This window comes from Neoakkermansia glycaniphila, assembly GCF_001683795.1.
GTDB lineage: Bacteria > Verrucomicrobiota > Verrucomicrobiia > Verrucomicrobiales > Akkermansiaceae > Akkermansia > Akkermansia glycaniphila.
Genome location: NZ_LIGX01000026.1, coordinates 1 through 57671 on the forward strand (window position 1 = coordinate 1; position 57671 = coordinate 57671).

At 57.3% G+C, this 57671-nt stretch carries 33 protein-coding genes, 1 other RNA gene and 1 pseudogene; 18 read left to right on the forward strand and 17 right to left on the reverse strand.

The annotated features are described in order from the left end of the window. The 3 genes from AC781_RS14040 to AC781_RS07560 form a co-directional block, all read left to right on the forward strand. Positions 1-182 (forward strand): hypothetical protein (locus AC781_RS14040; RefSeq protein WP_176712506.1); only part of this gene is annotated, 182 nt, incomplete at its 5' end. A 41-nt stretch (positions 183-223) separates the two neighbouring features. Further along, positions 224-1372 (forward strand): hypothetical protein, encoded by a 1149-nt coding sequence (locus AC781_RS07555; RefSeq protein ID WP_067776004.1) that lies wholly within the window; start codon positions 224-226, stop codon positions 1370-1372. 85 nt (positions 1373-1457) lie between these two features. Then, the gene (locus AC781_RS07560) at positions 1458-3128 is read left to right on the forward strand and encodes a SecDF P1 head subdomain-containing protein (protein WP_067776007.1); all 1671 of its coding nucleotides are present in this window, start codon (positions 1458-1460) and stop codon (positions 3126-3128) included. Between the two features lie 387 nt (positions 3129-3515). Here the strand turns inward: AC781_RS07560 and ssrS are convergent. Together ssrS and cobA are read right to left on the reverse strand one after the other, a co-directional pair. Continuing rightward, positions 3516-3694: non-coding RNA, 6S RNA (gene ssrS / locus AC781_RS07565), on the reverse strand. A gap of 160 nt (positions 3695-3854) precedes the next feature. Further along, positions 3855-5372: a uroporphyrinogen-III C-methyltransferase gene (cobA, locus tag AC781_RS07570; protein ID WP_067776010.1), complete on the reverse strand. Its 1518-nt coding sequence runs from the start codon at positions 5370-5372 to the stop codon at positions 3855-3857. 698 nt (positions 5373-6070) lie between these two features. Here cobA and AC781_RS07575 point away from each other — a divergent pair. The 4 genes from AC781_RS07575 (at position 6071) to AC781_RS07590 (ending at position 16198) form a co-directional block, all read left to right on the forward strand. Then, complete coding sequence (locus AC781_RS07575) at positions 6071-7450, forward strand: porin (protein WP_172801775.1); 1380 nt, start codon at positions 6071-6073, stop codon at positions 7448-7450. 138 nt (positions 7451-7588) lie between these two features. Further along, positions 7589-9343 (forward strand): arginine--tRNA ligase, encoded by a 1755-nt coding sequence (gene argS, locus AC781_RS07580; protein ID WP_067776016.1) that lies wholly within the window; start codon positions 7589-7591, stop codon positions 9341-9343. Positions 9344-9461: 118 nt separating this feature from the next. Then, positions 9462-11117 carry a tetratricopeptide repeat protein gene (locus AC781_RS07585; RefSeq protein ID WP_141675817.1) on the forward strand — a complete coding sequence of 552 codons (1656 nt, stop codon included), beginning with the start codon at positions 9462-9464 and terminating at the stop codon, positions 11115-11117. Between the two features lie 164 nt (positions 11118-11281). Beyond that, positions 11282-16198 (forward strand): autotransporter domain-containing protein, encoded by a 4917-nt coding sequence (locus AC781_RS07590; RefSeq protein ID WP_071133327.1) that lies wholly within the window; start codon positions 11282-11284, stop codon positions 16196-16198. Between the two features lie 231 nt (positions 16199-16429). Here AC781_RS07590 and AC781_RS13305 read toward each other — a convergent pair whose 3' ends face one another. From AC781_RS13305 to AC781_RS07615, 3 genes are all read right to left on the reverse strand, one after another. Further along, the gene (locus AC781_RS13305; protein WP_083076767.1) at positions 16430-17149 is read right to left on the reverse strand and encodes a PEP-CTERM sorting domain-containing protein; all 720 of its coding nucleotides are present in this window, start codon (positions 17147-17149) and stop codon (positions 16430-16432) included. Between the two features lie 403 nt (positions 17150-17552). Next, a complete protein-coding gene (locus AC781_RS13310) occupies positions 17553-18272 on the reverse strand; it encodes a PEP-CTERM sorting domain-containing protein (protein ID WP_083076769.1) in 720 nt (239 codons plus the stop codon). A 651-nt stretch (positions 18273-18923) separates the two neighbouring features. Next, positions 18924-19832 carry a DapH/DapD/GlmU-related protein gene (locus AC781_RS07615; protein ID WP_083076772.1) on the reverse strand — a complete coding sequence of 303 codons (909 nt, stop codon included), beginning with the start codon at positions 19830-19832 and terminating at the stop codon, positions 18924-18926. 387 nt (positions 19833-20219) lie between these two features. Between AC781_RS07615 and ribD the strand changes: the two genes are divergently transcribed. Further along, positions 20220-21281, forward strand: coding sequence for a bifunctional diaminohydroxyphosphoribosylaminopyrimidine deaminase/5-amino-6-(5-phosphoribosylamino)uracil reductase RibD (ribD, locus tag AC781_RS07620; protein ID WP_067776039.1), 1062 nt, complete (start codon positions 20220-20222; stop codon positions 21279-21281). 193 nt (positions 21282-21474) lie between these two features. Here ribD and mnmG read toward each other — a convergent pair whose 3' ends face one another. Further along, positions 21475-23346 carry a tRNA uridine-5-carboxymethylaminomethyl(34) synthesis enzyme MnmG gene (gene mnmG, locus AC781_RS07625; protein WP_067776041.1) on the reverse strand — a complete coding sequence of 624 codons (1872 nt, stop codon included), beginning with the start codon at positions 23344-23346 and terminating at the stop codon, positions 21475-21477. A 1-nt stretch (position 23347) separates the two neighbouring features. Then, the gene (gene holA / locus AC781_RS07630) at positions 23348-24439 is read right to left on the reverse strand and encodes a DNA polymerase III subunit delta (RefSeq protein ID WP_067776045.1); all 1092 of its coding nucleotides are present in this window, start codon (positions 24437-24439) and stop codon (positions 23348-23350) included. Positions 24440-24556: 117 nt separating this feature from the next. Between holA and AC781_RS07635 the strand changes: the two genes are divergently transcribed. Further along, positions 24557-26020: a trypsin-like peptidase domain-containing protein gene (locus AC781_RS07635; RefSeq protein ID WP_067776048.1), complete on the forward strand. Its 1464-nt coding sequence runs from the start codon at positions 24557-24559 to the stop codon at positions 26018-26020. 39 nt (positions 26021-26059) lie between these two features. On the opposite strand, the gene AC781_RS07640 is transcribed toward AC781_RS07635, so the two are convergent. After that, complete coding sequence (locus AC781_RS07640; RefSeq protein WP_067776051.1) at positions 26060-27142, reverse strand: substrate-binding domain-containing protein; 1083 nt, start codon at positions 27140-27142, stop codon at positions 26060-26062. Positions 27143-27451: 309 nt separating this feature from the next. Between AC781_RS07640 and AC781_RS07645 the strand changes: the two genes are divergently transcribed. Next, positions 27452-28780: a sialidase family protein gene (locus AC781_RS07645; protein WP_067776215.1), complete on the forward strand. Its 1329-nt coding sequence runs from the start codon at positions 27452-27454 to the stop codon at positions 28778-28780. Between the two features lie 92 nt (positions 28781-28872). Here AC781_RS07645 and msrB read toward each other — a convergent pair whose 3' ends face one another. The 3 genes from msrB to AC781_RS07660 all read right to left on the reverse strand — a co-directional run bounded on the left by msrB (position 28873) and on the right by AC781_RS07660 (position 32325). Beyond that, positions 28873-29988 carry a peptide-methionine (R)-S-oxide reductase MsrB gene (msrB, locus tag AC781_RS07650; protein WP_083076778.1) on the reverse strand — a complete coding sequence of 372 codons (1116 nt, stop codon included), beginning with the start codon at positions 29986-29988 and terminating at the stop codon, positions 28873-28875. Positions 29989-30090: 102 nt separating this feature from the next. Continuing rightward, positions 30091-30663, reverse strand: a complete 573-nt coding sequence (locus tag AC781_RS07655; RefSeq protein ID WP_067776222.1) for a cysteine hydrolase family protein — start codon at positions 30661-30663, stop codon at positions 30091-30093. A 129-nt stretch (positions 30664-30792) separates the two neighbouring features. Next, positions 30793-32325: a glucose-6-phosphate isomerase gene (locus AC781_RS07660; RefSeq protein WP_067776054.1), complete on the reverse strand. Its 1533-nt coding sequence runs from the start codon at positions 32323-32325 to the stop codon at positions 30793-30795. 406 nt (positions 32326-32731) lie between these two features. On the opposite strand from AC781_RS07660, the gene AC781_RS07665 reads away from it, so the two are divergent. Next, positions 32732-38605 carry an RHS repeat domain-containing protein gene (locus tag AC781_RS07665; RefSeq protein ID WP_067776056.1) on the forward strand — a complete coding sequence of 1958 codons (5874 nt, stop codon included), beginning with the start codon at positions 32732-32734 and terminating at the stop codon, positions 38603-38605. 124 nt (positions 38606-38729) lie between these two features. Here the strand turns inward: AC781_RS07665 and AC781_RS07670 are convergent. Further along, a pseudogene (locus tag AC781_RS07670) lies at positions 38730-39417 on the reverse strand (IS1595 family transposase). A 712-nt stretch (positions 39418-40129) separates the two neighbouring features. Here AC781_RS07670 and AC781_RS07675 point away from each other — a divergent pair. Then, entirely contained in the window at positions 40130-42643 is a 2514-nt protein-coding gene (locus AC781_RS07675; RefSeq protein ID WP_067776059.1) for a protein translocase subunit SecDF, read from the forward strand. 189 nt (positions 42644-42832) lie between these two features. Here AC781_RS07675 and AC781_RS07680 read toward each other — a convergent pair whose 3' ends face one another. Then, positions 42833-43549, reverse strand: a complete 717-nt coding sequence (locus AC781_RS07680; protein WP_067776062.1) for a hypothetical protein — start codon at positions 43547-43549, stop codon at positions 42833-42835. A gap of 107 nt (positions 43550-43656) precedes the next feature. Here AC781_RS07680 and AC781_RS07685 point away from each other — a divergent pair, with 107 nt between their 5' ends. Together AC781_RS07685 and AC781_RS07690 are read left to right on the forward strand one after the other, a co-directional pair. Then, complete coding sequence (locus tag AC781_RS07685; RefSeq protein ID WP_067776065.1) at positions 43657-45264, forward strand: ABC-F family ATP-binding cassette domain-containing protein; 1608 nt, start codon at positions 43657-43659, stop codon at positions 45262-45264. Positions 45265-45333: 69 nt separating this feature from the next. After that, positions 45334-45756, forward strand: coding sequence for a hypothetical protein (locus AC781_RS07690; RefSeq protein WP_141675818.1), 423 nt, complete (start codon positions 45334-45336; stop codon positions 45754-45756). Between the two features lie 114 nt (positions 45757-45870). On the opposite strand, the gene AC781_RS07695 is transcribed toward AC781_RS07690, so the two are convergent. Continuing rightward, on the reverse strand, positions 45871-46956 hold the full coding sequence (locus AC781_RS07695) for a phosphate acyltransferase (protein WP_067776071.1): 1086 nt from the start codon (positions 46954-46956) through the stop codon (positions 45871-45873). Between the two features lie 232 nt (positions 46957-47188). Between AC781_RS07695 and acnA the strand changes: the two genes are divergently transcribed. From acnA to AC781_RS07710, 3 genes are read left to right on the forward strand one after another with little or no spacing between them, the layout of a single operon-like run. Beyond that, the gene (acnA, locus tag AC781_RS07700) at positions 47189-49930 is read left to right on the forward strand and encodes an aconitate hydratase AcnA (protein ID WP_067776074.1); all 2742 of its coding nucleotides are present in this window, start codon (positions 47189-47191) and stop codon (positions 49928-49930) included. Positions 49931-49936: 6 nt separating this feature from the next. After that, a complete protein-coding gene (locus tag AC781_RS07705) occupies positions 49937-50572 on the forward strand; it encodes a YdcF family protein (RefSeq protein ID WP_067776077.1) in 636 nt (211 codons plus the stop codon). A gap of 12 nt (positions 50573-50584) precedes the next feature. After that, complete coding sequence (locus AC781_RS07710; RefSeq protein WP_067776080.1) at positions 50585-51634, forward strand: acyltransferase family protein; 1050 nt, start codon at positions 50585-50587, stop codon at positions 51632-51634. A gap of 174 nt (positions 51635-51808) precedes the next feature. Here the strand turns inward: AC781_RS07710 and AC781_RS07715 are convergent, their stop codons facing one another. After that, complete coding sequence (locus tag AC781_RS07715; RefSeq protein ID WP_067776083.1) at positions 51809-52162, reverse strand: RNA recognition motif domain-containing protein; 354 nt, start codon at positions 52160-52162, stop codon at positions 51809-51811. Positions 52163-52496: 334 nt separating this feature from the next. Continuing rightward, entirely contained in the window at positions 52497-54632 is a 2136-nt protein-coding gene (locus AC781_RS07720) for a family 20 glycosylhydrolase (RefSeq protein WP_067776086.1), read from the reverse strand. A 394-nt stretch (positions 54633-55026) separates the two neighbouring features. On the opposite strand from AC781_RS07720, the gene AC781_RS14045 reads away from it, so the two are divergent. Further along, positions 55027-55383, forward strand: a complete 357-nt coding sequence (locus tag AC781_RS14045; RefSeq protein WP_172801774.1) for a hypothetical protein — start codon at positions 55027-55029, stop codon at positions 55381-55383. A gap of 81 nt (positions 55384-55464) precedes the next feature. On the opposite strand, the gene htpG is transcribed toward AC781_RS14045, so the two are convergent. After that, positions 55465-57303: a molecular chaperone HtpG gene (gene htpG / locus AC781_RS07730; RefSeq protein WP_067776092.1), complete on the reverse strand. Its 1839-nt coding sequence runs from the start codon at positions 57301-57303 to the stop codon at positions 55465-55467. Positions 57304-57671: the final 368 nt, after the last annotated feature.

Sequence of the window (57671 nt, forward strand, 5' to 3'; positions counted from 1 at the left end):
CCCCCCTTGCCGCCCCCTACCTTGCCGCCCTGCCCGCCCACGCGCAGGATCCCGAATGGATCGACCACGGCTTCATGCTCGAAGAATACCGCCTCACCGTCTTCGCTCCCACTCTCGCCGTCAAAGGCCGATCCTCCGTCAAAAAACTGGCGGACTCCTTCGCCGCCCTGCCGAGGTCGTAACAGCGGCTTGACATCCCTCATGCCTCACCTATATTGGAGGCATGAGTACCTCTACCCGCGTTCTCTGCCTCCTGCCGGCGCTATGGCCGGCCATCACCCTCGGCGAACCATCCGCACCCGCAGGACAATCCTGCCCGGCCCCTTCAGGAAAAAGTACGGTTCCTGCACAGATGGCCTCCATCTCTCCCGGCGAAAAACCCCTCTCGCTCATCCTCGAAGCATGGGACAACGACGGCAAGCCCATCTCCGACCAAAAGGCAATAATGGAATGGATTCGGCTGCGCCTCGCACTGGCGGGAACACAACCGGATAGCATCGCCATCCTCCCGGAAGGCGGGCACGGCGTGCGCGTACAGCTTCGCGGCGAAGCCATGCAACAGGCCGACAATCTGGAATCGTATCTTTGCCACCCCGGCCCCTTCCGGATACTCCCCGTCCATCCCGACAATGATGTTTTGCTCGCAACCGGTATCGTGCGCAACATGCCCGGCAATGCTCGAATCATGCTGCAAACCAATCCGAACGGCAAGCTTGCTTCGGAAATCATCGTTCAAACGGATATGGAACCGGAACGGCGATTCATCAGGCAACTCCATTCTCACGAGAGCCCAATCCTCAAAATCACCACTCAGCCGGATATTTACGGGAACAATATCACGATCATCACTCTCTGCCACATTCATCGCTGCTGGTCACCTCCTCCCATCGTACTCTGCCCATTTCCCGAGCTCTGTCTATTTCCCAATGAGCCCGAAATCAACTGGATCGTACCCAACTCCCCGTTCCCCCATGATACGCGCACGGAATATGATCCGCTTACGGAACCCAGACTGCCCATGCACGATGCGTATGCGGAAGATTTCATCATCACCAGACACAACATCGCAAAAGCCTGCGTCGATCAACAGGATCCAACCCGCATCCTCATTACCCTGACCCCGGCCGGGCGGCTCAAGCTGCAACAGTACAAGGATCTCATGAATCCCGCGGTAACCCGGCTGGCCTTCGTCATGGATAACCGGATCATCGCCACGCCGAACCTTCCCGGCAACCCCGACAAAGAACTCTCCTTCGCGCTGAACACGCCCCAACAAACCGCACAAACGGCGCAATGGCTCTCGTCCAAAAACATTCATTTGGTTCGGGTCGATCATCAGAAAAATTCCCAACCAACTTCAACCGCCGAATAATCCCGCCTCCGTTTACCATCCTTCGCCGGCTGGAAGCCCTGTTTCCGGCTTGACGCATCCGCACTTCCCCTCTATCCTGCACGAGATGAAACCCTCTACCCTCCTTCTCGGCCTCATTCTGCCGTTTCTTCCGCTTTCCTCGTACGCCGCCACGGAAACAGCCCGACAGCAGGAACAGAAACCGGAAGACAATGCCTCCGGACAAATCGCCACATTCGTCCTGAAATTCGAGCCGTCCAGCCTCGCCGCCTTCCTTGAAGCGGAAAAGACCGCTCCGTCCGACCCTATCATGGAGGGATTCATGAAGGATGAATACCCCAATACCGCCCTGCACAGCGCCGTCATCTTCCTTCGTGACTATCGTACCGTCATCCTGCACATGGCCCATCCCGATGCCCACATCGACAAGTACAGCATCGCATATCCTGAAAAGGAACTTGTCCGCATCCGGTTTTCCGGCAGCATGGCGAAACATGCGGGCCAATGGTGCCGCATGTTTCTGGAACCTCCCTCGCTGGAATTGCTGCGCCTGCATCCGGACAACGAGGCTCTGCTGGCCGACCGCAACGATTCGAGGGAAATCCGGCACATTCCCGAAGGCTACCGCCTCATCAGCGGCAACGGTTCTCGGCACTTTCTGGTTGAAACACCGGAAACGGCAAAAAAACACGGCCGTTATCTCTCGGAAACCGATGTCCGGGATGCAGGGCCATGTTTCTTCTGGCGCGGATTCTACATCAATTTGACTCCGGGCGGAGCCTCCAAAATGGACAAGCTGATTCAGGACGCGAAAACAGATCGTTTTGCCATCGTCCTCAACAACTATGTTCTGGCCGCTCCGAAAGCACGCCTACTCCCCGAGGGATTCCTCTATATGCCCGACTCCTCTTTGAACCGGGAAATGACTCTGCTCCACGGCCTCTATTCACCGAAGAATCGCCACGCGAACAGCCTCCGGTTCACCATTGAGCAGGAACCCGTATTCACCACCATACGGGATGAAGATGCCATTTTCACATGGGACGGGAAACCGTTGCCCGGCGAACAGGCTTCCTCCTTCGTGCTGAAAACCACGGGCGGCGATTCCGACGACGGCACGCGGCAGGAGGATGCGCTCCAATGGGTCAAGCTGCGCCTCTCCTGCGATGCCGGGCTCCAGGACAACATCGCCGTGCAACCGGAAGGCAGGGACGGACTTCGCATCCTGTTGCGGCGCGATGCTGCCGGAAAGGCCGACTCCTACATGGCCGCCCTGCTCGACAGCCCCCTCGTCGCCCTGCTGCGCGTCCATCCGGACAACGAGGCCCTGCTGGCCGATCGCGACGCGCAGGGCAAACCCCGCGCCATCCCGGAAGGCTATCGCGTGATGAACCACGTCTTCGCGGATGAAAACGACAATCAGCACATCCAGCCTCTCGTCGTGGAAACGCCGGAGCATGCGGAAAAAAGCGGCCTGCTCATCACAAACGCGCACATGGCCGAGGCCCATGCGGATTACCAGCGCTGGGGCCATGTCAATGTGACGCTCAGCGAAGACGGAGGGCAAATCATGCGGCGGCTCACACAACCGATGGAAAAAGGCCGCGCCCGCATCGCCATCGTCTGCATGGGGCGCGTCGTTTCCACCCCCATCGTACAGGATGTACTCTACAAAGAGTTCTCCATCTCCGGACTCGACGCCATCAACGAGGCGAACAGGCTCGTCCGCCTCATCCGGCTCGGCAATATCCGCTTCACGTCCGAACCCGGCAAATAAAGCGGGAAGCGCAGCCCCTGCCTTGCCCCTCCCACGCCGCCGCAGCAGGAGGATTATTTGCCTTCTGCCTCTCCTGCCTTGCAGAACTGCACACGCAGCGGCTCCCTGGCCGAAGCGGTAAAATCAGCAATACGATCCTCCCATTCCCTTGCCGACCGCACGGGCAACGCCTGATCCCACACCGCGCCCAGATACCAGACGATTTATTCAGCGTTCCGCGTATCCGGTACAGCTTCGCAAACACAGGCCGGGATCAGAACCATCATCACCGCGCTTTTCCATCCTCCGGGCAAATACGTATGCTGAACCAGAATTCATCATCAACGCACGAAAACACCGGTCTCTTTCAAGAAAAGGCAGCATTCCTTCCAAACAACGAACCGCAAAAAAAACACCGCTGTGCCGTCATGGCTTTGAGTCACGTTCCCGTACTCAGTAAGTGGGCGCCGCGTCGCATTCTCTGAAGTATCCTCAAGGGACGGTTCATTAAACCCGAATCTTTGGCTCCCTTGTATGTTCATTAACGGTCCGGACCATGTAACCATTCACGAACACAGCAGCTGATGATGTATATACCGTATTTGCGGCAACAATGCAAGTCTTTTCGAGGTTTTCCGAACCATGCCCGCTAACCGATAGCATACATGCCTGCCGCCATGCAAAACGGGCCGCAGGGATATTTTCCGCAGCGGCCCGCATGGTTCGGAACAAACTGTTCCTTCCGTATTACTTGAGTTTCCTGATGGCGGCCACGAGTCCGGGAATATCGTGTTCCTTCGCCTCGGCGGCAGGCTTGAGACCGTTCTCGTGCAGAGTCGCGGTCGTGATGGGGCCGATGCTGACGATCTTGCATGTATCGGGAAGAGGAATTCCGAGAGCCAGGAAATTCTCTACCGTGCTGGAACTGGTGAAGGTGATGATATCCGCGCCTTCTTCGCGCAGCCTTGCCTGCGCACCCGTCGTATCTTCGGTCTCGGGTACCGTGTTGTAGGCAAGGCACTCGTCCACGATCGCCCCGGCGGCGGAAAGCTCGCGGGCGATGACTTCGCGCGATTTCTCGCCGTGTACCCACAGCATCGTCGTATGCTCGATGCCGCGCACACGCTCCTTCTGCCGGGCAAACTCCTTGACGAGTTCTTCCGCGACGGCCTTTTTCGGCATGATGTCGGTAGCGAGTCCATGCGCCTTGAGAGCGGCTTCCGTCGCCTTGCCGATGGCAGCGATGCGTGCGCCGCCGATGCAGCGGATATCGCTGTACACGGCAAAGAACGCCTCGAAGAAACGTTTCACGCCGTTCGGGCTGGTAAAGATCAGCCAGTCATACGTGTGGCAATCGACGACGCTCTCGGCAAAGGCCTGCCGGTCGCTGGGGTCGGTGATGCGGATGGTCGGCAGTTCGATCACATCCGCGCCGAGTTCGCGCAGCTGGCGGCTCAATCCGCCGATCTGCTCGCGCGTGCGCGTCACGACGATGCGCTTGCCGAAAAGGGGCAGCTTCTGGTACCAGTCGAGCTTCGAGGCTTCCTTCACCACATCGCCGATCACAACGATGGCGGGCGCACCCAGCCCGGTTTTCTCCGCCTTGTCGGCCAGAGTGCCCACCGTACCCGTCACGCTGCGCTGGCGACCCGTCGTCGCCCACTGGATCACGGCGGCGGGCGTGCTCTTCTTCTGCCCTGCCTCGACGAGGCGGGCCAGCGTTTCCCGGAGGCTGCTCATGCCCATCAGCATGACCTTCGTGCCCTGTGCGCGGGCAATGCCTTCGACATCCAGAGTACTTTCGCCCTTGTCCGGATTCTCATGCCCGGTGAACACGGTGAACTGCGTGCAGTATTCCCGGTGCGTCACGGGTATACCCGCGTAGCCCGGCCCCGCGATGGCGGAGCTGATGCCGGACACCACTTCAAAGGGCACCTTTTCCGCGGAGAGCACATCGGCCTCTTCACCGCCGCGTCCGAAAACGTAGGGATCACCGCCCTTGAGGCGGACGACGCATGCGTATTGCTTCGATGTCTCGACGAGTAATCTGTTGATGTCCTCCTGCGCCATCGCATGCCGGGAAGCGCGCTTGCCCACATACACGCGCACGCAGGAAGGCTTGCTCCACGCCAGAATCTCGGGCGCGACGAGAGCGTCGTACACGAGGCAGTCGGCGCGTTCGACAAGCTCCTTGCCGCGCAGAGTCATCAGGGAGGGATCGCCGGGACCGGCGCCGAGCAGGTAAACTTTTCCTTGTGTCGTCATGGCTGGTTTTATGATACCCCATCTATACCACCGGGAAGCAAGGAAAGCGATTCTTTTCAAAGTCAGCGCAGCGTTTCCGGCGAGGCCCGTCCGTACCGAAAAGCGCACCCGCACGGCAAAAGAAAGACGCGAAAACCGCACCCCGAACAAGCGGAGAATCCGGGCAGGAGAACAGGAACCCCCACTCCTCCTCTCGCCGATACACACCAGACCACGCCGCGCCACACCGCCTCCACCACATCGGCACTCCGGCGCACGCGGTGCAGACCGTACCGACATTCCTCCCCGGCCATTGGCGCGATGGGGGAGGGCGACTCGTTTTGTTCCACGTGGAACTTTTTACCCGGACGGCAGAATACGCCACACGTCACACTCTCCCACGCTCCCCGTCTTGCGCTCACCCACTGCCATTCCCCCCCCCCTTTGAACCCACTCATTTTCTCTTTTGCGAATCATTTGATGCATAAACACCATTTTTTACCCGAATTTGCCCGAATTCACCGCCTTTTATCACTTACATACCCATATTCTCATATCATTTGATCCGCATTTTCGATGCTTTTTCAGCCGTTTTGGCGCAATTTCCGCATTATGGTACGCCAAATCCGTGTTCCACGTGGAACATTTCAGATTTTCCCTTCCCTGCCGCCGCCAGATGGTGTATGGTCGCGCACGACGAACGACCTCTCACCTGTTCCATGCAACGCACGCACCTCTCCCATCTCCGCCGCCTTCTCCCCGCACTGCCTCTCATCGGCTCCGCCCTCGCCGGGGAAGCCTCCCTGCCCGCCCTCTCCGCCGGGGCCGGCAATCAGGCCATCTCGAAAGCATCCGTTCCGGCGAATGGGAACACTGCCCTGTGCTCGCAGGTGAAGGAATATTTCCATTGGTTCGATGCCAAACGCGACCATTTGGAGAACCCCGTGATTCAGGATTTCAGGGTCACACTCTGCGCCCAGTATCAGGGCGCCTATCTCGACCCCGCCGGGGGCGGGCAACGCGTGCGCGGCTGTAACGACGGAAACAGCCGCCGGGGGAATCTGGAATGGCGCCGCCTGTACCTCGGATGCTCCGCCAAGCTGTTCGACAGATTCACGTTCGTGAACAACTGGGAGATCGGCGGCGTGAATACGCGCTACCGTTACACATCCGACAACTGGGATGCACCGTCTCAACACTGGATGCTCTTCGAGTTTTACCTGAAGTCGGAACTCGGCAGCCGCGACACTCTTTATATAGGCAAGATCAAGCCCGGCTACACGGGCGAGTACAGGCTCTCCTCATCCGCCATCGAAACGATCGAACGTTCCGCGCTGGTGAACCAGCTGAGCGCATATATGAATTACGGCATCGAATGGCGGCACAATGCGGAGCCGTGGAAAAACTGCCGATCGTCGGGAGGGGCGGCACCCTTTACCGAACGCTTCGGCTGGCAGACGGGCGTGTACCTGAACGGCAACGACGGCCCCGGCTCCGGGCAGTCGCGCATCGAACCCGTCTTCAATTCCTCGACGGGTTGCTTCACCGCCCTTTCCCTCATCTATGCAGCGGATGCGAACAACCGATTCCATCTGGACTGGACCCACGAGTTCACGGATGTGGCCTCCCCTTCCCCATTCTGCTATCAGGGTATGGGTGCAGTGGACGTGCTGGCCTTCACACACACTTATACGGACGGCCGCTTCGAGCTGATGAGCGAAGCCATGGCCGGCTTCAACACCATCGGCCTCGATAAAAAGAGAGCCGAAGGCGGCAACAACGTATTCGGCCTCGCCTTCATTCCCACTTACCGCATCGGCGAACGAACACAGGCCGTCTTCCGCTACCAGTGTTCGTTCGGGCGAAACGGCGTTCGCTCCGACCTCCGTTACTACGGCACGAATGCGGATTACTCCCCTGTCAGCGATGCCCTGCACGGCGTGTACGCCGGGATGAACTTCTTCCTCTGCCCCGCCAGCCCCCATCAGACGAAGCTGATGGTCGGCACGGAATATATCTACTCGCGCGGGCGCGATGCCGTGGGCGACAAGGGCTTCACCGGATGGCAGTACATGGCGGCCGTGCGTGCATCGTTCTGACCGGCGCCGCGCAAACGCCCTGCTCCGCACAGGCCGCTCCACCGTCCGGGCGAGAGCTGCCATCCTCTCCACTGTTTTGAAGGCGCGGACAGACTGCACTCTTGACCCGCAGGCCGGAGCAAGGTATATAGCGCTGTCATGACAATCCCGGCACGACTTGAAGAAAAATTGGCCCCTGCCCTGAAAGCCGCTCTCGGCGACGCCCTGCCCGAAGGGTTCGCCCCTGCGGTCGCCGTCTCGCAGGATCTGCGCTTCGGCGATTACCAGTGCAATGCCGCCATGGTGCTGGCCAAGCAGGCGCGCATGAACCCCCGCGCACTGGCGCAGGCAGTCATCGACGCCATGGGAGACATGCCCATCTGCACGATGGAGATCGCCGGGCCGGGCTTCCTCAATTTCCGCCTCAAGCCTGAGTTCTTCGCCTCCTGCGCCTCCGCCATGCTGCAGGACGACCGCCTCGGCGTACCCGCTGCCGCCGAACCGAAGACCATCGTCATCGACTTCTCCGCGCCGAACGTCGCCAAACCGATGCACGTCGGCCACATCCGCTCCACCATCATCGGCGACGCCCTCGCCCGCATTGCCCGCTTCATGGGCCACAATGTGATCACCGATAACCATATCGGCGACTGGGGCACGCAGTTCGGCATGATCCTCTGGGGATGGAAAAACATCCTGAACGAACAGGCTCTGGCCGACAACCCCATTGAGGAGCTGCTGCGCGTCTATAAGGAAGTGAACGCTCTCTGCAAGGAAAAGCCGGAACTGCTTCCGGTCTGCAAGGCCGAGCTGGTGAAGCTCCAGAGCGGCGACGCCGAAAACCTCGCCATCTGGGAACGCTGCGTCGCCGTCTCGAAATCCGGCCTCGAAAAAATTTACGACCAGCTCGACATCCACTTCGACTACTGGCTCGGAGAAAGCGCCTATAACGACGCCCTCGCTCCGCTCGTGGACGAGATGATCGCCTCCGGCCTCGCCCGCGAGAGCGAAGGCGCCATCTGCGTCTTCTCGGATGGCACCCTCAAGCCGCAGGACGATCCCTTCCTCGTGCAGGAAAAAGGCGAATGGAAACCCATCCCGTGCATCGTGCGCAAGGCGGACGGCGGCTTCCTCTACGCCACGACCGACCTCGCCACGCTCGACTTCCGCACAAAGGTGTGGCAGGCAGATGCCATCTGGTACGTGGTCGGCGCACCGCAGGCACAGCACTTCCGCCAAATCTTCGACGTCGAGCGCATGCGCGGCATCACGGGCGACTTCCGCCACGTCGCCTTCGGCTCCATCCTCGGTTCGGACCGCCGCCCCTTCAAGACACGCTCCGGCGACACCGTCTCCCTTCAGGACGTATTGGACGAAGCCATCGAACGGGCAGGGAAGGTGATCGACGAAAAGAGCCCCGACATGCCCGCCGAAGAGCGTGAAGCCGTCTCCCGCGCCGTAGGCATCGGCGCCGTCAAATTCGCTGAACTTTCCCAGAACCGCATGACGGACTACGTGTTCGACTGGGACAAGATGCTCGCCCTGCAGGGCGATACCGCCCCTTACCTCCAGAACTCCTACGTGCGCGTGCGCTCCATCTTCCGCAAGGTGGAAGGCGACGCCGCGCTGCCGGAATCCCTCACCCTCACGGAAGACGCTGAAATCCATCTGGCGCGCATGCTCGTCCGCTTCGGCGAAATCGTCCCCTCTGTGCTGGACGACTGCCGCCCGAACGTACTCGCCGGGTACCTCTTCGACCTTGCCCGCGCCTTCCACTCCTTCTACGAAGCCTGCCCGGTGCTGCGCTCGGAAGGAGCCGTGCGCGCCTCGCGCCTCGCGCTGTGCGAGCTCACGAGCAGGGTATTGAAGCAGGGCATGGCCCTGCTGGGCATCCACATGCCCGACAGGATGTAATCCTCCGGTCTGCCGCCCGTACTTGCACGGGCGGCAGACAATCCCCATCAAACCGAACCGGGAAAGGCTGCAGCAGCCCGCTTTCCCGGTTCCCCATCGCCTCACCCCACCCGACACCGTGAACATCCGCACCGCCTGTGCCTTCCTGCTCGCCTCCCTCCCGCTCCATGCAGCGGAGCAGGGCACGGAAGCTCCTCCCGCATGGGAGGCTCCCTCCTCCTTCTCCTTCGTCGTAGACACGCCGGACGCCGCCCTTCAGGATGAAGTGCTGGCAGGGCTGCACGACCTCGTCTGCTACTGGGATGAAGAAGCGTACCGCCATTTCTCGGAAGTCCTCCGGTACGACCGCGCCTGCGCCATGGCTCATTGGGGGCTCGCCATGAGCACCTTGCAGGATCCTTCGCGCAAGGCCGAGCGGGATGCCTCGCTGGCTGCTCTCGGCATCCTGGAAGAGCAGGGCAGGCTGCTTCCCCGGGAAAAAGGCTACGCCTCCGTGCTGGCCGCCCTCCTGCGGGGCAGCGCGACAGAGGCAACAGCCTCGGCGAAAATGCTCGCCGAACGCTTCCGGGGAGACCCCTTGGCCAGGCTCTTCCACATCCTGCTGGTGCGAGACGGCTACGACGATCTCGGGCTGCCCCGCAGCGGCCAGACGGAGGCCATTCAAGCCGCCGATGCCCTGCTGAAGGAACACCCGGACAAACACGCCTTCTGCTTCATCCGCGCCCTCCTCGAAGAAACGGCACCCCAGGCATCCGAGGCAGCCCTCGGCGCAGCACGGAAAGTCGTCGAACTCGCGCCCAGCCACCCCGTCTCCCATCACTTGCTCGGCCACCTCCTCTTCCGTAACGGCCGGCTGGAAGAAGCGCAGGCGGAATTCCTGCGCGCCGCCGAACTCTTCAAGGCCCGGGACGAACAGTACGCCTCCGGCGGCAAAAACGGAAGAACGTACGACCGGAGCGACGGCTACCTCCGCTCCATGCTCTACCTCGCCACAACAATGTGGTGCCGCCACCGGGATGCGGATGCGGACGCCATCATGCGGAAACTGCTGCTGCAACCCTATGCAGACAGGCACTCCGCCGCCCCCGGCTCCGCGATCCGGCGGTGGGAAATCCGCACCTTGCCGCTGCGCCTCATGATTGCCGCCCACCGCCCCTACGACAAGGAGAAACTGGCGGAATGGGACAAACTGGCCGGTTCCGGACGCGCCGCTGCGAACCCTCTTCCTGCCGATACGTTTTACGGGCTTCTGAAGGCCTATGCCGTCGCCGCAGGGCAGGGCAGGGCAAACGATGTGTCCCGAGCGCAAAACTCCCTTCTGATGGCCTCCAGGCTCCAGCAGCAGTTCACCCAACCCTCCACGGGCAACCGGGCGCGTGAAGACGGCGAAATTTCCCTGTTCACCCGCGCCCTCACCACCGCCCACGTCGCAGCCATGGAAGCCCGGTCCGCCACTTCCGGACAAGCCGAAACGGCATGGAATCAATATGCCGACGACGCCCGGCGCGCGGCCACCCTCCTGCTTCCCCCCGCCATGCCTTCCCGCAGCGCAGCCGCACCGGAAAAGGAAACGCCCGCCGCGCAACCCGGCGCACCGTCCGCCGCTCCCGCCTCCGGAGAACCGCGCAAGGCCCGCGCCGTGAAAAAAGCTTCCAAACCCGCCTCCCGCAAAACCTGTAAGGGGAAAAAGTGGCATAAATGCCTATTTTTTGCAGCATTTCATCTCGCACGTATCGATATTCGACATTTTTTCATCATCATATCTTATTGGTGATGAATACTGGATGAAAGTTTTCTCTTTTATGAAAAAATTTGTTTTTTGTATAAAACGCTGATTCATAAAAGAATATAATTATTTGTTGACAATAACAGTTTGATTGGACATACTGGGGAATCAGGATAAACAGAAATATCCCGATTACCATAAAATCATTGATTATGAAATTAAAACTGCCCCTTCCTCTTTTGGCTGCCGTCATGGCGGCACTGTTCACCCTCCCTTCATCTGCCGCCGATCACGTCGAAACAGACAAGGGGGAAATTACCTATTCAGGACAAACAGGATATTATAGCGGCGCTATTTACGCCGACAATATTACTCTGTCGAACAACGGTTCCGTCTCCTTTGAAAAAAACTGGTCGAGCGGCAATCTCGGCGGCGCCATCTGCACCAAGGGCGATACTATCCTCTTGGGTAACGGTATTATCTCCTTCGAAAAAAACTACGCGGCAGGCGGCTCCGGCGGCGCCATCTACACCAACAATATTATTCTGTCGGACAACGGTTCCGTCTCTTTCACAAACAACTCGGCGAACCGAGCGGTCGGTGGAGCAATCTACAGCGAAGGTGACGCAACCTTCTCAAACAACGGCACCGTCTCTTTTTCTACCAATTCGTCGTACAACAATGGCGGTGCCGTTTTCTCCCTCGCTCAGGTCACTTTGTCGGGCAATACCTCTGCTGTCTCCTTCTCGGGTAACTCAACGATTAGAGGTAATGGTGGAGCCATCTGCGCCTCCAGCAATGCCACTCTGTCGAATAACGGCTCCGTCTCTTTCTCAGGAAATTCAGCAAATATCTGCGGTGGCGCTATCTGCGTCTACGGCGATACCACCTTATTGGACAACGGTACCATCACCTTCTCTGGAAACTCGGCGAACAGCGCTGGCGGCGCCATCTTCGTCGACACAGACGCTACTTTGTCAGGCAACGGTACCGTTTTCTTCGGAAACAATAAGGCAGTCAACGGTGGAGGTGCCATTTGCGCCAACACCGGCGACATCACTTTGGCTGGCAACGGTTCCGTCTCTTTCTCAGGAAACTCAACAACCAATGACCACGGAGGAGCCATATACTCCGCCGCTGATGTCAACCTGTCGAATAATACCGGCATCGTCTCTTTTGAAAACAACTCGGCGGTCTACGGCAGCGGGGGCGCCATCTATGCTTTAGGCAACGTCATTCTGTCGGGCAACGGTGCCGTTTCATTCTCCGGCAATGCGGCACCCAAGAGCACGGGCTACGGTGTCGGTAACGGCGGCGCCATCTCTGCCGGAAGCAATGCTACCCTGTCGAATAACGGTTCCGTCTCCTTCTCCGGCAACTCGTCGATCTACAACGGCAGCGCCATCTACACGGACACCGGCGACGTTACACTGACTGGTAACGGCTCCGTCTTATTCTCCGGCAACACATCTGCCGCAGGGTTGGGTGGCGCCATTTACTCTGCAGGTAAGATCACCATGACAGATAACATTGGCAAAGTTTCCTTTGAAAACAACAAGGCGGCCAAAGGCAATGGCGGTGCCATCTTTTCCAATGACCAAGTCACACTGTCGCGTAACGGTGCCATCTCCTTCTCCGGCAACGAGGCGTCCATCGGCGGCGGCGGTGCCATCTACGCCAATGGTGCAGTCACCCTGTCGAACAACACCGGCACCATCATATTTTCCGGAAATTCGGCCTCAAAAAATAGCGGCAATGGTAAAGGCGGAGCTATTTTCGCCACCGGCCAAGTCACCCTGTCCGATAACACCGGCAATATCGCCTTCACAAACAACTCGTCGGCCAGAAGCAGCGGCGGCGCCATCATCGGCTTGGGCGGCGTTACTCTGTCGAACAATGCCGGATCCGTCACCTTCTCCGGCAATTCGGCTGCCTTGAGCAGCAGCGGCAACGGGGGCGCCATCAACACTGAGGGCCACGTCACGCTTTCCAACAACGCCGGGGTCGTTTCCTTCGAAAATAATAAGGTGCGCACCAATGGTGGAGCCATCTACGCCAACACCGGCAAAATCACCCTGTCCGGCAACGGTGCCGTCTCTTTCTCCGGAAATTCTGCGGTTAATGGCCTTGGAGGTACCATCTTCACCAAGGGGGCTGTCAACCTGTCGGATAACGGATCCGTTTCTTTCTCCAACAATTCGGCAGACAACGCCAGTGGCGGTGCAATTTTCGCCGATAGCGGTGTTACCCTGTCGAACAATACAGGGAACGTCCTCTTCTTCGGAAATTCGGCAGGTAAAGGTCATGGAGGCGCCATCTGCACCGAGAGCACCGCCACTCTTTCCAATAACACCGGGGTCGTTTCCTTCGAAAACAACAAGACACGCAGCGACGGAGGCGCCATCTATGCCAAGGCAGGCCCGATCACCCTGTCGGGCAACGGCGCCGTCTCCTTCGCCGGAAATTTGTCAACCTCCGGCCTCGGCGGTGCCATCTTCTCCTCTGGAAATGTCACCCTATCAGACAATGGATTCGTCGCATTCTCCGGAAATTCGGCGGCTAGCGGTACTGGTGGTGCCATTTTCACCTTCGGCAAGGTCACCCTGTCGAACAATATCGGGAGCGTCTCCTTTTCCAACAATATAGCGGTTAATGGTCATGGAGGAGCCATCTACACCAGAAACGATGTTACTCTGTCGGGTAACGGCTCCGTTTCTTTCTCAGGTAATGTGGTGGGCAGAGGTCGTGGCGGAGCCATCTTCTCCGACCTCTATGTCACCCTGTCGAACAACGGCGGCGTCTCCTTCTCCGACAATATGGTAACCAATGGCCACGGAGGCGCCATCTGCACCTACAGCGATGCCACTTTGTCGGACAATACCGGCTCCATTTTCTTCACCGGAAATTCGGTGACCATCGGCAGCGGTGGCGCTATCTACGCCGAGGGTAATGCCACCTTGTCGAATAATAACGGTTCCGTCTTCTTCTCCGGAAACAAGGCAGACAAATCCGGCGGTGCCATCTGCGCCCTCAACCATGCCACTCTGTCGGGCAACACGGGCTCCGTCCTCTTCACCGGCAATACGGCAGCCATCGGCGGCGCCATCTATGCCGAGGACGGTGTCACCCTGTCGAATAACGGCACCGTTGCCTTCGAAAACAACAGCGGCGGGGCGATTGTGACCGCTGGCGGCGACGTCAGCCTCACCGGCAACGGCAATACCCTCTTCGTCGGAAACTCCCTCGACAATACCGGCGACACCTATGCCAACGCAGGCGGCGCGGTGACCATGGAAGGCGGCAGGCTCTTCCTCTCAACCGGCAATGGCGATATCACGTTCTCCGGCAACCGTGTCTCAACGGCGGCTGGCGACATTATGCGCTCGATCGGCCTGAACGACAAGGCAGACGCCGACGGCAACATCCTGCCTGCCTCGCTGGAGCTTCAAGCCACCAGTGGGCGTACCATTGCCTTCCACGAAGGCATTGCTGCAGCGGATGCCCATCTTGCCGCCAATACGCTGGAAGGCAGCACGGGCACCATCGTCTTCTCGGGGAGCAGCTCTGCACAGCTCGAACGCCTTGCCGACGAATCGGACGAAGCGTTCGCCGCCCGCGTGCAGGCATCCCGCACCTTCCGCCTCAAGGAAGCGGCTGTGGGTAACGGTACGCTCCTGATCGAAGAGAAGGCTTTGTTCAAGGCCGATCATCTGAATCTTTCCGGGAATGCCCTCCTCGATGTGCGCGAAGACTCTACCGTACATGCGGGTGAATGGAACGTGAATGGCAATGCCAGCTTCGTTTTGCGCTCCGGCGCCTCTCTGCGTGCGGACAGCGGCACGCTTTCCCTGGCGAACGGCGTCGGTATCGATGTCGGCTCCATCCTGACGGGACCGAATGGCAAGGCAACGCGTTTCGATGCTTCGGCTATCGTTCTGGGCGGTACGCTCACCCTCAAGGATGCCGGAGGCAAGCTCTATACCGCGACCGATACCATGTCCAAAGATCTCAAGGTCGAACTGGCACATGACGTACAGGGGTCGCGTAACGGCACCGATTTCTCCGATACTGCCGCCGAGCTTCCCGAGCACGGCTACAAGGGTGTATGGACTGTGGGCTGGGAAGGCGATGCGCTGATAGGTCAGTGGACGGCTGAGCGGGTCTTCCTGCCGTGGGACGAGTTCCGCGGCGGTGCCGTCTACAACTCTCTGTGGAGTACCGCCAGCAATGCGCAGGCCCTTTCCGGCACCGTGCGCGACCAATCCGGCAGCCAGCGGCTGCTTTCCGAACGGAAATCCAATGTCTGGTTTTCCGGCCTCGGCGATTTCGGCATGCAGCGTTCCGCCGGACAGGCAGACGGCTATGATTACCAGGGCGGAGGCTATGCCCTCGGCGGCGACTTCAAGCTGACTTCCAATCATGTGCTCGGCGCAGCCTTCGGGCAGGTTTCGGGCAGGAATACGAGCCGCTCCTACTTCGCCAACAACAGGCAGAACAGCCTGATGGGCGCCGTGTACGGCGCAGGGCTGATCGACCTGCAGAAGCGCGGCACGCTGAGGTACAACCTCTCCGCCGCCTACGGCAATACGTCCAACTCCATCCGCATGTACGATACTTTGCTTGAGCGCAGCAGCACGGGCAAGTGGGACAATGCGGCATGGCAGCTCGACGGCCGCCTCGCATGGGATATCGCCCTGAACAAGACGTGGACGGCAAGCCCCTTCATCGGGCTGGAGTACACCGCCGCGGCTTCGGACTCTTTCACCGAATCCGGTGAGAATCCCCGCCATTTCGGCAAGGGTAGGCTGGAAAACCTTTCCCTGCCCATCGGTGTGTCGATTTCCCGGAGCGATAGCGTCGGGAAGGGGATGATGTGGGATAACAGCCTTTCCCTAAGCTATGCGCCCGATGTGTACCGCCACGATCCGAGCGGCACCGTATCCATGCCCAATACGGTGCAGGGATGGAAGACCCGCGGAGTCGATGTCGGCCGCCACGCCGGAATCCTCGATTACGCGACCGGACTGCAAATCGACGAGAACTGGCGCACCTACGCCGGCTATACGCTGGAGGTCCGCAAGGATGCCGTGCTGCAGACCGTCCGTGTCGGGGCAGGCTACAGCTTCTAAATCCCCCTGCCGCATATCACCGGCACATGCAAAGGAAGCCCCGTATGCTGCGGGGCTTCCTTTTTTGATCTGCACGTATTTCGTCGGCCTGCCAATCCGTACCAGTACAACAAGGGCAACTCCACGATTTTCCCATACCATTTTCGGTTTTCAAACACGGAACACATGATGCAAAAACGGCTTTTCGCCATATAACGAAAAGCCGTTCGATCAATTGTTCACTTGATCCTTTCACACCCTGCGGCGGCGCATCGAAAAACCGAGGCCGCCCAGAACCATAAGCATTGCCGATGCTGGTTCGGGTATTTGCGATGTATTGATACTTACATAAGGAGAGTAGTTTTCGCCTGTCGGCGTCAGCGAAGTGCCACTGAACAGCTGGCCCGCCGAAGCGCCCGTGTTCTGTGTATTGGTACGCGCCATACCAATAGCCTTGGCATCACTCAATGTCATGGTGCTGTTCGGAGCAAAAGAATTGTTTTGCGAGAACAGAATGGCATACGTCGTATTGCTGTCGATGATGGAAGGTTGCGAGAAGTTGAACGTGAATGTCGTATTGTTTGTAGCGGGAACATTGAATACATCCGACATATTGACCACCGTCATGGAGCTTCCCGACATGGTGCAAAGATAGGCATAGCAGTTTGCCACCGCGCCTTGACTTGAGCTGCGCGTCTTTATTGAGATCGAATTCAGAAAGACCCGGTCAGCCAAAGACATTCCTGCATTCGGTGTGCTGGTGGGAGTCGCCAGCCATGCAGACTGTTGCAGATTGAAGGAGAAACCTGCGCCACTCCAATTTGCGGAACCCAGCGCCTTCGTAGCACTCGTCCATTGCGTCAATTCCTCAACTTGCGTTGCTGACGAAAAAGGTTGCAAACTGTTGTTCTGATTGCCATATGCAAGAGACATGCAACTTGCAAGAAGTGTAATTGTAATGGTTTTGTGCATGGTACTTCAAAGGGGGGTTACCGCCAACCAAATTAGTCAATGCAGCTCAATCTGTCAATCTCGGCCGGATTGTTCTGCAATAAGACCAGAGTTGTACATTTTCCAGATGTCGGATTCGCATTTCAGCGCATCCGCAGCATATTCCCGTCACATGCAAACAGCCATAAATCAAGTTTTGAAAGACATTTTTATTTATCATAACACATTGATTTTGTATGAAAAAATTGTATTATATCATATTCTTGCGGAAACCGGGGGGAAGACAGACTCATGTTCTGGTCCTTTTTTCATCGTTTTGATGATCCGACAAGGCGCAACACTATCCGCCTCCCATATTGAACAAAAAAACGGTATTTCGCCACGCAACGAAATACCTTTTTATCCATTCTCCGGCTGTACCCGATCAAATTCTGCGACGGCGCACCGAAAAGCCGAGACCGCCCAGAACCATAAGAATTGCCGATGCAGGCTCAGGTATTTGCGATGTATTGATACTTACATAAGGAGAATAATTTTCCGCTGGTGCAATAGAAATGGAATTGAATAATTGTCCTGCGGAGGAGGTCGTATTCAGCGTATTCGTACGAGCCATGCCAACACGCACCCCGTCTCCCAGCGTGATGCTGCTTCCCGAAGCAAAAGAACCGTTTTGCGAGAACAGAATGCCATACGTCGTATTGCTGTCAACGATGGAAGGCCGGGAGAAATTGAATGTGAATGTCGTGTTGTTGGTAGCGGGGATGTTGAATACATCCGACATATTGATGACCGCCATGTTGCTTCCCGATATGGAGCAAAGATAAGCATAGCAGTTTGTCACAGCAGCCTGGCCAGTGCTTCGTGTTTTCACGGTGATCGAATTCAGGAATACCTGATCGGCCAGGGCAGTTCCTGCATTCGGTGTACTGACGGGAGGAGCCAGCCATTCGGATTGTTGCAGATTGAAAGAAAAACCGTTTCCATTCCAAAGGCCGGAACCCAGATTTGTTACTGTACTGTGCGACCATTCCGTCAATTCCTCAATTTGCGTTGCCGCCGAAAAGGAGTGCAGATTGTCACTTTGGCTACCATACGAAAGAGATATGCAGCTTGCGAGAAGAATAATTGTAAGGGGCTTGTTCATGTTGACAGAAGAATTTCAATTTAAAAGTAGTGAATTCGAGCTGTTCTGTCAATTTCAGGCGGCTTTTCTTACAGTAAGACCAAAAGTGCACGTTTCCAGCCTTTTCGAAGCATGTTTCCCTGTATTCGAAGTGTTTTTCCAGCCGTATTAAACGGACATGAATTACATCATTTACCGTCTGTATTAAGCAAATTAACCATATAATAAACAATGTTTTACAGTATTATTGAGAAAAAAGGAGTGCAGACGGTTTTATGCTCTGGTCTTATTTTCAATGCAAGCGTACCCGTTATCTGCACGGAAACGAATAATTGATCCAAACGGGAAATTGAATAGCCTTTCAAAGCATTCCTGCATCCGGAGAGGCATATCGGATGTATTGGTGTATCGGAAAATCGCCAGCGCCGCAGGCAGTGCATGCAGAAGGCATATGCACACGGCGAACAGGATCATTCATGTACCGCGTTTCTGCAATGTATCGTTCTTTGCCGTATCGGGCAAGTCCGCAGGTATGGCGATATTCGAACATAATGATGGAATACACCATATCCCGACAAAGGCCTATCCGTATCCTGTCAATCGTTCGGCAGGAAGAAGTTGCAGGCTCTATCCAAGCCAGCCGAATTTGGTCAAGCAGCAGTGCGTCTGCGATCAAGCCATATCATGCCGGATGATCGTGCCGGGATCGGTCATCCGGCCTCGTCCGATTTTACGGCCGGGGCAAATCACGCTGTTCGCTCCGAGTTTGACGCCGTCGCCGACCATGGCTCCGAGTTTGTCATGTTTGGTGTCGATCAGTTCGCCATTGACCATCATCTGGTTGTTCAGTCCGTCGTGCCGGTAGTTCGAGAAGATGCATCCTGCACCGACATTGACATGCGATCCTACGATGGAATCTCCCACATAGCTGAGGTGAGCAATGTGCGTGTTGTCGTAGATGATGCTGTTTTTGACTTCGACGGCGTGGCCGATCACGCAGTTGTCGCCAACGGATGTGGCTCCGCGGATGTAGGCGTTCGGGCCGATCTTGCAGTTTTTACCGATGATGACGTCTCCTTCGATCACAGTGCCGTGGTGAATGACTGAGCCTTCTCCCAAATGAAGGCGGCCATCCACTGCAGCAAGGTGGCTGATGCTGCCGCGAACGGGTGTTTGCGGCATGTTCCGAAGGATTTCGGCATTGAGGTCCAGCATGTCCCACAGGTAGCGGATATGCTGGGCCGGAGCTTCGGTGACGATGCAATTCGGGCAGTTCATCGGATCCAGCGTATTGACCCATGCAAGTATTTCACCCTTGGGCGTTTTCAGGGCCTTGGGCCCGACGGCATGGGCAAGCAGGTAGAGGGTCGAATACTCGGGTATGTGATCGATCGGGATACGAACGCATTGGTTGTTCGCCTCTTCGGGGTTGATGACGACGAATCCCGCCAGCTCAAGACGGGATGTGACCCATTCGCGCAAGGTCATGTTGGCAACGCGGCAATCGGACAGGGGCCGCATGAATCCGCTGATGGGAGCGCAAAGGTCCGATACGAGTGGTGGCATTAGGGTGATAGTCATGGGCTTAATTCTTTTTTTGGTTCATTTCCTAGAATAGCATATTACGATAGTGTTGCGACTCTTTTTTTGCATTTTGTCTTTCTTCCTGCATTCTTTTCTGATGATAAATACCTTTTATATCTTATTAACACCGCGTTGTGGATATGTTGTGAATTTATTGTGAATGGAGTTTGAATATGTTTTATTTCGCCTTTTCCTATGTTTGTTTCACTAGTTATTCACATTTTATTTTACTTGCATGTCACTCAATTTTAAATAAAACCATCACATATTCACATTATTTACACAATAGAAGAAGACGGAATTTTTATATACAATATATCTATACTCTTAAATAAGCACCGTTCGGGTCTTGGCTCCGAGGCAACCGAGTGGTATGCTTGCCCCATGGTTTCACCCGATCAGGATGCCGATTGGATGCGTACAGCTCTCGAGCAGGCACGGCTTGGACTTGGCGTGACGAGTCCCAATCCTCCCGTGGGAGCAGTCATTGTCCGAGATGGCCTCGTTTTGGGGCTGGGGTACCATCACAAGGCCGGAGAACCGCATGCGGAGCGTATGGCTCTTGCCGATGCACGCGAACGCGGTTACGGGGCCTTTCTGAGCGATTCGACGATCTACGTGACTTTGGAGCCATGCAGCTCGTTCGGCAGGACTCCGCCTTGTACCGATGCGATTATTGAAGCAGGGATGAAGCGGGTGGTTTACGGAGCTTCCGATCCCGATATTCGGCACCGGGGCAGGGCGGACGGTATTTTGCGGGCTGAAGGAATCGAAGTGGCAAGCGGCGTGCTGGAAGAAGAGTGCCGGGAGATGATTCGCGGGTTTGCCATGGGAGTGAAGGAAGGAAGGCCATGGGTGATCGCCAAGGTGGCGATGACGGTGGATGGCCGCCTGACGCGGAAGAATGAACGCTGGTTGAGCGGAGAGGAGTCCTTGCGGTATGCCCACCAGTTGCGTGCGGAATGCGATGCGGTGCTTGTGGGTGGTGAGACGGTGCGATGCGACGATCCGGCATTGACGATCCGGAATCCGTTGCGGCAACCGCCGGCATGGAAGGAGCAGCCGTGGCGGGTCGTATTGACGCGTGAGAAGGATTCTTTGCCTGAGGGAAGCAGGGGCTTTACGGACGAACATGCAGACCGTACGATTGTGATGGAGAATATCTCTTCATTGAGTAAAAATGTTTTAGAAGTAATTTATAATCAATATAATACGAGTATTGTTCTTTTGGAATGCGGGGGTAGTCTACTAAGGCGTTTTCTGGAAGAAGAGCTGGTGGACGAGCTGGTTTGCGTACATACACCGTGGATTGGGGGAGGCCCGGTGCAGGCGTTTCCGGGCGATGCCTTTTTGCCTCATGAGCTCGTTTTGATGGATCGGACGTGGATTTCCTGCGGCGAAGATATGATTCTGCGCGGGAAAGTACGATCCAGAAGCGGGAATTGAACAGTGTACCCGAAGCCTGTTTTGATTGATGGGTCCGGGATGAAAGATGAAGCTTTCTTAAGAAGGAAGAGTAGTTTTGCCCAGCCGCGTATAAAGACAAACCGAAGTGACGGCTCCGAGTGTGGGAACAGCGGTGCCAAGACGGATTTTCCGTTTGCCGGGGGGGTAGCAGCAAAGAGCCGTTTTGTCCGTTTTAAGCGTGTTTTCGCTTTTGGAGCCAGACGAGGAGGATGGAGATATCTGCCGGAGTCATGCCGGGGATGCGGCTGGCCTGGCCGATGGTAGCGGGACGTATTTTTTCCAGTCGCTGTACGGCTTCGGTTTTGAGGCCGTGAATGGTTTTGTAGTCGATGTTCTCCGGAATGGTTTTATGTTCAAGGCGAACGATTTTTTCGGCTTGCTTCGTTTGCCTGTCGATATGGCCGGAGTAGGCGATTTCCGTAGCGATGTATTCCCAGTGTTCCACGTGGAACTTTTGAAGAAGTTCATCGGGAAGCTGTGTCCAGCTATTGCCCGGGCGGCGCAGCCAGAGGTCGAGTGACACGCCTTCGTGGCGGAGGCCGGAAGCTTCACGGATACCGGAGTCGATGGCTTCCTGTTTTTTCCTCACGTTTTCTCCCTGTTCACGGGAGACGAGGCCCAGTTCGGCTGCGATGGGAGTGAGGCGCAGGTCGGCATTGTCCTGCCGGAGGAGGATGCGCATTTCGGCGCGGCTGGTGAACATGCGGTAGGGTTCGTCGGTGCCCCGGGTGATGAGGTCGTCGATCATGACGCCGATGTAGGCCTGGTCGCGGCGAAGGACGAGGGGGGCGCGGCCCTGAGTTTTCAGAGCGGCGTTGGTTCCGGCAATGAGGCCTTGTGCGGCGGCTTCTTCGTAACCGGATGTGCCGTTGATCTGTCCGGCGAAGTAGAGGTTTTCCACCTGTTTGGTTTCGAGGGTTGGGTGGAGCTGAGTGGGCGGTGCATAGTCGTATTCGACGGCATAGCCGGGCCGGATGAGTTGAGCGTTTTCAAGGCCGGGAATGCTGCGGACGATTTCGCACTGAACGTGGTAGGGCAGGGAGGTGGAGACGCCGTTCAGGTAGTATTCCTGCGTGCTGCGGCCTTCGGGTTCGAGGAAGATCTGGTGCTGCTGTTTTTCGGCAAAGCGGACGATTTTGTCTTCGATGGAGGGGCAGTAGCGCGGGCCGATTCCCTCGATGATGCCTCCGTAGAGGGGGCTGTAATGGAGGTTTTCCCGTATGATGTCGTGGGTGCGCCGGTTGGTGTAGGTGATCCAGCAGGGATCCTGTACGAGGTTGAAGCCGGGATCGGCAAAGGTGTTGAGGGTGCAGTGCGGTTCGGTGTCGCGGCGGAGTTCGGTGAGGGAGCGGTTGCTGAAGAGGGGCGGCGGGGTGTCGCCGTCCTGCCGTTCGCACGCGCTGAAGTCGATGGTGTGCCTGTTGACGCGGGGCGAGGTGCCGGTTTTAAAACGTTCGAGGCGGATGCCGAGGCGGCGCAGAGTGTCCGACAGGGAGGAGGGGGCGCAACCGAGGCGGCCGCCGGGTATATGTTCCATGCCGACGTGAAGGAGGCCGCGCATGAAGGTGCCGGAGCAGAGGACAATGCTGCGGGTGCGGTATTCGAGGCCCCATGTGGTGAGGGCTCCGGTGACCCGGCCTTGCTTGTCGACGAGGATGTCGCTGATGTCGCCCTGATAGAGGCGGATGTTCGGGTCGTTTTCGATGACGTTTTTCATCCGGGCGCGGTAGGCGACTTTGTCGCACTGGGCGCGGGGTGCGCGTACGCTGGGGCCTTTGGAGGCATTGAGCATGCGGAACTGGATGGCGGTGGCATCGGTGTTCAGGGCCATGGCGCCGCCGAGGGCATCGATTTCCCGGACGATGTGTCCTTTGGCCAATCCGCCGATGGCCGGGTTGCAGGACATTTGGCCGATGGTGTCGAGGTTCTGCGTAAGGAGGGCGACGCTGCATCCGAGGCGGGATGCGGCAAGGGCGGCTTCAATGCCTGCGTGTCCGCCGCCGATGACGAGGACGTCGAACTGCTGGGGGAGAAGGTGGGCCATGTCAGGCGGTGATGGTGACGATGAGTTTGTGCAGGATGTCGCGTGCGTCGAGGCCGCTGGAGACAAGCGCCTTGTCGGCCGAGGCACAGGCGGCGATCGCCCGTTTGATTTGCGGAAGCGTTTGTTTCGTGCATTTCTGCGCGGCGAGGAAGAGGGGGTAGGTGTTCGGGGTGCCGTCCTTTTTCAGAGGTATGAGGCTTTTGGCTTCGGGAGGGAGGTTTTTGACTTTCGATTCGAAGTCGCGGTAGTTGGTGGGGGAGAGTTGGTAGTTTTCCATCAATGTTTTTGCCATCAGGCTGTTGCGGATGGTAGGGATGATGGCGGCGCGCATGATGGAGATGGCCTGTTCGCCGGAATCAAGCTGTTCGTCGATGAGGGCGATGGCCTGATGGGCATGCCGCAGTTCGAGTGCGCGCGAGATTTCGAAGATAACCCCGGAGCGGGAGACTGCGACCATGTCCTGTACATCTTCTTCGGTGATGCGGCGGCGTTCGGCACCGAGGTAGATGTCGAGCTTGTCGAGTTCGTTGGCGATTTGGCGCGATGTTTCGTTGACGCGGTGGATGAAGAGTTCGAGGGCCTGGGTGTCGAAGGTGAGGCCGCGGGCTTTGCCTTCGCGGGTGACGCAGGAGGCGAGTTCCGTTTCCCAGCCTTGTTTGCCGGTGTCTATTTTGGCGTATTCCTTACAGGCGGCAATTTGCGAGAGTTGTTTGAACCAGGTGCGCCGTTTGTCGATTTCCGAGGCCGAGAGGAGGAAAAAGGTGTTTGGCGGCAGGTTGCCGAGGGTTTCCACCAGTCCGGCGATGGCTTGCAGGGTTGTTTCGGCTTTGGCCTGCTGGCTGTCGCCAAAGAAGTTGGCGTTTTTCAGCCAGACGATTTTCCGGCCGGGAAAGAAGGGGAGGGTACGAAGGGCGGAGACGGTGCGAAGGCAGGTTTCTTCAACTTCCGAGACGTTGGCGCATGTGCCGTCGATGATTTCGTGGTTGTATTCGTCTGTGCCTTCGGCGAGCGAACGGTAGGTTCGAAGAGCTTCGGAGCAGACGAGGCCTTCGTCGCTGCCGTAGATGACTGTGCTTGTTGACTCTTCCCCCATGTGCCTGCGCGATATTACACCAGATGGATGGAGACGAGTCAAGTCCATGTTCGGCTTGCACGACCTGTTTCCTGCTTGTCATTTGACTATGTTTATGGTAATATACGGCGTACCCGCATGGATGGTTTTTGGAAACGTTTGTTGCTTGTTGCAGGTTCGACGGTTGTCATCGTGCTTGTAGCGGTTGTGTATTGGAGGCAGGTGGCCAAGCGGGATATTCGTGAATTCGTCGAGGCGGGCAAGTACCATCTCGAAGCGAAATCGCGGTTGAGCCTGGATAAGGTGCCGTATCTGGCGAAGATGAGCGATGAATTGAGTACGCTTTCACAGCATATTGCAAAGTCGGTTGTTTGTATCGATACGGCCGGAGTGCAATCCGTGCAGGATGTGTCCGAATCCGGCAATAATGTGGTGACGCAGCATGTGGCGGTGCGTGGTCTCGGATCGGGGGTGATCGTGTCGCAGGAGGGGCATATTCTGACGAATTACCATGTGGTGAAAGGAAAACAGGCGATCAGCGTGAAGCTGATGGACGGTACGGTGCTGCCCGTATTCAAGGTGGGGGAGGATCGCGTTCTGGATATTGCCGTGCTGAAGATCGATTCGCACGAGAAGTTCGATGCACTGCCGTTCGGTGTGAGCAATCATGTGAAGGCCGGGGAGATCGTGCTGGCCTGCGGCAATCCGTATGGGCTGGGGCTTTCGGTGAGCCACGGGATCGTGAGTGCACCGCAGAGGGTGTATGGCGAATCGAAGCAGGAGTGGATTCAGACGGATGCGAATATTTCTCCCGGCAATTCCGGCGGCCCTCTGGTCAATATCAAGGGAGAGATTATCGGTATCAATTCCGCTGTGGAGTCGCGCAACGGCGATTCCAATATCGGGGTGGGTTTTGCCATTCCGTCGAATGTGGCGGTGAGTGCGTTTCGCGAGATTTGCGAACGCGGTTATGTAGCGCGCGGGTATCTGGGTATTTCGTGGATTGCCAATTCGCGCGAGATGCAGGAGTTTACGGGCAATAAGGTGGAAGGCGGCGCGATCGTCAATTTCGTTCAGCCCGGTTCTCCGGCGGAAAAAGCCGGGATGAGGATCAATGACCTGGTGGTGTCGGTGAACGGAAATACGGTGATGTCCGTGCCGAGGCTGCGCAATTTGCTGGAGGGGTATCCGATCGGCCACACGGTGAAGATGGAAGTTGTGCGAGGAGGCAAGAAGCTTGCTCTGGAGATGACGGTGGACGATTTGTATATGGCCGAGCAGAAGTTTGCGGGTCAGGCCAGCAAGTATTATCCCGAGGCGATGGGGCTTTCCATGCGTGATTTGTCGAGCGAAGAACGGGCCAAGGGTATGTCCGGCGTATGGATTACGCAGGTGCAGGAGGGGACGGAAGCAGCCACGAAGTTCATGCCGGGCGATCTCGTGGTGGCTTTGAACGGGGAATCGGTGATGGAGCTTGGCGATATTCAGAATACGGCTGTGCTGGACGGCAGGTTTTCGCTCCGCATTCTGCGCGGTAAGGATTACTTCGATGTGAACGTGGTGATTCCTCCGGATGTGTTGAAGAGGATTCGCGGATTGTAGGGCGGCGTTCGGTTTTTCGTGCAGCGTGGCGGTGCCGTGTCAATGACGTGCGGCGACGCTTTGTCCCGGGTTGAATTCCGGTAGGACGAAGGCGCTTGATGTATTCTTGGAAGCAAGAAGGTGGCTGATCATTCTCACGAGTCGACGTACGGATTTTTCCGCGTTGATTTCATAGTTGGCGATGGGGGGGTACAGGTGGGTTAGAATGGGTTCGTAGCTGAGGCTGACCAGGCTGATTTGTGCAGGGATGGATATCGCATGCGTGGCTGTCCATGAGAGGAGAGTGACGATCTGGTTGCCGCGCATGGTGACGAATGCCGTTATTTCCTTGTTTTCGGAGCAGGCGCGTTCGAGGTTTTCGAAGGTGGAGGCGATGTCCGCCGGAAAGGGGATGATGACGGGATTCCAGCCTTCGGCTTCGAAATCGAAGAAATGTTTTTTGACCAGTTGGTGGCCTCTCAGCTTTTCTTCGGGCATGCAAAGGCCGATGTTCCGGTGTCCTTTGTGCCACAAGTGGTTGGCGGCGTGGTTGGCAGTCGCTCCCCAGTTGGTGTCGAGGCAGGGCAATTTTGAAGTCGGATAGGAGGTACCGCGCACGATGCATGGGATATGGCGTTTTTTGAACCAGTTCTGGGTTTCGCAGGAGGCGTGGTACAGGATCCAGCAGTCATGATTGTTTTTTGCTTCGAGTCTGGCCAGTCTGTTTTCAGGAGTGTTGCCGATGCTCCATGGCATTTCATGGATATGGAAGTCGAGTCCGTTTTGTTCAAAAAGGTTGCGGATGTAGTGAAGTTCCGCAAGAATGCCTTGAGGCATGCGGCCTATCGGAACGGAAGAAAGGAATCCGATGCTTGCCTGTTTTTCGGTTGGGCGTGGGGGGGCTATGGCCTCTTGCAAAGACGGAGAAAGAAGGATGCGGCGGGGAGATCGTGCAATGGGAGCAGTGATTAAGCCTTCCTGTTCGAGCTGTAAAAGAGCCGAACGAATGGTTTCGCGGCCGACATTGTAGATGGCGACCAGTTCGCGTTCGCCAGGCAATATGCCTTCAAAACGGCCTGCCCGAAAAGCTTGCCGCAGTTTTCCTGCAATAGAGATGGCGAGAGGATGTTGCCGTTGATTCATTTTGCAGGATAAGTATATCAGGCAGATGCGGAGGTGGCGAGTTCTTTCGGTGGTAAATACGCTGTTGTATATGAATTTCTCTGGTCTTCATCTTACAATAGTGTAATACTTTTTTATTATAAAAATTATTTGTTATCAATAGTATAATAATTTTTAATATTGAAGTGGTCTGGTCTTTTTTATGCTATTTTCATGAAATGGATCACAAGTGATGGTTTTGCGGGCCGGATGCGTATATTTTAATGACGGCTGTATTTGCAGCGTGCAGGATGCAGACCGTGGTTTATCCAATTGTACCATTCGATTCCCATGTCATTCCATTCATTATCCAGAAATGTGTTGTTGTCGGCTGCCGTAGTCCTGACGACGACAGTGTCTTTTGCGGCAGAACAAGCATCCGCTCCGGTGTCCGTTTATGACGGGTATTCGATTCCCATTGTCGATCTGAATGGACGGGACGATATGCATGTTGTCGTGGACAAGGAGAAGGGGCAGTATCTCGGACATCCGACAACTCTGCTTCTGAAGGACGGCAAGTCGATTGTCTGCGTTTATCCGAAGGGCCACGGTTCCGGACCGGTGGTGATGAAGGTTTCGAAAGACGGCGGAAGGACATGGGGGGATCGTTTGCCCGTTCCCGAATCGTGGAAGACAAGCCGCGAGGTGCCGACGCTTTACAGGACGGTGGATGCTACCGGAAAGGAGCGCCTGCTGATGTTTTCCGGCAGGCAGGGCGGCACGATGAAGACGAAGGAACGCAACAGGGTCGCCGTGAGTGAGGATGAAGGCAAAACGTGGTCCGAGCTGATGCCGATTCCGCAGCAACCCGCAGGTATCGTCGCGATGAGCGATCTGGTTCCGCTCAAGACGGGCAAGGGGCATTATATGGCTTCCTACCATGTGAATTCCAGCGGCGAGGATGCCAAAGGGAAGTTCCATACGTTGGAGCTTTGCGTGGTGTTTACGGAAGACGGTGGGGTGACGTGGTCTGCTCCGCAGGTAGTATTTCCCGGTGCGCGCGATTTGCATCTGTGCGAGGCGGGTATTGTGCGCAGTCCCGATGGCAAGTCGATTGCCCTGCTGCTGCGCGAGAACAGCCGCAACCATGGGTCGCAGATTATGATTTCACAGGATGAAGGCAAAACGTGGTCCGTACCGAAGGAGTTGCCCGCAGCGCTGGCTGGAGACAGGCATCAGGCTCTTGAATTGCCGGATGGGCGCATGTTGATTCAGTTCCGCGATGCATCGCCGACGAAAAAGGCGGATTTCAATGAGAGCCCGACGGCAGGAGACTGGGTCGGCTGGGTCGGTACCTGGGACGATCTGGTTCAAGGGAAGGAAGGGCAGTACCGCATTCGCCTCAAGGATAATAAAAACGGTTGGGATACGGCGTACCCGGCTGCCGAACTTCTGCCCGACGGTACGATTGTCTGTACGACTTACGGGCATTTCGACCGTGGAGAGGCGGCTTATGTGCTTTGTACGCGATTTCGCATTCAGGATACGGACAAGATGGCAGAGACGGTGATGAAAGGCCCGCGTCCGGTGATTCACAATGATCTGGGTAAAGGAGATGTGGTGTTCGATCCGAATAATCCCGACGAGATCAATGCCAAGTTGAAAAATGCCAGAAAATAGGCTGCTTCGCGTTTGATGGCCGATGAAGCATGAAAGAAACAGCCTTTCCTCATCAGGGGAAAGGCTGTTTTGTCGAAGGGAGGAAGCGGGAATTATTTGTTTTCTGTTTCTTTTTGAAGGAGAGGCAGGTAACGGCCATAACCTTCCTTTTCCATGTCTTCCATGGGAATGAAACGCAGGGATGCGCTGTTGATGCAGTAGCGAAGGCCGCCCTGGTCCTGTGGGCCATCATTGAAGACGTGTCCGAGGTGGGCATCGCCCGTTTTGCTGCGCACTTCGGTGCGTACCATGCCGTGGGTGCGGTCTTGCTTTTCTGCAATCAGGCTATCGTCGATGGGGCGCGTGAAGCTGGGCCAGCCGCAGCCGGAATCGTATTTGTCCGAGGAGAGGAAGAGGGGTTCTCCCGTGGTGATGTCGACGTAGATGCCGCGCTTGTGGTTATCGAAGTATTCGTTGCGGAAGGGTTGCTCGGTCGCGCTGTTTTGGGTGACTTCGTACTGGAGGGGCGTCAATTCGGCTTGCAGTTCGGCGCGTGATTTACGCTTGTATTGAACGGAAGGGTCGTTGGCGTGCCGCGCTTTTTCAAAAGCCGCTTGCGGGATGTGGCAGTAGCCTGCGGGGTTTTTGTCGAGGTAGTCCTGATGGTATTCTTCGGCGGGGAAGAATTGGCGCAGAGGTTCCACTTCGATGGCGAGCGGCTGTCTGTATTTCTTTTGCAGTTCGCGCAGAGAGGCTTCAATGATCGGTTTGTCGGCGGGGTCGGTGTAGAAGATGCCCGTGCGGTACTGGATGCCCGCGTCGTTGCCCTGTTTGTTGACGGAAACGGGGTCGATGACGGCGTAGTATTGTTCGAGGAGGTAGGGCAGGCTCAGTTTGAGCGGATCGTACTGGATTTTGACGGTTTCGGCGTGCCCTGTGTTTTCCCGGCATACCTGTTCGTAGGTGGGATGGTCTGTTTTTCCGTTGGCATAACCGACTTCGGTGGCAGTGACGCCGGGGATGAGGGAGAAGTATTTTTCGACTCCCCAGAAGCATCCTCCGGCCAGATAGATGGTTTTCATGGCGGTGTGTGTTCGTGGTGGAAGTTTGGCCTGCGTGCCGGAATCCCGGCCGCAGGCGGTGAGGGTGAGAAGAAGCAAAGCGGCGATCAGGGGGTAGATGATTCCGAACCCGACATTGCGGCGGCGAAGTGTGGCTGTCCTGTTCATATTCCTGCTGGCTGTTGCGGAAGCCGGATGTTTCGCGGCTTTTCCATGGCAGGAATCTTGTACTTTGCGAATGCTTTTGGAAATAAGTTTTTACGGCATTTTCTAGCAGTTCGGGCGGTCTGTCGCCGATTCCCGGTCAAGCCATGTTCCGGCGGTCGAGATTTCGGCGAAGGTACCGTTCAATGCAGCCATGAAAACTGCCTGTACAGCGGGAGCGGCAAGGGAGGCGCCGTGCCAGAGCAGATCCTTCGTGGCGCAGGCATCTTCGATCAGAGTGATGCCGTATCCGTAGTTTTTGGCGGCGCGCACGGTCGTATCGACGCACATGTGGGTCATCATGCCGCAAACGACCAGATGTCCGATGTGGCGGCGTTCGAGCTGGAGATGCAGGTCCGTTTGGAAAAAGCTGTCCGGTGCGTGTTTGACGATAAGGGTTTCTCCCGGGACGGGCGCTACCTGCCGGTGAATTTCCGCACCCGGCGTATTCGGTACGAAGAAGGGCGCACCTTCTTTCAGGTTGATATGCTGGATGTGGAAGACGGGGAGGTTCCGGCTGCGGAAGCGGTCCAGTATGCCGGATGCTTGTGCGGCGGCCTGTTCCGCGCGGTGCAGTTCCCATTTCCCGCCGGTGAAATAATCGTTCTGAATATCGATGAGGAGAAGTCCCGGATTCATCATTTGCCTGCGGATGATGATAGCCGGGGTGCGGGAAGAAGTAAATGGCGTTTTCGGGCGATGCCGTGCATGAAAAACCCTTCCTTCGACAATCGCCGAAGGAAGGGTGGAAAGGCGGCGGCAACCGCGTTATTTCGCGAATGTATCGCGGCAGGCGCAGTCGGCCTGCGTCCATGTGGCGGAACCGGATTCCGCGATGTGGACGAGACAGTGGTAGACGGCTTCTTCATCCGCTCCGATGCGTCCGGCGATTTGTCCGGCTGTTTCGGGAGTGGAGGCCAGGGCGTCGCGCACCTGCTGGAGGAGGGCAAGGAAGATGCCTGCGGCTTTTTTGCCCGCTTCGACGCCCGGCTGGTGGTAGGCGTTGATGTGGACGAGGGAGGCGTAGTAGGAGACGGCACGTTCGAAGAGGGCGATGAGCATGCCGAGGCTGTAGGCGTCCACTTCGTCGATGGAGATGGTAATGGAAGCACGGCCGGATTCCGCGAGCGCCTCGCGGGTGCCGCGCAGGAAGCCCTGCAGGAAGTCGCCGGAGGTGAAGGCATTTTCCACAAGCACCTGATCATGGGCGGCTTTGCGGACTTCGATGAAGGTGACGAAGAAATTGTCGATGCCGTCGCGGAGCTGCTGCACATAGGCGTGCTGGTCGGTGGATCCCTTGTTGCCATATACGGCAAGGCCCTGATGGACGATGTTGCCGTCCAGATCAAGCTTCTTGCCGATGGATTCCATGATGAGCTGCTGGAGGTACTTCGAGAAGAGGACGAGGGCATCCTTGTAGGGGAGGACGACCATGTCCTTCTTGCCTTTGCCTTCCCCGGCCTTGTACCAGGCGAGGGCGAGCTTCATGGCGGCGTTATGGGCGGTGTCCGTGCAGCGGGTTTTGGCGTCCATATCGGCTGCGCCCTTGAGCAGGGAGTCGATATCCACGCCTTGAAGAGCAGCCGGGAGAAGTCCGACGACGGAGGTGACGGAGGTGCGGCCGCCGACCCAGTCTTCCATCGGGAAGCGCTTCAGCCAGCCTTCGGCTTCCGCCACCTTGTCCAGCTTGGAACCGCATCCGGTGATGGCGACGGCCTGAGGAGCAAAGGCGACGCCGTTCTTGCGGAAGAAATCCTGGGCGAAGACCATGCCGTTGCGCGTTTCGGGCGTGCCACCCGATTTGGAGATGACGACGGCGATCGTTTCCTGCAAGGGGACGGTATCGAGTACCTTTTGCATGCCGTCGGGGTCGGTATTGTCGAGGAAGGCGAGCTTCAGGCCCGTATTGGGGAGGGCATCGGCCACCAGTTCGGGACCGAGAGCCGAACCGCCGATACCGATGATGAGGGCGGTGGTGTATTTCCGGCCCGAGGGCGCCTGGATGGAACCGTCGAGAATCCGGCTGGCGAACTCCTTGATGTCGGCAATGGGCCGGTCGATCTCGGCTTTCAATTCGGCATTCGGAGCAAGGGAGGCATTGCGAAGCCAGTAATGGCCGACCATGCGGTTTTCGTCGGGATTGGCGATGGCGCCGCTTTCGAGAGACTTGATGTCGGCATAGGCGCGTTCGATCAGAGGTTGCATTTCCGCCAGAAATTCGGGTGTCAGCGGAAGCTTGGAAAAGTCAAGGGAAATACCCATTTCAGGGTAGCGGACGAGCTGTTGCGCGTACAGTTTCATGATAGGGCAAGAATATGGTACCGACACATATTTGGCAAGCAAAAACCCGCATAGGGCAAAGGGGAAGAAATAGCCATACCTATATCGAAGGAGGCAAGGAAACGGGCGAGATTTAGCCCATACGGAAGGGGTTGAGAGGGATGGGGAAAAGGCATAACCTGAAAAGGCGGCGAGAAAACGGGCGAGGATATTGGAGAGCGGGAAACGCTAGCCTTGGAAGGCCTTGCACGGGTAACATGCTGCGGATCGGGATCCGGAACACGGATACTGAAAGGAAAAACCTTAAAAAGCAAAAAAGACACGAAAATTTAGACAAAAACGCCCACGACGCTTGCCTTACCTAAAGGGAGAAACACCCGGCCGGCAAGCGTCGTGAAAACAAACGACAAACCAAACTCGACAACATATGAACACGAATGAAGAAAACAACGGGCTTGCCGGAGCCGGAAACATGGATGATACACTGAATCCGAAGGGATATATTGCCGTCTTGAAACCGGCGCACGAACAGCCGAAAGAATTCAACGAACCGCACCCGAAAGGCTTCCCATATGATTGGGAAGGTTATACGAAACTGGAAGACGGATCTTCATCTTCCTCCTCCGGCTCGGAATCAGGAAAAGCTGGCGCTGAACCTGTAGATTCCTGCATCCTGCTGGGAGCGGACGACAATGCCAAGCTCTTTGTCGCCAGCGGATATGCCTTTCTGGAGCCGCGTGGAGAACAGGGAGGAGGAAATTATAAAGAAGTAACCTCCACACCATTCCAGATGGTACCGGGGAAGTACTACCCTGCCTCATTATGGTATGAAAACATCCACTACAAGCCTGCGAATCAAAATGTCGCGATCCTGAAAACGCGCCTCAACGGCAACCCGATCACACTTTACAACCTTGTACCCAAAGGCCAGTTGCCTGAAAAAACACTTTGCGCCTGCCCGTGCAGCTGTGAAAACGGCAATGAAGGCGGGCAGCCGGCAGCGGCAGCTCCGGCCGTGGCCACGCTTGCCGCCGCTTCGGCCACATCCTTCGAACCCTCACCTCTGGCCAGCAGCAGCGCGGGCAACCGCACCACGGCCACCTCGGATGAAGACGCCATGATCTGGCGCATCAACTTTGGCGTCCTCCGCGGCCTCATGGGCATCCCCGGCGGACATCTGGAACTCGTCCGCTTCACCGGCGGCAGCGAAAACTGGAGCCCTGCGGCGCTGGACTACCGCCACCCCCTTGAGGACAAACTGGACATCCCGCAGGGAGGCATCGTCGAAAACGGCATGGTCCGCATCCGCGCCGGCAGCGGCCGCCGCTACTACCTCATCACCAAATCCGGCCCCGCGCCCATGGGCATCACCACCCTGCGCGGCGAACGCACCACCCTCCTCACCGCGCAGAAAACACCCACCGTCGACATCGCCTCCGCCGCCTACATGCGCGTCGAGCAGAACGACAAAAGCCGTGCGGACTACAACATCGCCACCGGCCGCCTCGACAGCTACACCACCCCGCTCCAGCAAACCTTCACCGCTGCGGAACTCGCCGCCCACCTCGCCGTCATCCGCGACGCAGCGGGCTACCTGCGCCAGATCCGCAACACATGGGACGGCCTCCTCAACATCGAAAACGTCACCGCCACCGGCTACACCATCGCCCTCTATCTGCCCGGCCAAATCACCGGGCAGGACATCGCCACCGGCCTCTACACCACGGAAGGCGCCCCCTTCAAAACCTACACGATCTCCGGCGACCCGGAAACCGGCCGACTTGCCATCACCGAACAGGCTGCAGACCGCACGCCGCACACCACCGTCTGGTGGCAGCAAAACCGCGTCTGGAACATGATACAGGGCAGCGGCGAAGAAGCCGCCCACACCCTCCGCGAACGCATCGACCATGAAGACGGCACCTGGGCCATCGTCACCCGCATCCGCACCGGAGCGGAAGGGGCGGACGCCTCCTGCACCGCCGAAACATGGCGCAACAGCCCCTACGGCCCGCAGCGCCTCAGCCGCACCGAAGGCCACGGCAGCACGGCCGCCCTCACCACCCGCTACACCTGGAACGGCTCCGGCCGCCTCATCGGCGAAACCGCGCCGGACGGCAGCGCCACCACCTACGGCTACGCTGCCGGGGGCCGCATCCGCTCCGTCGCCACCCCGTGGGCCGGAGGCGGAGAACGCATCGTCTACACCTACTACCGGGACGAACGAGGCAACAGCGACGACATCGCCTACACCCGCACCGCCCTCATCAAAAACAACGAACCCACCCACCTCGACCGCACCGACTACACCTACATCGAAGAAAACCACATCCGCCGCGTCGAAAAACGCAGCACCGCCCTAGGCAGCCCGCACACCCGCCTCGAAACCACCGAAACATGGCTCGGCACCGCGCCGAACGCACTCGACCGCGGCCGCATCCGCATGACCCAGACCATCGACGGCACCCAGACCTGGTACGCCTACGCCGCCACGGCGGAACACGGAGCCCTCTACACCGTCACCGCGGAAACCCGCATCGAAGGCGCCCCCGTCGCCGGGCAAAGCACCCGCAGCATCCGATACATCGATGCGGCAGGCAACACAGTCCGCACCGAACAGCACGCCCTCACCCTCGACGGCCAATGGTGCCTCCTCGACAGCGCGGACTACGCCTTCGACCACATCAACAAATGGACCCGCCGCACCCGCGCCAACGGCCGCACCGCCGAACGCGAAAACATGTGCTGCGGCCTCCTGTGGGAAAAAGACGAAAACGGCATCACCACTTCATACGCCTACGACAGCCTCCGGCGCAACACCGAAACCATCCGCTCGGCTACGGAAACCCCCCCTGAAACCATCGTCTCCCGCAACTACGACGCCCTTGGCCGCACCCTCTCCGTCCGCACCGACATCGGCGCCATGAGCGCCGTCGAAACCACCGCGTATGACGCCTCCGGCCGCCTCGCCTCGCAAACCGACGCCCTCGGCCGCACCACCGCCTACGCCTACAGTGCGGACAGCCTCACCGAAACCGTCACCACCCCTGCGGGAGCCACCCTCATCACCCGCCGCCACCCGGACGGTACCGTCCTCGAAGAAAGCGGCACCGGCCAGCGGCACCTCCTCCACAGCATCGACACCGTCGACGACGGCATCCGCACCGCCACCCGCACCGCGGCAGCCGAAGGCAGCCTCCTGCTCCGCCGCACCGTCGTCAACGGCTTCGGAGACACCATCCGAATCGCCACGCCCAACGCCGTCGGAGGCAGCAACTACGCCAACAGCAGCTACAACGCCAAAGGCCAGCTCATCCGCCAGCAAACCGACGCCCTCGCCCCCCTCCTCTACGAATACGACGCCATGGGCAACCTCATCCGGCAAACCGTCGCCTTGAGCGACGCGCCCACCCCGGCCGACAGCCGCATCAGCGAACAAACCCTCACCTACGAACAGCGGGAAAACGGCACCTTCCAAACCGCCACCCGCACCGTCTACAACGCCGAAGGCCAGCCTGTCACCACCGAAGAAGCCACCCTCGCCTCGTCGCTGGACGCCACGCTGGCAGCCCAAACCGTCAGCACCGACGCCCGCGGCAACGCCACCGTCCGCTGGACCCTCTACGGCGAAGGCCCGGCCCTCGAACACCGCCTCCACACCCCGGAAAGCGACACGGAAGCCGTCACCACCGTCATCGACGGCTACGCCATCCGCGAAACCGACCACCGAGGCGTCACCACCACCCGCAGCCGCAGCTACACCGCGGCAGGCAGCATCGAAACCGTCATCGACGGACGCGGCAACGCCACCCTCATCGAACGCGACATCGCCGGACGCACCGTCAAACAAACCGACGCCGCAGGCCATACCACCCTCACCGCGTACGACCCGGCCACCGGCCAGCCCTCCCTCGTCACCGATGCGCTGGGCCACACCACCCGCTACACCTACGACCACCGCGGCAGAAAAACCGGCGAAAACGGCACCGCCGTCCAGCCCGTCCGCTACACCTACGACGAAAGCGACCGCCTCGCCACCATGGAAACATGGCGCTACCCCGGCAAAAACCTCACCGAAATCGACCCCACCCTCAAGGGAGACATCACCCGGTGGGACTACGCCGCCGACACGGGACTCCTCACCCGCAAAACCTATGCGGACGGCAGCCACACCGACTACGCCTACGACAGCAACAACCGCCTCAGCGTCACCACCCAGAGCCGCGGAACACGCAGCACCTGGACCTACGCTCCCCTCACCGGCGAACCCATCGCCCTCGCCCACAGCGACGGCACCCCGGGTGAAACCTACACCTACAACCACCTCGGCCAGCTCCTCACCGCCAGCGACGCCGCAGGTGCGCGCACCTACGCCTACAACCGGTACGGCGAACTCGAAACCGAACAAACCGAAGGCCTCGTCTCCAGCCTCCTCACCCGCACCCGCGACGGACTCGGCCGCAGCAGCGGCCACACCCTCGCCCATGCGGGCAGCCTCATCCAGCACATCGAAACCGCCTACGACAACAAAGGCCGCATCGGCAGCGCCGGAGACCACGGCAAAACGCCCTACACCTGGGGCTACGCCGCGGCCAGCGGACTCCTCGAAACCCTCCAGTACCCCAACACCCTCAAACGCTGGTACCTCTACGAACCCAAACGCAACCTCGTCGCCACCATCAACTACCAGCGCCCCGGCAGCGCCAACTACCCCGCCAAAACCGACTACGCGTACGACGCCCTCGGCCGCCCCACCGGCAAACAGGACTACTGGAACACCGCCACCCCCGGCCGCACCCACGCCTACGCCTACAACAGCCGCAGCGAACTCGAAGCCGACAACATCCAGCCCGGAGGCAACCGCAGCTACACCTACGACAACATCGGCAACCGCAAAAACACCGTCGACCCCGCCCGCAACCTCCAGTATGCCAGCACCCCGCTCAACCAGTACGGCGCCATCGGCAACTTCACCCCGCAATACGACGCGGACGGCAACCAGACCAAAATCAAAACGGCCACGGGCGAATGGACCGTCACCTACAACGCCAACAACCGCCCGGTCGAATTTGTCCAGGGAACCAAACGCATCGCCTGCATCTACGACCACATGGGCAGGCGCGTGGAAAAAGCCGCATGGAACAATAACACCTTGACCAAACGGCAGCGCTACATCTACAACGGATACGTGCAAATCGCGGAAATCGACGCCACCAACGAAGACGCTCCGCAGGTAGTCAAAACCTACCTCTGGGATCCGTCTGAACCCGTCGCTACGCGCATCCTGCACATGACCGTCTGGAACAACGGAACGGAAGTGGAAAGCCTCTACTACACACACGACCTGCAGAAAAACGTCACGGCCCTCTTCGGGCAGGCGGCAGGTCGCCGGGCGCAGTACGAACACGACCCCTACGGCAACCCCATCAACACCACAGGAGACGCCGCAGGGCTGAACCCCTACCGCTACTCCAGCGAATACCACGACGAAGACCTGGGCCTCATCTACTACAACTACCGCCACTACAACCCCACTGACGGCAGATGGATCAACCGCGACCCCATCGCCGAACAGGGAGGGATCAATCTGTATGGGTTTGTTAATAACATTGTTATACGATATTTAGATGTTCTTGGCAAAAAGGATAAAGACACTACACCTCCAGCTTCTCAAATTCCAACCCATCAAACAAAACCTTTACCGCAGTTACCAAAACATGAACCTAGTGTGGATAAATTTGCTCCTTCTGGAGTTAAGGGCGGTGTCGGAAGCGGCAGTGCATTATTACTTGATGTTTTGAATGCAAAAAATGAAATTGATGCAATTGGAAGAGCTCTTTATTCACAGGCATTAATTTCAAAGTTGAAGGAAGAAGCAGCTCGTCGATGCCGAGAAACACGAGATGCGCAGCAAAAAAAAGGCGGTTGTTGTTATCTTATGGTTGCTGCACAAATGGAACATAGCTGTACAGCTTATAATGTAGCAATTGTGGGTAGGGGTCGTATGATGGGCATCCGATCAGCACATTATTTTTATAGTGATGAAGAATGTAAGAAAAAAAGTATTTCTATTCCTTATTCAATCAGCCAAGCATTTGGCTATTATAATCCAAAAACAGTTGGGGTACAATTATATCCATTAAATATGTCGTATGGTACCAAGTACGGCGGAGAAGCTCCTCCAGAACCTGAGAAAGAGCCTAGTGTACTTGATAATTGGCACCCACCTGTACCTAATCCTAATTGGCAATACGATGTATTTGGACCTGGCGGTTGTTTCTCTTCTGGCATGGGATTCTAATATATCTGCTTCCATTTAATTGAATGGGATTGTCTTAAAATCTCTTTTATAAGACAATCCCATTTTTTAATTCATTAAAATTTATGGGATGAAATTTGAGAATTAAATTAGGCTCAAGAATACTTTAGAGGGGACACTCTAAGATTTGATAAGATGAGATGTACATATTTCCATGTCGATGATTGAACCGATACTCACATTCTTTCAGATGCAAATAAATATGCGATTTTCGAATCCCTCTGAATTTATTCAATCGTGTTTTGGCTACTGACCAAAACCTTCAATTCCATTCACATGAATGTTACCCCTGACGAATTCGTTGGCTCCATGCTCAACTGTTTCATGCTCCGGATATCCTATCTCTTTGAGGACTTGATAGCTTTTGAATCCATATGTATAAACTGTTGAACTCCGTGAGCTCTTCTGTGAAATAATTTTTATGAGAGTTTCGCTTTTAATATTTTCTACGATTCTCGAATAAACCTTGCGATTGTTACGTTCATAGACGCCAAATACGATTGTTTTTCCTAGAGCTTCGCGACCTCGTTTCCCTCGCATTCTGCGGATTCCAAGGTAACATTCATCCAGTTCATAATGCCAGCTCCATAGAAGCATGCTTGCTCGGAAATTTTCGATAATCGTCGTCTCAAAGACAGTAATATCCTATTGATTGTTTCGTGTGTTATGTCTATAATTATCGCAATTTTAGAAGCTTCTATATCCACAATGAACAGTCGAATAATCTCTCTCAATTTCTTCTTAGAAATATGGGAACGGAAAATATATTTGTTGCGCCCCCATAGATAATACATTAAGAGGTTCTATGTTCCGCTAAAGTACTCTTGAGCCTAAATATTTTGTGAACGATTATTAAATCGAAATTCATACACTTGCGAATAGAACAAGAACGTAGATTTTTCACAGCACGAAGATGGGTTTGTTGGTCCAGCGAAAGTTCTCGAAAATTGCTATATTATTTGCGTGAACGGATGTGTGTAAAACTCAGTCATTCTATAATTTCTGTTGATGATACACAAATCCGTGTCGTAGAGTAGGTCATAGCTTCTAGATTGATCGGTATAAAATTGCGAAGCAAAAACGTATTTCCTTGTTAATAAACGAGAGCATTATAATACATACAAGGTAATTTATAATTTTTGTATAGAAGTGTATGTTCTTTGTCAAATATGCAAGAAAAACAATTGTTTTATTGTGAGCTTTGAGACTATTGATACAACGAATGCGTCAAACACTGGAAAAACTTGCATCATATTCGAAATGTTGTACTATCAATAGTAAAAAGGCGGATACTAGTTCAAAATGGAGCTTCAAAAATGTATTTTATAAGAACTTACAACAAATATGTTGCCTTCTGTTTTATTTGCGTTATTTATTCATTAATAAATTGATTTTATATACTTTTGTATACCTATTTAATGTAATAATGGCTGAACAATAGCTTGACGTTACGAAAATTTAAAGCATCATCATTCGACGTTATTTTAATTCCTCTGTCCCGTATCTATGAATTCCAGTTCTCTTTTTCTCGCCGCTGAAGATTCTTCGTCTTCCGCCGTTTTCAATGCGCTGTATGGTTTCTTCAGCAGCCCGTTTTTCATTTTCGTGGCGGGCTTGGTGCTGCTGGGCCTGTTTTTCTGGTACCTTGCTTCGGATAAGGATAAGGTGAAGCGCAATATCGGTACGTTTTTCATTCTGGGCATTTCGACGTTTTCGATTGCTTCGCTGTTGACGAACAGTATCCGTTACGGGATCGATATCAAGGGCGGTACGTCGTTTACGCTGCGTGTGGTGCCGAATATTATCGACGGTATGGAGCAGCCGATCGATATGGACAAGGCCTGTACGGCCATTCAGGAACGTCTGGACGCTTCCGGTACGAATGAAGTGTCCGTGATGGCGCAGGGCAAGGACAAGATTCTGATTCAGGTGCCGGTGACGGAAGACGCCGAGGTGGATGCCTTGCGCGACAATGTGACGCGTATCGCCAAGCTGGAGCTGCTGAAGGTGCATCCGAATAGCGATGTCATTCTGTCGGACGTCGATCCGGAGACGCGCAGGCCCCGTGCCGTGCCGACCGGTTTCCGTGTGATGAAGCACGTATTTGAAGATGATCAGGGCAAAAAGCATGAGAGCGATTTGGTGATCGAACGCCGTTCCAATGCCCAGTCCCAGGAAGTTTACATTACCGGTAAGGATATCGCTTCCGCCAACCCGGATTACCAGAACAAGGGCCATGTGAATGTATCGCTGAGTACATCGGGCGCCTACAAGATGAAGAAGCTGACTTCTTCGATGCAGCTTGGCCGCGATCGGCTCGCGGTGGTGCTTGACGATAAGGTTGTGAGTGCTCCGGTGGTGCAGAATACGCTGTACAAGGAGTTTTCTATTTCCGGTCTGGATGGGAAGGGCGAGGCTGAAAATCTGTCGAAGATTCTTTCGAATCCTTTGACAAACAAGCTTGAAGTGCTGGGCGAGCAGAAGGTGTCCGCCTCGCTGGGTCTTTCTGCTTTGGAGCAGGGTGAAATGTCCGGGATTATCGGTCTGTTGTTTGTGTTCGCCTTCGTTTATGTGTACTACCGTTTTGCCGGTATTGTGGCGATGATGGGTCTGGCGATCAATGCGATCGTGCTGCTGGGCATCATGTCGCTGTTCGGTTTCGTGCTGACTCTGCCGGGTATTGCCGGTATCGTGCTGACGCTGGGTATTGCCGTGGACGCGAACGTGCTGATTTACGAGCGCATGCGCGAGGAGCGGGAGCAGGGCCGTTCGTTCGGTACGGCTCTTCGCAATTCGTTCGAGAAGGCGTTCTCCGCCATTTTCGACTCGAATATTACATCGCTGCTGACGGCTCTGATTCTGTTCTGGCTGGCGAGCGGTTCGATCAAGGGCTTCGCGGTGACGACTTCCGTCGGCGTGCTGACGTCGATGATCGGCGCGTTGATCGTGACTCGCGTGCTGTTCTACTGGGCGGACAGGTTCGGCGTGATGAAGGACGCCAAGTTCCTGAATCTTTTCAAGAATCTGAAGACGGTCGATTTCATGGGCAAGGCTCGCATCGTGACGATTTCGACGATTTCCGTGCTGGTGCTGTGCGCCGGTTATGCCGCGTACAAGGGTGAGGGATGCCTCGGTATCGACTTCACGGGCGGTTCTTCCCTTTCCTACAATATTCCGCTGGGTAAGGAAGATCTGCTGAAGTATCAGGATGTGGATGCCGCCGTGAGTCAGCTCCGCGGCAGCCTGAGCAAGGCCGCCACGGTGCAGGAGTTCACGAATCCGGCGAAGTCCAATACGATTCAGATCCGTTGCGCCAATGAGCAGGATGCGAAGCTGGTGGAGGATTACCTGAAGAAGAATGTGTCGGGCGTGAAGGCATTCTATGCGGAGACGGATGCCCCGAAGGATGCGGATTCTCTTGAACCTCCGAGCCGTGAGACGGTGAGCGCCCTTCTCGGCGAGACGTTCTTCAATACGGCTATCTGGGCTCTTGCTGCCGGTATGTTCGGCATCATGATGTATCTGGCGCTGCGCTATGAATGGTCGTTCGCCATCGGCGCTCTGGTTTCGACGCTGCACGATATCGTGGCGGTGATTCTGCTGGTGATCGTGTTCGGTATGGAGCTGAATATTATCCACATCAGTGCGTTCCTGACAATTGCGGGTTATTCGATCAACGATACGATCATTATTTACGACCGTATCCGCGAACGCCTGCGCGTCGCTCCTGAAGACGAGCCGATCAAGGATATCATGAATGAGGCCATCAACTCGACGTTGTCCCGTACCTTGCTGACGTCCCTTTGTACGTTGGCGGTGATTGCCTGTCTGTTCTTCTTCGGCGGCCCGGCGATGCGCGATTTCTCTGCCACGATGATGATCGGCGTGATCGTGGGTACGTATTCTTCCATCTTCATCGCCTCTCCGGTGGTGCTGGCCTGTTCGAAGAAGCACAATCTCCGCAAGGAAGTGCAGGCAGCCCATGTGGCGACGGTTCCCTCCTCTTCTGCCGACGAATAAGGATCCGGCGGGAGGAAGGGCGAGAGCCTGTTCCGATTTTACCGATTTTCAACCCGTGGCGGCCATGTGCCGCTGCGGGTTTTTGCTTGCAGGGAAGAAGCCGTCGACCGGCCTGCGGCACGCAGGGAGGCGGCTGGGGAGTGGCCGTATTGAGGCCGGGGAAGAAACCGGGTTGCCTGATCGCTGGGGTCAGCGAGGGCTTTTCCGGATGTTCTCGATCATGTGGTCGAGTTGTTTGGATTCCCGGGCTTCGCGGGTGTAGAAGCCGTAGTATTTGTTGTTCCTGCCTTTGACGAGCTGCCAGTGCTCGAAGGGGAGTTTGTGGCCGACGGGATAGATTTCCCGTAATGATTCGACGGAGTGGGGGGCATCCTGCCAGCGTTTGGTGCTGTAGTCGCCGGGGGGCATGATTTGGAGGCGTCCGCACCAGATCCACGGATCGAGGATGACGGCGTGCGGCCATGCGCTGTAGGCGGGGGAGATGTAGACGCAGTTGTGCTCGGAGCCTTCGGCCTGGTCGCGTACGCAGCAGCCGATGCGGAAGTATTGCAGCGGGCGGCGGCGGAGTTCGCGGTACATGTCGTGCTGGTAGTGCCAGCAGAGGCCGCGGTCCTGCATGTTGCCGTTGACGAGGATGTTGTTGAGCCAGCCGGGCAGGGTGGTGTCGTTGAGCCGGGCGATGTCTGCGGAGGCCTTGTAAGCCTGATCGGAGAGCCATTGGGCTTCGGCCTGGGCTGCCGGGAGGCTTGCTTCGGCCGGGGGAAGGAGGCGGAGCAGGGTATCCTTGAGTTCGGTGCGCTCTTTGCGGATGGTCGGGGTGTTTTCGTAGCCGGCCGGCGGAGGGAATCCGCAGGAGCTCAGGAGTCCCAAACAGAGAAGGGCGTAACAGATTTTTCCGGCCGTCATGGTTCGACAGGACGCTAGCAGATCGGCCGCCTTATTGCCAGCGCTTTTTCTGGCAGTCAGTCTCCGGGCTTGTGTTTTTGTTGCGTTTCGTTTAATGTTTTCGGAGTATGCTGACCATCAAAAAACTGACGAAGGCCCATGCCGGGCGCACACTGTTCCAGGAGGCGGAGATGTCGATCAACTGGGGGGAACGCTGCGCGCTGGTCGGTCCGAACGGTGCGGGCAAGTCCACGCTGTTCCGCATGATTCTGGGTGAGGATGCGCCGGACGAGGGTTCGATCATGCTGGACGAGTATGCGGTGGTGGGCTATCTGCCTCAGGAAGCGGGCGACCCCAAGGAGGAGTCCGTGCTGGAGATCGCGATGGGGATTACGCCCGAGATGGAGGAGGCGATTCACGTGATGAAGATGGCGGAGAAGGAGGGGAAGACGGATTCCCCGGCCTACGGCGAGGCAGTGGATACGTTCAATGCGTTGAACGGTTACCAGCTTGAACCGAAGGCGAAGAAGATTTTGAAGGGGCTTGCTTTCCGAGACGAGGATTTTCACCGTCCCGCCCGCGAGATGTCCGGCGGCTGGGTGATGCGTGCGCATCTGGCCCGCCTGCTGGTGGCGGAGCCGGATCTGCTGATGCTGGACGAGCCGACGAACCATCTCGACCTGCTTTCGCTGCTGTGGCTGCAGAGGTATTTGAAGAATTATCCCGGCGCGATTCTGATGATTTCGCACGATCGCGATTTCATGGACGAGCTTGTGGAGACGGTGTTCGATATCGAGGATGAGAAGCTGGTGTCGTACACGGGCAATTATTCTTCGTTCCTCGACCAGCGTGAGGTGCGCTACGAGCAGCAGGTGGCGGCCTACCGCAACCAGCAGAAGGAGATCGCACATATTCAGGAGTTCATCGACCGATTCCGTTCGATCAATTCCAAGGCGGGGCAGGTGCAGAGCCGCGTGAAGCAGCTGGAGAAGATGAATCTGATCCCGAAACCGAAGCAGGGTCGGAAGGTGTTCAAGTTCAATTTCCCGCAGCCGCAGCGCAGCACGCAGAAGGTTATTGAGCTCGAAAAGGTGTCGCAGGCGTACGGCAAGAGGAAGGTGTACGAGAATCTCGACCTTCTCGTGGAGCGCGGCGACAGGATCGTGCTGGTGGGGCCGAACGGTGCGGGCAAGTCGACTCTGTTGAAGATTCTTGCCGGCATCATTCCGATCGACGGCGGAAAGCGGACGCTGGGGTTGACGACGCGCATCGGGTATTTCTCGCAGATGCGTTCGGAGAATCTGACGCCGAATTTCACCGTGCTGGAGGAGATCATGAAGGCCGGCCCGGAGCTGCGCGAGGAGGAAGCCCGCGCGGTGCTGGGTTCTTTCCTGTTCCGCCGCACGGATGTGGAGAAGCGGGTGGAGGTGCTTTCCGGTGGCGAGAAGTCGCGCCTGAGCTTGGTGAAGTTCCTCGTCGATCCGCCGAATCTGCTGCTGATGGACGAGCCGACGACCCACCTCGACCTTCTTTCCGTGGAGGCGCTGAGTCAGGCGCTGAAGCATTACGAGGGTACGTTGGTGTTCATTTCCCACGATGTGCATTTTATCCGTTCGCTGGCGGAGAAGACGCTGCACGTCGCCCACGGCGCGGTGACTCCGTATGCGGGCGGGTATGATTATTATCTGGAAAAATCCGGTATTCTGGATGATGAGAAGGGCGGCATGGATAGCTGACGCTGCATTTTTGTCATGACCAGAGCAATTTTTTTGCAACCTTGACCGGTACCGGGTGTTTGTATGGGCATGAAGGTTTCCAATGATACTGCACGCGATCAAGCGCTGGATGCGCTGCTCGGGAAGGCTCGCAAATATGCGGCGCCCGAGGGTTTTGCGGACAGTGTGATGTCCAGGCTTGGAGACGCTGAGTCTCCCTATTCAAACCGCAGGCTGCGCTCCCGCCGTTGGTGGGTGGCTTCCGCAGCTGCTGCAGTGTTGGCGCTCGGCGCGGCTGTGCAGGTGCTTCTGCCCTCCCTGTCACAGCCGTCGTCCATTGCTGTGAGCGATGTTTCTCTGCCGGATGATTCCGTGCTTCTGGCGGATGCCATGCGCTCCATCGGCGACGAGGAGCTTGTGGATGCCATTTGCACGATTGTGGAGAACAACGGCGCATCCCTCAGTCTAGACGAGTTTGCCGCGATGGAGTGGGACGATTCAGTACTTCAATAAGACGGATAGTAGCAGAAAATGATAAACCCCGGATTGTATGATCCGGGGTTTTTTCGTGAGGAGCTGTACCGAAGGTGGCGGGAGGGCATGCGGAATGTGCCGCCCTGCGGTTCGTCAATAGACGGGAGCCGTGCCTTCCGGGTAGAGGTGGTGGTATTTGATGGCTTCGTTGCCGACGATGAGGGCGGTGCCGTAGATTTGCTCTTCCGTGGCGAGGCGCGTGACCATGGCCAGCGGGAAGAGGATGCCGCTCAGGATGTGTCCGTAGGAATGTACGGTGCCCATGAGGTTGAGCAGGCGGGTGGTGATGTCCGCCGCGTCGAGCGTGGGGAAGATGAGTACGTTGCTGGGCCTGCGGATGGAGCTGGGTTTGACGCGCATGGAGTAGGCCTCGTGGCTGATGGCGGCGTCGATCTGGATTTCGCCTTCGATGGCGATTTCGGAGTTGAGCCCTTCCTGACGGATTTGGGCCTGTGCGAGCGCGACGGCTGCCTGTACGCGGTTGGCGGGGAGGTCGGGCTTGCTGCCGAGGGTGGATGCGCTCAGCATGCTGGTCTGGATGGTGTGGCCGAGCAGGTGGCGGGCGAATTTGGAGGTTTCGACGGCGCTGTGGGCAAGCTGTTCGATCGTGGGTACGGGGGTGAGGATCGAGTCTGCCGTGAAGTAGGTACTCTGTCCGTACCGTTCGGCGAATTCGGGGATGTGCAGGATGTTGATGCCGAAGAGTTGCGGGTGCTGGAAGTCCTGCCTGTACCGCATGGCGGCGCGCACGATGGCGGCGGTGCCGAGGCTGTTGCCGGCGATGACACTGTCTGCCTGTCCGTACAGGGTCATCATGGCGGCGAAGTGGATGTGCTGGACGACGAGGGAGCAGACGTCGATTTCGTCGTTGCCGATGATTTTCTGGATGCGGGTGAGACGTTCGCAGAAGACGGGTACGTCCGGGCTTTTCGCGGGTTCGATGATGCGGACGAAGTTCAGGGGGATGTCGTTCTGCTCGGCGATGCGGCGGATGATGTCGCGCCGGCCGAGGAGGATGGGAGCCGCCGCCATTTCCTGTACGAGCCATGAGGCGACGCGGATGATGCGCGCGTCTTCCCCTCCCGTGAAAACGAGGCGCTTGGGATGTTTGCGCAGGTTTTCCAGAAGAGGCTCGGTAAATGTATTGGTGGAAGGTTCGAGCATGGCGGTCGTGTTCAAATCACCGCCATGCTATCACAGGACGGAGGGGGTATCAATCTCAAAGGGTGAGGCCGGAATGTTTTTTCGGCAGGAGGTTGCGGGTTGTTTCCGGAGTGGGTGTGCAAGGCGTCCGATTTTGCCGTTTTCACCTCTCCCGGCATATCCTGCATGTTGCATTATATGCTTGCATTCAAAAAAAAAGAGGCTATACTCCGCGCGACCCCCGCGTGGGGGTAAATTTATTGTTATCATGGATACTCGTCGCACGTTCACTACAGGTTATGGTAAGCAGGGGGCCTTCTACTCCCTGCCGTCTTTGGCGGATGCAGGTTACGACAGGGTCGGCCGTATGCCCGTTTCCCTCCGTATTGTGCTGGAGTCCCTGTTGCGCGAGTGCGACGGTTTGAAGGTTACGCAGAAGGATGTCGACAATCTGGCGAGCTGGGAAGCCAAGAATCCCGGCAGCTACGAGATTCCCTTCACGGTGGCCCGCATCATTCTGCAGGACCTGACGGGCGTGCCGCTTCTGGTGGATCTCGCTTCCATGCGTTCCGCGATGCAGGATCTGGGGCGCGACGCTTCGGCCATCGAGCCTCTCGTGCCGGTGGATCTGGTGGTGGACCATTCCGTGCAGGTGGACTGGTCGGGCTATCCCGATGCGCTGAAGCAGAATCTCGCCCGCGAGTTCGAGCGCAATACGGAGCGTTACAAGTTCCTCAAGTGGGGCCAGCAGGCGTTCAAGACTTTTTCGGTGGTTCCTCCTTCCGTGGGGATCGTGCATCAGGTGAATCTGGAGTTCCTCGCCCGCGGGGTGATGGAGAAGGACGGCGTTTTCTACCCGGATACGCTGGTGGGTACCGATTCGCATACGACGATGATCAACGGCCTCGGCATCGTGGCCTGGGGCGTGGGCGGCATCGAGGCGGAAGCCGGGATGCTCGGCCAGCCGATTACCTTCCTCGTGCCTGAAGTGGTGGGCGTGCATTTGACCGGCAAGCTGCGCGAAGGCGTGACGGCGACGGATCTCGCCCTGCATGTGACGCAGATGCTCCGCAAGCAGGGAGTCGTCGGCAAGTTCGTGGAGTTCTTCGGCCCCGGAGCTTCGTCGCTGACTCTGCCGGACCGCGCGACGGTGGCGAACATGGCTCCCGAATACGGCGCGACGATGGGCTACTTCCCCATCGACGAGGAATGCGCCCGCTACCTGCGCGCCACGGGCCGCAAGGAGGAGGACGTCGTTTCCTACGAAAATTATTACAAGGCGCAGGGCCTGTGGGGCATGCCGCAGCGCGGCGATATCGACTATTCGGTGGAGCTGGATCTCGATCTTTCATCCGTGGAACCGGCTGTGGCCGGGCCGAAGCGTCCGCAGGATCGCATCGTGCTGTCTTCTCTCAAGGAACGCTTCAACGAGCTGCTGACTCTTCCGGTAGCCGAAGGCGGCTACGGCAAGGCCGAGCCTTCCGCTCCCGTCCGCGTAACCATGCACGGTGAGGCGGGCAATCCCGATTCATCCGCAACGCATGACGTGGAACTGCGCGACGGCAGCGTGCTGATCGCCGCCATTACCTCCTGCACGAATACCTCGAATGCCGGGCTGATGATCGGCGCGGGTATCCTTGCGAAGAAGGCTGTCGCCCTTGGCCTCAAGGTGCCTGCCTACGTCAAGACTTCCATGGCCCCCGGTTCCCGCATTGCCGATACCTACTTCAAGGCGAACGATCTGCAGGATGCGCTTGACGCCATCGGCTTTTCGACCGTCGGCTACGGCTGCACGACCTGCATCGGCAATTCCGGCCCGTTGAACCACGATCTCGAAGAGGCTGTGAAGGCGAACGACCTCGTTTCCTGCTCGGTGCTTTCCGGCAACCGCAACTTCGAGGCCCGCGTGCATGCTTCCGTGAAGGCGAACTTCCTGATGTCCCCGCCGATGGTGATCGCTTTCGCCCTCGCAGGACGCGTGGATATCGATATGGACAAGGAGCCGATCGGCAAGGGCTCCGACGGGCAGGATGTGTACCTGCGCGACATCTGGCCGAGCAGCGAGGAGATCGCCGCCGCCGAAGCCCGTGCCGTGAATGCCGATGCCTTCCGCGAGATCTATAGCCTGACGCCGGACAAGAACCCGCTCTGGGCTGCCGTCGAAGGGCCGCAGGGTGCGACTTTCGCATGGAATGACGCTTCGACGTACATTCACCGCCCGCCGTATTTCGACGGGTTCAACGGTTCCCGCCGCGACATCGAAAATATTGCCGACGCCCGCCCGCTCGGTATCTTCGGCGATTCGGTGACGACCGACCATATTTCCCCCGCCGGAGCCATCCGCGCCACGGGCCCGGGCGGCAAGTTCCTGGCTTCGATGGGCGTCGAGCGCCGCGACTTCAACACCTTCGGCTCCCGCCGCGGCAACGATCTCGTGATGACGCGCGGCACCTTTGCCAACGTGCGCCTGAAGAACCTTCTCGTCGAAGGCACGGAAGGCGGCTACACGCTGTATTTCGGTGGTGAAGCCATTTCCGCTCCCGATGTGGAAATCACCGCCGCTTCCGGCACGCCGACCTTCATTTTCGATGCAGGCATGGCCTACCGCAACGAAGGCGTGAACCAGATTATCATTGCCGGGGAAGACTACGGCATGGGCTCTTCCCGCGACTGGGCCGCCAAGGGTACGAATCTGCTCGGCGTGAAGGCCGTCGTTTCCAAGAGCTTCGAGCGCATCCACCGCTCCAATCTTGTTGGCATGGGCGTGCTGCCGCTGAACTTCGCCGATCCGGCGGATTACGACCGCGTGAAGAATCTCAAGGATGCGACTTTCAGCATTACGGGCCTGCACAACGATATCGAACCGCGCGCCACGGCCACGCTTGTGGTGAAGCCTGCCGGGGAAGCCTCGTTCGAGCTGCCGGTCGTCGTCCGCATCGATACGCCCATCGAGAAGGAATATTACCGCGCCGGGGGCATCCTGCCCTATGTGCTCGGCAAATACTGCTGATTCGCCATGACGAAGGATGAAGCCGTAGCTGTCCTTTGGGAGTACCATCGGCTGCACCAGAATCTGAAACCCGCCGATCTGCTCCTCGTTCTGGGGAGCAACGACGAGCGGGTAGGCGTGTACGCCGCCGGGCTGTACAGGCAGGGGCTGGCTCCCCGCGTCCTGTTTTCCGGCGGAGCAGGCCGTTTTACGGAAGGGCTGCGCGGCACGGAAGCGGAGCGGTTCGCTGCTGCAGCCGAGGCGGCGGGGTTGCCCCGCGAGGCGATTCTTCTCGAAACTCGTTCCACCAACACGGGGGAGAATATCCGCTTTTCGCGCGAAGTTCTGGAGGAAAACGGTTTGCAGCCGCAGAGCATTATCGCCTTGCAGAAGCCTTACATGGAACGCCGCACGCTGGCGACGCTTGAAGCCCAGTGGCCGGGTATGCCTTTTCAGGTGTCCGCGCCGCAGATGACCTTTGACGAGTACCTGACGGATACGCTGAACGAGGAAATCGTCATCTCCGCGATGGTGGGCGACTACCAGCGCATTCTGGAATACCCGCGCCTCGGATTCTCCACGGAGCAACCTTTCTCCGCCCGTGCGGAAGAAGCCTTCCTGACGCTGGTCGGGCTGGGATACACCTCCCAACTGCTCAGATAACGTCCCGGTGCCATGACTCGTGCAACGCCTCCACTCGAACAACAGAACGGCCGCGTGGTCTGGGTCGATTTCTGCCGGGTGCTGACGGCATTTTACGTGATTATCCGGCACAGTGACCGGGCATGGGATAGCCTGTACCTGTTCGACAAGTTCAATTACCACAGCCTCGTTTTCATTTTCTTCTTCCTGTCGGGCTACTTCGCCCGTCCGCAATCCGGTGCGTGGCTCGATTGGAAACGTGCGTGGATGCTGGCCAGGCCGTGGCTGCTCTGGGGCGCCGTCGGCTTGTGCGTGCTGCTTCCGTATTATCATCACGAAGCCTTGGCGCGCGGGGATTTCGGAAGCCTGTCCTTCGCCTCGCTCGCCCGGGGGATGGGCTTGACGGATTGGAACTATTTCGCCGCGTACAATGTGCCTCTCTGGTATCTGAGGACTCTGATCGTTCTGGCTTTGTTCGCGCCCCTGCTGGGCAGGCTCTCTTCCAAATGGCTGGCCATTCTGATCTGCGGTGCGTGCGCCGTCCATAATCTGACCTATTATCCTGATGCGCTGCAGCCGGACTGGATGCCGTTCCGCACGTATGAGAGCGTGCTTGCCGCCGGGGTGTTCGCCCTCGGCATGCTGGTGCGCCGCCATGCTGATATGCGAAGGTTCACCGCGTTTATGGAACAGGCCGCATGGGCTCCGATTCTGGTTTCACTGGCCGTGTTCTACATGGTGTACGAATGGCAGTACGATCCGGCGGCATCCTGTGCGCTGATTGCTTTGGGAGGGTTGAGCGTTATGAGTACGAGCATTCTCGCTGCGCGCCATTTGCCGCGCTTTGCCGCCCGTGTGGCTGCATACGGGCCGGCCGCATTCCTCGTCTTCGTCGTCCATTATATCGTTCAGCAGCCCGTGAAGGAGCAATTGATCGCCTGTTTCGGCGAACCTGTGCCGCAAATCATTACGATCCTGACTCCCATCGCCGCGATGGCATTTTGCCTGCTGCTGTACCGCGGCATTGCCCGTTTCCTGCCGCAGTATCTCGAACTGCTGTGCCTGGTGAAGAAGCGCGCCTGATGGACAACATGCCGTTCATGCAGGACGAAGCATGATCCGCGCAACGATGGAGTGCCTTCAGGCAGCGGATGACTGTTCCGGGCAAACAACAAGGCCAGGCGCATGATCGCACCTGGCCTTGCCGGAAGGTTATGATGGAGAAGGCGCCGAGGCTCTTCTCACGCGTGTCCGGTTTTAGCGGCGATTGCGGTTGTAACCGCCACCATCGCGGCGGCCGTAACCGCCTTCGTTGCGCCTGCCGCCACCGCCGTTGCCGCGGAAACCGCCGCCGCCCGAAGGCTGCTGGGGCTTGGCTTCATTGACGACCAAGGGGCGGCCCTGGCAATCCTGTCCGTTCAAGGCTTCGATAGCGGCGGTCGTCGCTTCGGGAGTGGCCATGGTGACGAATGCAAAGCCTCTGGGCCTTCCGGATTCGCGGTCGGTGGGGATGAAGACTGCAGTGACTTCACCGTGAGCGCCGAAGAGATCGCGAAGATCCTGTTCGGTAGCGTTAAAGGATAAATTTCCGATATAAATTTGTGTGTTCATATTAACAAATCGACGGGTGTACTGGTTTTTCTTTGAAGCGTTCCCCGGGGTCGGGGATTGAACTCGTCAGATTTGAAATAAAACAGACACTGGTGTCGAGAAAAAGACTATGCTCTCAATGCAAAAACTGCAAGCATATTATGCGTAAACCTGCATATTCCCGCCTCCATTTTACCTCCATTTCCGAAAAAATCCGGAATTTGACCGCAAAAGAGCTGTAAAATGACGAATTTGTTCCCGAAACGGGAGAAATTCGACTTTGGCCTATGCGGCTCCTGAAGCCCGGCCATGCCATCGGCAGGCCGGGTGGGAAAGAGGGATGAAAAACGGCAGGTTACTGTTTTTCGGGCATCACTGAGCGGTCGGGCACCCATTCGATGGCTCCTGCGCGGTCTGCCGGTTCCGCTTTGCGTACCGGGATGAAAGAAACTCCCCACGATTGGAAGTCTCCCGTGTAGGGTTGTTCGATGACAAGCGTATTTTCCCCCTTTTGGAGCTGGAACGGCACGGGATCGCGGGCCCACCAGAATTCTTCATTGTCGAAGGGAAGTTCATTGGCGGGCTGGAACCATGTGTGTTTCTCATAGCGGCGCTGTCCTGCGAGCCTGTAGGTTACGGGGTTTTTGAGTTCCTTCCCGTTCAACCAGATGCGCGTGCCGCACTGCGACCATTCTCCGGCCTTCGGCATGCCCGAACATCGGCGGGTGGCGCGGCCGGGGGCATCGAAGCCGACGTAGGCATGCATGGTGCGGTCGGAATCGGAATGGAGAGTAGTGGTCGCCCAGGCTGTGACGCCGGGTTTCTGCTGGCGGAACATGCCTTCGGAGCGTGCCCGCGTGCGGAAGGACAGATTGCCGCCGTCTTCCTGTCTCCGGGCGATGTTCAGCTTGTTCAGATCGCCGTTCAGGATGGCGTTGCGCACATTGTCCGCATCCGCCTTCGGTGCGGGGCCGACAACGGTCCACCGCATGAAGGAATCGCGCCAGTAGGGGAAAGGTATGGCTTTGTCCGCAGATTCGGCGCGTTGGATATCTTCGAGGCGTTTTTCAAAGAGTTCGAATGCCTTGCGGGGTTCCGTCCCTTGTTTCGGCAGATAGCCTGTGTAGCGGGAGGCGTCCTGCTGCGAGCCCTTCCATGCGCGTTCGGCATAGGTGTACATGACGGGATAGACTCCGCTCTGCATGTTGATCTTGCTTTTGTCGTCCACTCGCACATCGGGCCACAGGCACAGGAAGGTGCCGAGGGCTTTGTCGGTGCTCTGCGGGGTACCGCAGTATTGGCGGAAGAAGTTGCAGCGAACGAGGACGGCGGGGTCGGCAGCGTTCAGATAACCCATGGTCGAATCGAAGAAGGCTCCCGGCTGTTTGCCGGGCTTGAATGCGTCTTGCGCGCCTTCGTCGCCCCATACCTGCGCGACGACGCCTTCGGGGACGGGCAGGTCGTTTTTGCCGCCCCACTGGATGGGCCTGCGACCAAGCGATTTGACTTTGCCGCTCATGCGTTTGGCGAATTGGACGGCATTCGGAATATGGATTTCATCGGCACCTATGTGCAGCCATGGGCTGATGTCCGCCGGGATTTCCTGGCAGAATTCTTCGAGCAGCTCTTCCAGAATGTCCTGCCCTTTGTCGCTGGCCATTTTGAAGCCGAAGCAGCGGGTGAAATAATCGCTGTGCCCGGGCATGTCGATTTCCGGAATGATTTGGATGTGCCGTTCCCTGGCATAGCGGAAGAGCTCGCGAATCTCGTCGTAGGAATAGGTTTTGTCTACGTCGCGATCTTTCGTGCGCTTGGAGGGATCGTTCAGAATGGGGTATTTTTTGCATTCGATGCGCCATGCCGGGTAATCCGTCAGGTGCCAGTTGAAGGTGTTGAGCTTGACCTTGGCCATCTGGTCGAGATGGTTCTTGAGATCGTCGATGGTGCGGTAGTTGCGCCCGGCATCATACAGGAAACCGCGGATGGCGTAGGCAGGTTTGTCCACGATGGAGCAGCAGGGAATGCCGCCCGGGTGCGCGGCGAGCTGGCGAAGGGTTTGCATGGCGTAGAAGGCTCCGGCATCCGTCGCCGCCTTGACGGATATTTCGTTTTTTGCCACATCAAGCTGATATCCTTCAGCACCGAGGCGTTCCGCATCGGCTTTGTCGAGAACGATGGATAATGTGCAGGTGCGAGGTTTTGAATGGCCGTTCCGATGGATCAGTTGCTTGAAGACCGTACGGATGCCTTCGGGCAGAATATCGCTCGCTTTTCCTTCCGTCGTTTTGCCGTTAACGGTGAGAACAGCGAGCCATGCCGTGCTTTCATCCATCTGCAAGGTGCCCTCTTTCCATTCCACTTGGGAGGGGAAAGGAAGCAGGGAAACGGGGGCTTTTTCTTCCTGCGCCAGAGGATGGGGGCTGGTCCATTCGGCGGCTATCAACGGCATGCAGGCAAGGAGGGCAAAAGAATGTATGATGGCGTTCAACATTCTGGTAATAATAGGGAAAGGAGACGCCATGTCAAGCTGAAAACGGAAAGCGGATAATTCGCTGGACAAAGCGGCGGCGTTTTTTATGTTGTTCCGGAGGATGGTTGATGCCCGAACCATCCGGATTATCCCCCCTCTGCCATCCATGAAACGCGAATCTTCCCCTTGCCGTTGAAAAGATTTCAGGACGAGAGTGTTGTCGTGCCCGATCCTTGCGTCGGGCGGCGGTGCTGAAGTCCTGCATCCCGGGCGCACGGTCAATATGCCGTGCCCGCGGCCGAACAGCGTGCCGTTATGGTTGCGCCGCCTATTGAAATGGATGGGTTTGGCTGTCATGTGGTCGGTTCTTTCGATGCTGGCGTTGTTTTGTTTCCTCATGTTGTCCGTTTTTGTTATGGATATCAGCGATTCCGGAGGCTGGACCCGCAAGCTGCCGGAAGGCTGGGAGCGCGTGCATGAGGTGCGGACGGTGGATGAGCTGGCGGCAGCCATGCTGCCCTGCAAGGATCTGCGCCACCGGATGCAAATCGTGTACGAGAGAGGGAAAGCGCGGGTTCTGCATACCTGGACGGCGCAGGAATGGGCCGGGACCTGGACGCTGACTTGTACGGAGGATGCGGACGCGCCGGGCGAGGTTCGTTCGCCCCGGATCATGTATGAGGATGTTGCATGGAGTCTCTATGATATGGATATGGCCGCGCTGGAGCAGGGGGATGTTTCCCTGATCCGGCGCATATCCGACAGGGAGTGACCTTCTGCCCGTTTTCCTGCATGCAAAAAGCCGCCCCGCATGGGCGGGACGGCCTGTGATGCTTCGGCTGGATGGGGCTGCTTATTTGACGAGCAGTTTTTCCAGCAGTTCCTGCGAGTTGGCGGCGAGCTGGGAGGGGTCTTCCAGCATGCCGGCGCGGAGCAGGGCGGTGTTGACGATCTGCCCGGCGACGAGTTCCGCGAGAGCGGGATCATCCGTGCGGAGGTCGGCCAGTTTTTTGACGAGGGGGTTGGTGGGGTTCAGTTCGAGCTGCGGGTGGCTTTCGGGTACTTCCTGTCCCATGGCTTTCATGTAGGCGCGTACTTCGGGGCCCATGTCGTCCGAGCCTTGGAGGGCGATGGCGGGGCTGCTGACGACGCGTTTGCCGAGGGTGATTTTCTCGAATTTGCCTTTGTAGAGGGTCTCGAGCCATTCCTGCAGTCCGGTGGATTGGGTTTCGTCCAGCCCGGTTTCCTTGTCGCCTTCGATTTCGGGGAGGTCAAGGTCGGCGCGGTCGACGGCCTTGATGGGTTTGCCGTCGAAGCTGGAGAGGGCGTCGATGACGAACTGGTCGCCGTTGTCGGTGAGGAAGGCGACTTCGTAGCCGCGGGCCTTGAGGGCGTCGAGGTACGGGCTGTTTTCAAGCTGGGCGCGGGAGGGGCCGTTCAGCACGTAGATGGCTTTCTGGTCTTCCTTCATGCGGGAGACGTATTCCTCGAAGCTGGTGAGCTGGCCCGCATCCGTGAAGGTGGATTCGAAGCGGAGCAGTTTGCCGAGGGCTTCCTTGTGTTCCCATGTGGTGACGATGCCTTCCTTGAGGAAGCGCGAGAACTGGGCGTAGAATTCGGCGTATTTTTCCGTGTCGTCCTTGGCGATTTTTTCGAGGTGCTTGAGGAAGCGTTTGGTGATGATGCCGTTGATTTTGCGGATGATGGAGCTGTCCTGAAGCATTTCGCGGGAGATGTTCAGGGGGAGGTCTTCGCTGTCCACTACGCCGCTGAGGAAGCGCAGCCATTCGGGGAGGAGGCCTTCGGGCTTGGCGTCGATGAGGACGCGGCGGCAGTACAGGGAGACGTTCGATTCGCAGCGACCGAATCCGGTGTTTTCCGGGTTGGTTTCCGGGACGAAGAGCAGGGCGTTCAGAGCGATTGGGGCATCGGCGCTGAAGTGCATGTAGCTGAGAGGCTTCGTTTCGGTGTGGGCGATGAACTGGTAGAATTCGTCGTATTCTTCGGGTTTGACATCGCTTTTCGATTTCGCCCAGATGGCCTGGACGGTGTTGAGGTGCTCACCGTCGAAGTCGATGGGGAAGCTGATGAAGTTCGAGTAGCGGGTGAGGATGTGGCGGACGCGGTAGGGCTGGGCGAATTCCTTGTCTTCTTCCTTGAGGTGGATGATGATTTCGGTGCCGCGTTTCGTGTCGGCGGGGGCTTCGGAGAGGGTGTAGCCGTCCTGCCCGTCGCTGACCCATTTGACGGGGGCGGCGTCCGGTTCCCACGAGCGGGTGATGACTTCGACTTCTTTCGCGGCCATGAAGGAGCTGTAGAAGCCGACGCCGAACTGGCCGATGAGGTCGCCCTTGCCGTCGCTTTCCTTGATGGCTTCGAGGAATTTCTTGGTGCCGGAGTGGGCGATGGTGCCGAGGTATTCGACGACTTCATCGCGGGTCATGCCGATGCCGGAGTCCGCGATGGTGAGGGTGTTCTTTTCTTCATCGGTGGTGATGGAGATGCGAAGTTCGCGTTCCGGCTCATAAACGGCGGCTCCGGTGAGCTGCTTGAGGCGGAGTTTTTCGAGGGCGTCCGATGCGTTCGATACGAGTTCGCGGATGAAGAGTTCCCGGTCGCTGTAGAAGGCATGGATGACGATGTCGAGCAGCTGGCGTACTTCTGTCTGGAATGGATGTGTATCTGTTGACATATAGGTGAAAATAGGCTGTTCCCATGATAGCGGATACGGGCTTCCGGGTCAAGGGGCGGAGGCCCCGGAAGCGTGCCATGCGTCCAGCGGAGCGCGTCATGCAGGGTGGGGTGGTGTATTCTGTTTTACATGGGATTTTCTTTGATTATTAGGAATTGATGGGCCACAGATTGCACTGATTATCACAGATTTTTTGATGGAAATTTCAACTTTCTCTTTACGTATTCGTTGAATGAGTGAGGGTAGAAAATGTTTTTTTGCCATTCTTTCCATGTCATTGATTTGACGATTCGATTGATGGCAAGATGTTTATCATAAATATTGTTCTGTGTTAATCTGCGAAATCTGCGGCTTCCCGTCCCATGCTT

Excerpts from the sequence above, each read along its gene's own strand:
- AC781_RS07555 (WP_067776004.1), top strand. The coding sequence starts at position 224 with ATGAGTACCTCTACCCGCGTTCTCTGCCTCCTGCCGGCGCTATGGCCG.
- AC781_RS07560 (WP_067776007.1), top strand. The coding sequence starts at position 1,458 with ATGAAACCCTCTACCCTCCTTCTCGGCCTCATTCTGCCGTTTCTTCCG.
- cobA (WP_067776010.1), bottom strand. The coding sequence starts at position 5,372 with ATGACGACACAAGGAAAAGTTTACCTGCTCGGCGCCGGTCCCGGCGAT.
- AC781_RS07575 (WP_172801775.1), top strand. The coding sequence starts at position 6,071 with ATGCAACGCACGCACCTCTCCCATCTCCGCCGCCTTCTCCCCGCACTG.
- argS (WP_067776016.1), top strand. The coding sequence starts at position 7,589 with ATGACAATCCCGGCACGACTTGAAGAAAAATTGGCCCCTGCCCTGAAA.
- AC781_RS07590 (WP_071133327.1), top strand. The coding sequence starts at position 11,282 with ATGAAATTAAAACTGCCCCTTCCTCTTTTGGCTGCCGTCATGGCGGCA.
- AC781_RS13305 (WP_083076767.1), bottom strand. The coding sequence starts at position 17,149 with ATGCACAAAACCATTACAATTACACTTCTTGCAAGTTGCATGTCTCTT.
- AC781_RS13310 (WP_083076769.1), bottom strand. The coding sequence starts at position 18,272 with ATGAACAAGCCCCTTACAATTATTCTTCTCGCAAGCTGCATATCTCTT.
- AC781_RS07615 (WP_083076772.1), bottom strand. The coding sequence starts at position 19,832 with ATGACTATCACCCTAATGCCACCACTCGTATCGGACCTTTGCGCTCCC.
- ribD (WP_067776039.1), top strand. The coding sequence starts at position 20,220 with ATGGTTTCACCCGATCAGGATGCCGATTGGATGCGTACAGCTCTCGAG.
- mnmG (WP_067776041.1), bottom strand. The coding sequence starts at position 23,346 with ATGGCCCACCTTCTCCCCCAGCAGTTCGACGTCCTCGTCATCGGCGGC.
- holA (WP_067776045.1), bottom strand. The coding sequence starts at position 24,439 with ATGGGGGAAGAGTCAACAAGCACAGTCATCTACGGCAGCGACGAAGGC.
- AC781_RS07635 (WP_067776048.1), top strand. The coding sequence starts at position 24,557 with ATGGATGGTTTTTGGAAACGTTTGTTGCTTGTTGCAGGTTCGACGGTT.
- AC781_RS07640 (WP_067776051.1), bottom strand. The coding sequence starts at position 27,142 with ATGAATCAACGGCAACATCCTCTCGCCATCTCTATTGCAGGAAAACTG.
- AC781_RS07645 (WP_067776215.1), top strand. The coding sequence starts at position 27,452 with ATGTCATTCCATTCATTATCCAGAAATGTGTTGTTGTCGGCTGCCGTA.
- msrB (WP_083076778.1), bottom strand. The coding sequence starts at position 29,988 with ATGAACAGGACAGCCACACTTCGCCGCCGCAATGTCGGGTTCGGAATC.
- AC781_RS07655 (WP_067776222.1), bottom strand. The coding sequence starts at position 30,663 with ATGAATCCGGGACTTCTCCTCATCGATATTCAGAACGATTATTTCACC.
- AC781_RS07660 (WP_067776054.1), bottom strand. The coding sequence starts at position 32,325 with ATGAAACTGTACGCGCAACAGCTCGTCCGCTACCCTGAAATGGGTATT.
- AC781_RS07665 (WP_067776056.1), top strand. The coding sequence starts at position 32,732 with ATGAACACGAATGAAGAAAACAACGGGCTTGCCGGAGCCGGAAACATG.
- AC781_RS07675 (WP_067776059.1), top strand. The coding sequence starts at position 40,130 with ATGAATTCCAGTTCTCTTTTTCTCGCCGCTGAAGATTCTTCGTCTTCC.
- AC781_RS07680 (WP_067776062.1), bottom strand. The coding sequence starts at position 43,549 with ATGACGGCCGGAAAAATCTGTTACGCCCTTCTCTGTTTGGGACTCCTG.
- AC781_RS07685 (WP_067776065.1), top strand. The coding sequence starts at position 43,657 with ATGCTGACCATCAAAAAACTGACGAAGGCCCATGCCGGGCGCACACTG.
- AC781_RS07690 (WP_141675818.1), top strand. The coding sequence starts at position 45,334 with ATGAAGGTTTCCAATGATACTGCACGCGATCAAGCGCTGGATGCGCTG.
- acnA (WP_067776074.1), top strand. The coding sequence starts at position 47,189 with ATGGATACTCGTCGCACGTTCACTACAGGTTATGGTAAGCAGGGGGCC.
- AC781_RS07705 (WP_067776077.1), top strand. The coding sequence starts at position 49,937 with ATGACGAAGGATGAAGCCGTAGCTGTCCTTTGGGAGTACCATCGGCTG.
- AC781_RS07710 (WP_067776080.1), top strand. The coding sequence starts at position 50,585 with ATGACTCGTGCAACGCCTCCACTCGAACAACAGAACGGCCGCGTGGTC.
- AC781_RS07715 (WP_067776083.1), bottom strand. The coding sequence starts at position 52,162 with ATGAACACACAAATTTATATCGGAAATTTATCCTTTAACGCTACCGAA.
- AC781_RS07720 (WP_067776086.1), bottom strand. The coding sequence starts at position 54,632 with ATGTTGAACGCCATCATACATTCTTTTGCCCTCCTTGCCTGCATGCCG.
- AC781_RS14045 (WP_172801774.1), top strand. The coding sequence starts at position 55,027 with ATGGATATCAGCGATTCCGGAGGCTGGACCCGCAAGCTGCCGGAAGGC.
- htpG (WP_067776092.1), bottom strand. The coding sequence starts at position 57,303 with ATGTCAACAGATACACATCCATTCCAGACAGAAGTACGCCAGCTGCTC.